This is a genomic window from Paenibacillus hunanensis (assembly GCF_034055775.1).
GTDB classification, from domain to species: Bacteria; Bacillota; Bacilli; order Paenibacillales; family Paenibacillaceae; genus Saccharibacillus; species Saccharibacillus hunanensis.
The window spans coordinates 1,743,187-1,800,857 of the sequence record NZ_CP139194.1; the positions used below are offsets into that span (position 1 = coordinate 1,743,187).

Annotated in this window: 54 protein-coding genes and 2 riboswitches (2 of these 56 only partly in view); of the genes, 33 read left to right on the forward strand and 21 right to left on the reverse strand. The window is 44.6% G+C overall.

The genetic code is table 11. The annotated features are described in order from the left end of the window. The 7 genes from SK066_RS07060 to SK066_RS07090 form a co-directional block, all read right to left on the reverse strand. A protein-coding gene (locus SK066_RS07060) for a hemolysin family protein (protein WP_320544153.1) crosses the window boundary here: on the reverse strand, positions 1–658 show its 5' portion. 410 nt of this gene lie to the left of the window's left edge; the window shows 658 of its 1,068 coding nt (coding positions 1–658); the start codon lies at positions 656–658; its stop codon lies off the left edge, out of view. 146 nt (positions 659–804) lie between these two features. Next, the gene (locus SK066_RS07065; RefSeq protein WP_320544154.1) at positions 805–2,121 is read right to left on the reverse strand and encodes a hemolysin family protein; all 1,317 of its coding nucleotides are present in this window, start codon (positions 2,119–2,121) and stop codon (positions 805–807) included. 890 nt (positions 2,122–3,011) lie between these two features. Further along, entirely contained in the window at positions 3,012–3,554 is a 543-nt protein-coding gene (locus SK066_RS07070; protein WP_320544155.1) for a DUF1697 domain-containing protein, read from the reverse strand. A 55-nt stretch (positions 3,555–3,609) separates the two neighbouring features. Further along, positions 3,610–4,299 carry a hypothetical protein gene (locus tag SK066_RS07075; protein WP_320544156.1) on the reverse strand — a complete coding sequence of 230 codons (690 nt, stop codon included), beginning with the start codon at positions 4,297–4,299 and terminating at the stop codon, positions 3,610–3,612. A 123-nt stretch (positions 4,300–4,422) separates the two neighbouring features. Next, positions 4,423–6,072 (reverse strand): DUF6138 family protein, encoded by a 1,650-nt coding sequence (locus tag SK066_RS07080; protein ID WP_320544157.1) that lies wholly within the window; start codon positions 6,070–6,072, stop codon positions 4,423–4,425. A 136-nt stretch (positions 6,073–6,208) separates the two neighbouring features. After that, on the reverse strand, positions 6,209–6,577 hold the full coding sequence (locus tag SK066_RS07085) for a hypothetical protein (protein ID WP_320544158.1): 369 nt from the start codon (positions 6,575–6,577) through the stop codon (positions 6,209–6,211). Between the two features lie 441 nt (positions 6,578–7,018). Next, entirely contained in the window at positions 7,019–8,587 is a 1,569-nt protein-coding gene (locus SK066_RS07090; RefSeq protein WP_320544159.1) for a methyl-accepting chemotaxis protein, read from the reverse strand. Positions 8,588–9,048: 461 nt separating this feature from the next. Between SK066_RS07090 and SK066_RS07095 the strand changes: the two genes are divergently transcribed. The 3 genes from SK066_RS07095 (at position 9,049) to SK066_RS07105 (ending at position 11,449) form a co-directional block, all read left to right on the forward strand. After that, positions 9,049–9,435, forward strand: a complete 387-nt coding sequence (locus SK066_RS07095; RefSeq protein WP_320544160.1) for a hypothetical protein — start codon at positions 9,049–9,051, stop codon at positions 9,433–9,435. A gap of 257 nt (positions 9,436–9,692) precedes the next feature. After that, positions 9,693–10,121 carry a hypothetical protein gene (locus SK066_RS07100; RefSeq protein ID WP_320544161.1) on the forward strand — a complete coding sequence of 143 codons (429 nt, stop codon included), beginning with the start codon at positions 9,693–9,695 and terminating at the stop codon, positions 10,119–10,121. A 734-nt stretch (positions 10,122–10,855) separates the two neighbouring features. Beyond that, on the forward strand, positions 10,856–11,449 hold the full coding sequence (locus tag SK066_RS07105; protein ID WP_320544162.1) for a DUF4352 domain-containing protein: 594 nt from the start codon (positions 10,856–10,858) through the stop codon (positions 11,447–11,449). A gap of 156 nt (positions 11,450–11,605) precedes the next feature. On the opposite strand, the gene SK066_RS07110 is transcribed toward SK066_RS07105, so the two are convergent. Then, positions 11,606–11,893 (reverse strand): hypothetical protein, encoded by a 288-nt coding sequence (locus SK066_RS07110; RefSeq protein ID WP_320544163.1) that lies wholly within the window; start codon positions 11,891–11,893, stop codon positions 11,606–11,608. 339 nt (positions 11,894–12,232) lie between these two features. Here SK066_RS07110 and SK066_RS07115 point away from each other — a divergent pair, with 339 nt between their 5' ends. The 9 genes from SK066_RS07115 to SK066_RS07155 all read left to right on the forward strand — a co-directional run bounded on the left by SK066_RS07115 (position 12,233) and on the right by SK066_RS07155 (position 18,962). After that, positions 12,233–13,276 (forward strand): low temperature requirement protein A, encoded by a 1,044-nt coding sequence (locus SK066_RS07115; RefSeq protein WP_320544823.1) that lies wholly within the window; start codon positions 12,233–12,235, stop codon positions 13,274–13,276. Positions 13,277–13,434: 158 nt separating this feature from the next. Further along, positions 13,435–13,833, forward strand: coding sequence for a TFIIB-type zinc ribbon-containing protein (locus SK066_RS07120; RefSeq protein ID WP_320544164.1), 399 nt, complete (start codon positions 13,435–13,437; stop codon positions 13,831–13,833). A 35-nt stretch (positions 13,834–13,868) separates the two neighbouring features. Then, complete coding sequence (locus SK066_RS07125) at positions 13,869–14,099, forward strand: hypothetical protein (RefSeq protein WP_320544165.1); 231 nt, start codon at positions 13,869–13,871, stop codon at positions 14,097–14,099. Positions 14,100–14,561: 462 nt separating this feature from the next. Then, complete coding sequence (locus SK066_RS07130) at positions 14,562–14,942, forward strand: hypothetical protein (protein ID WP_320544166.1); 381 nt, start codon at positions 14,562–14,564, stop codon at positions 14,940–14,942. A 27-nt stretch (positions 14,943–14,969) separates the two neighbouring features. Further along, complete coding sequence (locus SK066_RS07135; RefSeq protein WP_320544167.1) at positions 14,970–15,356, forward strand: pentapeptide repeat-containing protein; 387 nt, start codon at positions 14,970–14,972, stop codon at positions 15,354–15,356. Positions 15,357–15,374: 18 nt separating this feature from the next. Next, a complete protein-coding gene (locus SK066_RS07140; protein WP_320544168.1) occupies positions 15,375–15,842 on the forward strand; it encodes a hypothetical protein in 468 nt (155 codons plus the stop codon). 164 nt (positions 15,843–16,006) lie between these two features. Then, entirely contained in the window at positions 16,007–16,843 is an 837-nt protein-coding gene (locus SK066_RS07145; protein ID WP_320544169.1) for an alpha/beta fold hydrolase, read from the forward strand. A 385-nt stretch (positions 16,844–17,228) separates the two neighbouring features. Then, positions 17,229–18,284, forward strand: a complete 1,056-nt coding sequence (locus tag SK066_RS07150) for an ankyrin repeat domain-containing protein (RefSeq protein WP_320544170.1) — start codon at positions 17,229–17,231, stop codon at positions 18,282–18,284. Between the two features lie 144 nt (positions 18,285–18,428). Beyond that, positions 18,429–18,962, forward strand: coding sequence for a helicase (locus SK066_RS07155; RefSeq protein ID WP_320544171.1), 534 nt, complete (start codon positions 18,429–18,431; stop codon positions 18,960–18,962). Positions 18,963–19,287: 325 nt separating this feature from the next. Here SK066_RS07155 and SK066_RS07160 read toward each other — a convergent pair whose 3' ends face one another. After that, the gene (locus SK066_RS07160) at positions 19,288–20,514 is read right to left on the reverse strand and encodes an FAD-dependent monooxygenase (protein ID WP_320544172.1); all 1,227 of its coding nucleotides are present in this window, start codon (positions 20,512–20,514) and stop codon (positions 19,288–19,290) included. A 574-nt stretch (positions 20,515–21,088) separates the two neighbouring features. Between SK066_RS07160 and SK066_RS07165 the strand changes: the two genes are divergently transcribed. The 8 genes from SK066_RS07165 (at position 21,089) to SK066_RS07200 (ending at position 25,139) form a co-directional block, all read left to right on the forward strand. Next, positions 21,089–21,496 carry a hypothetical protein gene (locus SK066_RS07165; RefSeq protein ID WP_320544173.1) on the forward strand — a complete coding sequence of 136 codons (408 nt, stop codon included), beginning with the start codon at positions 21,089–21,091 and terminating at the stop codon, positions 21,494–21,496. A 57-nt stretch (positions 21,497–21,553) separates the two neighbouring features. Next, positions 21,554–21,910, forward strand: a complete 357-nt coding sequence (locus tag SK066_RS07170; protein WP_320544174.1) for a DUF6794 domain-containing protein — start codon at positions 21,554–21,556, stop codon at positions 21,908–21,910. Next, the gene (locus SK066_RS07175) at positions 21,907–22,356 is read left to right on the forward strand and encodes an oxidoreductase (RefSeq protein WP_320544175.1); all 450 of its coding nucleotides are present in this window, start codon (positions 21,907–21,909) and stop codon (positions 22,354–22,356) included. The genes SK066_RS07170 and SK066_RS07175 overlap by 4 nt, the downstream gene beginning before the upstream one ends. Positions 22,357–22,445: 89 nt before the next feature. After that, positions 22,446–22,892, forward strand: a complete 447-nt coding sequence (locus SK066_RS07180; protein WP_320544176.1) for a hypothetical protein — start codon at positions 22,446–22,448, stop codon at positions 22,890–22,892. Between the two features lie 24 nt (positions 22,893–22,916). Then, on the forward strand, positions 22,917–23,606 hold the full coding sequence (locus SK066_RS07185; RefSeq protein ID WP_320544177.1) for a hypothetical protein: 690 nt from the start codon (positions 22,917–22,919) through the stop codon (positions 23,604–23,606). 157 nt (positions 23,607–23,763) lie between these two features. Continuing rightward, positions 23,764–24,204, forward strand: coding sequence for a hypothetical protein (locus SK066_RS07190; protein ID WP_320544178.1), 441 nt, complete (start codon positions 23,764–23,766; stop codon positions 24,202–24,204). A gap of 153 nt (positions 24,205–24,357) precedes the next feature. Beyond that, positions 24,358–24,789, forward strand: a complete 432-nt coding sequence (locus SK066_RS07195; RefSeq protein ID WP_320544179.1) for an NUDIX hydrolase — start codon at positions 24,358–24,360, stop codon at positions 24,787–24,789. Between the two features lie 8 nt (positions 24,790–24,797). Further along, on the forward strand, positions 24,798–25,139 hold the full coding sequence (locus SK066_RS07200; protein ID WP_320544180.1) for a hypothetical protein: 342 nt from the start codon (positions 24,798–24,800) through the stop codon (positions 25,137–25,139). A gap of 498 nt (positions 25,140–25,637) precedes the next feature. On the opposite strand, the gene SK066_RS07205 is transcribed toward SK066_RS07200, so the two are convergent. Both SK066_RS07205 and SK066_RS07210 read right to left on the reverse strand, forming a co-directional pair. After that, complete coding sequence (locus tag SK066_RS07205) at positions 25,638–26,429, reverse strand: SDR family oxidoreductase (protein ID WP_320544181.1); 792 nt, start codon at positions 26,427–26,429, stop codon at positions 25,638–25,640. Positions 26,430–26,543: 114 nt separating this feature from the next. Beyond that, complete coding sequence (locus SK066_RS07210) at positions 26,544–26,924, reverse strand: winged helix-turn-helix transcriptional regulator (protein ID WP_320544182.1); 381 nt, start codon at positions 26,922–26,924, stop codon at positions 26,544–26,546. Positions 26,925–27,242: 318 nt separating this feature from the next. On the opposite strand from SK066_RS07210, the gene SK066_RS07215 reads away from it, so the two are divergent. The 5 genes from SK066_RS07215 (at position 27,243) to SK066_RS07235 (ending at position 32,148) form a co-directional block, all read left to right on the forward strand. Next, complete coding sequence (locus SK066_RS07215) at positions 27,243–27,794, forward strand: NAD(P)H-dependent oxidoreductase (protein ID WP_320544183.1); 552 nt, start codon at positions 27,243–27,245, stop codon at positions 27,792–27,794. A 254-nt stretch (positions 27,795–28,048) separates the two neighbouring features. Continuing rightward, entirely contained in the window at positions 28,049–29,203 is a 1,155-nt protein-coding gene (locus tag SK066_RS07220) for a copper amine oxidase N-terminal domain-containing protein (protein ID WP_320544184.1), read from the forward strand. Positions 29,204–29,483: 280 nt separating this feature from the next. Continuing rightward, on the forward strand, positions 29,484–30,035 hold the full coding sequence (locus tag SK066_RS07225; protein WP_320544185.1) for an HNH endonuclease: 552 nt from the start codon (positions 29,484–29,486) through the stop codon (positions 30,033–30,035). A gap of 377 nt (positions 30,036–30,412) precedes the next feature. Next, positions 30,413–30,934 carry a hypothetical protein gene (locus SK066_RS07230; RefSeq protein ID WP_320544186.1) on the forward strand — a complete coding sequence of 174 codons (522 nt, stop codon included), beginning with the start codon at positions 30,413–30,415 and terminating at the stop codon, positions 30,932–30,934. Positions 30,935–31,218: 284 nt separating this feature from the next. Next, entirely contained in the window at positions 31,219–32,148 is a 930-nt protein-coding gene (locus tag SK066_RS07235) for a VanZ family protein (protein ID WP_320544187.1), read from the forward strand. A gap of 229 nt (positions 32,149–32,377) precedes the next feature. On the opposite strand, the gene SK066_RS07240 is transcribed toward SK066_RS07235, so the two are convergent. Beyond that, on the reverse strand, positions 32,378–33,274 hold the full coding sequence (locus tag SK066_RS07240; RefSeq protein WP_320544188.1) for a sulfurtransferase: 897 nt from the start codon (positions 33,272–33,274) through the stop codon (positions 32,378–32,380). 574 nt (positions 33,275–33,848) lie between these two features. Between SK066_RS07240 and SK066_RS07245 the strand changes: the two genes are divergently transcribed. Further along, positions 33,849–35,480, forward strand: coding sequence for a hypothetical protein (locus SK066_RS07245; protein WP_320544189.1), 1,632 nt, complete (start codon positions 33,849–33,851; stop codon positions 35,478–35,480). 81 nt (positions 35,481–35,561) lie between these two features. Further along, entirely contained in the window at positions 35,562–36,170 is a 609-nt protein-coding gene (locus SK066_RS07250) for a restriction endonuclease (RefSeq protein ID WP_320544190.1), read from the forward strand. A 100-nt stretch (positions 36,171–36,270) separates the two neighbouring features. On the opposite strand, the gene SK066_RS07255 is transcribed toward SK066_RS07250, so the two are convergent. Continuing rightward, positions 36,271–37,461, reverse strand: coding sequence for a macrolide family glycosyltransferase (locus SK066_RS07255; protein WP_320544191.1), 1,191 nt, complete (start codon positions 37,459–37,461; stop codon positions 36,271–36,273). Positions 37,462–37,712: 251 nt separating this feature from the next. On the opposite strand from SK066_RS07255, the gene SK066_RS07260 reads away from it, so the two are divergent. Continuing rightward, positions 37,713–38,705, forward strand: coding sequence for an ABC transporter substrate-binding protein (locus tag SK066_RS07260; RefSeq protein ID WP_320544192.1), 993 nt, complete (start codon positions 37,713–37,715; stop codon positions 38,703–38,705). Next, positions 38,702–40,750, forward strand: coding sequence for an iron ABC transporter permease (locus SK066_RS07265; protein WP_320544193.1), 2,049 nt, complete (start codon positions 38,702–38,704; stop codon positions 40,748–40,750). The genes SK066_RS07260 and SK066_RS07265 overlap by 4 nt, the downstream gene beginning before the upstream one ends. Before the next feature lie 219 nt (positions 40,751–40,969). Here SK066_RS07265 and SK066_RS07270 read toward each other — a convergent pair whose 3' ends face one another. The 3 genes from SK066_RS07270 to SK066_RS07280 form a co-directional block, all read right to left on the reverse strand. Continuing rightward, positions 40,970–41,968, reverse strand: a complete 999-nt coding sequence (locus SK066_RS07270) for a DMT family transporter (RefSeq protein WP_320544194.1) — start codon at positions 41,966–41,968, stop codon at positions 40,970–40,972. A gap of 81 nt (positions 41,969–42,049) precedes the next feature. Then, complete coding sequence (locus SK066_RS07275) at positions 42,050–42,751, reverse strand: response regulator transcription factor (RefSeq protein WP_188776291.1); 702 nt, start codon at positions 42,749–42,751, stop codon at positions 42,050–42,052. A 24-nt stretch (positions 42,752–42,775) separates the two neighbouring features. Next, entirely contained in the window at positions 42,776–43,009 is a 234-nt protein-coding gene (locus tag SK066_RS07280; protein ID WP_320544195.1) for a hypothetical protein, read from the reverse strand. Positions 43,010–43,329: 320 nt separating this feature from the next. Between SK066_RS07280 and SK066_RS07285 the strand changes: the two genes are divergently transcribed. The 3 genes from SK066_RS07285 (at position 43,330) to sdaAA (ending at position 48,134) form a co-directional block, all read left to right on the forward strand. Then, positions 43,330–46,137: an ATP-binding protein gene (locus SK066_RS07285; RefSeq protein WP_320544196.1), complete on the forward strand. Its 2,808-nt coding sequence runs from the start codon at positions 43,330–43,332 to the stop codon at positions 46,135–46,137. Between the two features lie 108 nt (positions 46,138–46,245). After that, positions 46,246–46,356: riboswitch (glycine riboswitch) on the forward strand. Positions 46,357–46,359: 3 nt separating this feature from the next. Then, a riboswitch (glycine riboswitch) is annotated at positions 46,360–46,440 on the forward strand. 120 nt (positions 46,441–46,560) lie between these two features. Next, positions 46,561–47,226 carry an L-serine ammonia-lyase, iron-sulfur-dependent subunit beta gene (sdaAB, locus tag SK066_RS07290; protein ID WP_250343676.1) on the forward strand — a complete coding sequence of 222 codons (666 nt, stop codon included), beginning with the start codon at positions 46,561–46,563 and terminating at the stop codon, positions 47,224–47,226. Positions 47,227–47,240: 14 nt separating this feature from the next. Beyond that, the gene (gene sdaAA / locus SK066_RS07295; RefSeq protein ID WP_320544197.1) at positions 47,241–48,134 is read left to right on the forward strand and encodes an L-serine ammonia-lyase, iron-sulfur-dependent, subunit alpha; all 894 of its coding nucleotides are present in this window, start codon (positions 47,241–47,243) and stop codon (positions 48,132–48,134) included. 147 nt (positions 48,135–48,281) lie between these two features. Here sdaAA and SK066_RS07300 read toward each other — a convergent pair whose 3' ends face one another. Further along, the gene (locus SK066_RS07300; protein WP_320544198.1) at positions 48,282–50,369 is read right to left on the reverse strand and encodes a glycoside hydrolase family 31 protein; all 2,088 of its coding nucleotides are present in this window, start codon (positions 50,367–50,369) and stop codon (positions 48,282–48,284) included. A 172-nt stretch (positions 50,370–50,541) separates the two neighbouring features. Between SK066_RS07300 and SK066_RS07305 the strand changes: the two genes are divergently transcribed. Then, positions 50,542–51,642 carry an AraC family transcriptional regulator gene (locus tag SK066_RS07305; RefSeq protein WP_320544199.1) on the forward strand — a complete coding sequence of 367 codons (1,101 nt, stop codon included), beginning with the start codon at positions 50,542–50,544 and terminating at the stop codon, positions 51,640–51,642. Positions 51,643–51,763: 121 nt separating this feature from the next. On the opposite strand, the gene SK066_RS07310 is transcribed toward SK066_RS07305, so the two are convergent. From SK066_RS07310 to SK066_RS07325, 4 genes are all read right to left on the reverse strand, one after another. Beyond that, on the reverse strand, positions 51,764–52,567 hold the full coding sequence (locus SK066_RS07310; RefSeq protein ID WP_320544200.1) for a MerR family transcriptional regulator: 804 nt from the start codon (positions 52,565–52,567) through the stop codon (positions 51,764–51,766). After that, positions 52,539–53,468: a DUF2268 domain-containing putative Zn-dependent protease gene (locus tag SK066_RS07315; protein WP_320544201.1), complete on the reverse strand. Its 930-nt coding sequence runs from the start codon at positions 53,466–53,468 to the stop codon at positions 52,539–52,541. The genes SK066_RS07310 and SK066_RS07315 overlap by 29 nt, the downstream gene beginning before the upstream one ends. A gap of 190 nt (positions 53,469–53,658) precedes the next feature. Then, complete coding sequence (locus SK066_RS07320) at positions 53,659–54,633, reverse strand: ring-cleaving dioxygenase (RefSeq protein ID WP_320544824.1); 975 nt, start codon at positions 54,631–54,633, stop codon at positions 53,659–53,661. A 424-nt stretch (positions 54,634–55,057) separates the two neighbouring features. Beyond that, on the reverse strand, positions 55,058–57,671 hold the 3' portion of the coding sequence (locus tag SK066_RS07325; protein WP_320544202.1) for a right-handed parallel beta-helix repeat-containing protein. The gene runs 86 nt beyond the window's last position; only the last 2,614 of its 2,700 coding nucleotides appear in the window; its start codon lies off the right edge, out of view; it ends in the stop codon at positions 55,058–55,060.

Here is a 57,671-nt window from a genome sequence, read left to right on the forward strand (position 1 = left end):
CACGTAATGTACGATCATCAAACGCGAAAATATTACGTAAATACGTCTGCTCAGTCTGGTTGATCTGACCGCTCTCATAGCTCTGCTCGACGAGCCATTTCAGCTCTTCTTCAGAGTGAACCGTATCATGTCCAGCTGGCTTTACACCAAATAGACGAAGCAGCAAGGTAGCCGAACCATTCAGCAAACGAATTACCGGCGCCATCAGACGACCAAAACGATAGAGCGAAGGAGCAAGCATAAGCGTCATACGCTCAGCAAACTGGATCGCCAGCGTTTTGGGTGCAAGCTCACCGATAACGACGTGCAAGAATGTGATCACAGCAAGCGCAATACCATAAGAGAGCACAGTAGAGATCGCTGCGGGGATATCAAAGCGATCAAAGATCGGATGCAAAATACGCTCAACCGTCGGTTCACCGAGCGCACCGAGTACGAGCGCCGTAATCGTAATCCCGAGCTGACAGGCAGACAGATAGTAGTCCAGATCGGTAGCGACCTTTTTTGCCATCACTGCCTTTTTATTACCGTCTGCAATCAGCTGATCCAGACGTGACATACGTACCTTCAAAATTGCAAATTCCGCACCGACGAAAAAAGCCGTAAGGCCGATAAATACAGCCACTAAAAACAAGTTTAATCCAATCGTTCCGTCCAATGATTTCCCTCAGATGAGGGATTCACCTCCATATAGTGAGTAGTGTACAGCTCAGCAGGCATTGCTGAATCTGTCGGTATAGCACGTTAATCGTTGCATTATGACATAGGAACAGGATGATGCATATTCGCTCATGACTACAGAAGTTACAGAGCCTCGCTAACCTCGCTATATGTGAGTGCGACCCATTTGATCTGCAAATCTTCCTTCTCGGTAATTGTCCATACATGCTCCGGCTGCTCCAGCGTATCGCCTTCGCTAATCTCCGTGCCTTTATGGTGCAAAATCCAACCACCGATCGTATCCGTATCATGGCGATCATCAAAAGTAATACCAAAGCGGCGTTCCAGATCGTCCAGCAATACGCGACCATTAATCAGGTACTGACCTTCGCCAACCTGACGAATATCGTTCACCTCATCGGCATCGAATTCGTCTCGAATCTCACCGACCAGCTCCTCCAGCACATCCTCCATTGTCAGCAAGCCGGCTGTACCACCGTATTCATCAACGACAAGCGCCATATGCACGCGCTTTTGCTGCATTTGTAGCATCGCTTCCTGAATAGATAATGATTCAGCGATAAAAGGAAGCGGACGAATGAAGTCCTGTAGCTTACGTGTAGTTTGATTGATCATGTGAGGAAGCATTTTTTTGGCATTGACCATACCGACAATCTGGTCCTTATCATCATCGGTCGTAACCGGATAGCGGGTATAGTAGTTAGCATCCAGAATCTCAATAATTTCGTCATAATTCATATCTCGATCCAGTACGACCATCTGTGTACGTGGAATCATAATATCGCGTGCTACCCGCTCATCGAACGAGAATACATTTTCCATATAGGACAGCTTGGTTTCGTTAATCTCGCCGCCCTCATAGCTTTGCGTCATAATAATTTTCAATTCGTCTTCCGAGTATACCTGTTCATGACCAGCAGGCTTTACGCCAAATGCGCGCAGCAACACGCGAGATGTACCATTTAATGCCCAGATTAATGGGTACATGAAGCGTCCGAACCAGAAGAGCGGAGGAGCCAGCAGTAGCGTCATACGCTCAGCAAACTGGATCGCTAGCGTCTTCGGTGCCATTTCCCCGACAACAACGTGCAGGAAGGTAACAAGGAAGAACGCAATCGCATACGAGGCTACAGAAGCGGCAGCCGCCGATACGTTCAAAAGGTCAAAGACCGGATAGAGCACCAGCTCTACCGCGGGTTTACCAATCGCACCCAATCCAAGCGCGGTAACGGTAATACCGAGCTGACAGGCGGACAGGTAATAGTCCAGATCATGAGCTACCTTTTTAGCGATAACGGCTTTTTTGTTGCCCTCTTGAATCAATTGATCCAGGCGAGATGCCCGTACTTTGACAACAGCAAATTCAGAAGCGACGAAGAAAGCAGTTAACGCCAGTAACACAACCAGAACTAACAAATTGATGATCGTTATTAGGTCCAATGATTTCCCTCAATTGAGGGATTCACCTCCACAAATTTAGATTTATACAAAGAACAGTTTTACTACATTTACTATGCAATCTTATTCAAGCCCATCCGACGAGTGATCATTCTGCATTGTTATCGCCTATCCTGTACAGCATCCGTATGAAGGAGACAATATACAGGAATGGAGAAATCAATGGACATCGCTAACGCCTTCCCAAGTCTGTTGCCTCCTTCCATAAAGTAATTGCTTTATAGTATAACATAAACACAACTGCACCATACAGTAACACGTTATGGTTTTGAGAATTGTCAATTTTGTTGGATTGTAAGTAGGGGAATTGTCTTTGTGTGCAAAGTGATGCGGTGGGAGATGCATCACTGCGGGAAGGAATAAGCGGACGGGCTCCCGTCTCGCACAGGAATCTACGGATTAGGAGTACATGGTAGATTGCCGTGCTCAAAAGTCGCCCTTTCCTCTTATTTCCTTCCCTTCGTTCCGTGCAGCTTGCATTCATACGAGTTTGTATATACACTGCTAATACCCTAATAGCTTGACTAGTGCAAAATGAAAGTCTAATGTACTCCGCCTTATGAAATAATGTCTGCATCAAACCATAAGTTCGTTAATGGCGTACAATCTCAAATGTAAGTATTGTACAATGTCAAACTTACTATACATCATCAAATTTTATGATTTAGCTCGGCTAAGGGACTGGTGGTTGGACTGAAATTCATTAGATTTTGAAGCCGATTCAATCCTGGAATAGAGCAATATCAGCCAACAACAAAATTCAAACAAATAATGAGAATCACATTTATGGTTTAGGCTAACGAAAATAAACTGCATTGAACGTCGTTCAATGCAGTTTGAAACTAGGATCTAGTCTTCTACGGTAGATTCTTCTATTCAGCTATACTACGCATCAAACGATAAATTTCTCTTGTCGTATTCACATTACGGATCGTCATATAACGATACAGCTTGGAGCCAACCAGCTTATTCATCCCACTCTGGGCAGCATTTTCACGCGGAATGCTTAGCAGCACAGCGCCAGGAATATAGTGTACTGTGCCCATATTCGGCTTGAGTGGTAGCTTATCGATGATCGACGGATCATCAATCTCGTTCCAGAGGAATAGCACATCACTTTTCATCCCGTCATCGTTCGTCCAATCTTCCGGTAAGGCTTCGATTACCGCTGTAATTTCAATAAGATTGCGAATCATCACCGGGATATCAAGTGAAAATACCTCGCGAATCTTTTGCTCCAGCAGGGGAGATAGTTCATGCTGTGGTAGCTCGCTCGCAAAGATAATATTGCCTGAGTTGATGTACGTAACGACCGCTGTCATACCTGCTTGTTCAAATGCTTGCTTAAGTTGCTTCATATCGATCTTATTTTTTCCACCGACATTAATGCCACGCAGTAGAGCGACATAGATCATGAGCTTGACCTCATTTCATAAGGGATGGAATAGCATGAAGCTTTGTATCCAAAAGTTATTCCCAGCTTTCCCAGCGCAGTGACAAATATAGTAGTAGCTCATTTGCCGCTTGTTCACCCAGTAGCTCATCCAATTTGGATTCGATCTGTTCCAAGTATTGCGGCTTCACTTCATCGGTATCCTCGTCTCGAATCTCACCGCCTAGTTCTGTAGCGGCTTCAATCAAAATCGCTAGCGCTGCAAAAAAATCTGCCAGCGATGCTGCTGCCAGTGCAGGCTCACCCGTGTCATACGCGACATAGATGGGAGTACCAGGTGCAGACGTATCGGCAATGACGGGATCATCATTAAAAGTGGCGATGACTACATGCTCTGCACGCCAATTTTTCGATTCCTGTAGCTGATCCGGATCGCCTACCCCCACCCAGCGACGCCCCAATTGTAAATCATATAAATGCTCTGGAGCGGCAAAAAAAAGTAGGATACCGTCCCCGATTAAGACTGCCGCATTTTTTTGAGGATTTTCTCCAGGTTTCTTAGGATCGATCATCTCATAATGACTGTACCAGTATTCTAGCTCAGGTGAGAGTGGAATCCGTTCATCGCTCTCAAACGGTGTAGGTTCTGTAAAAGCGACAATCCCATTTCCTTCAAATAATCCATACTTCTCATTGTATAGCTGATGTTGCTGAACAAATGCAGAAGCCGCAGCTTGTAAGGTTGGCTGATCCGATTGATTCGTCATGGCAATTACTCCTTCATCCTAAAATATTGTGTGATCTATATTCTGTGTTTGATAGTATGCTATGGAAATTTGAGATTGGAGATTCTGCATTCGATTTTCGACAATTGATCGTTATCGTTATCGTTATCGTTGCTCGGAGCGTAATTTTTCTACGAATTTTGCATATTTTTTCTGTTTGCTATCACTACCGAAAATCAAATACAGTAGCTGCTCGCGTTCATAGCCTTCACGTTGTGCTAACTGACGATCTAGCTCCAGTGCCAGCTCGGCTTGCTCAAAATGATCAGCCAGTCCTCTGACAGGCTTCGCCGATTGACCGCTACCCGCGAGGATAATTAGCAACAGTGGTAATAACTCCGTAGTGAGCGGATAGGTATCCAGAAAGGCTAGCACGAATCGATCATGCGCAGACTGATGCTCCGTATCGACAAGCCGCATATAATCCGTCAGCAGTGGGAAATACTTTTGATCCTGCAATGCAAGTCCCAGCACCGCGTATGTGCCTGTCATGACCGATTTCTCACCGGGTTCTACATCGTTATAAAAGGCAAATTCCTTCATCACCAGTTTCGCATATTGCTCCAGTAGAGGATGCAACTCTGGATATTGCAGGCTATTAGCAAAAAATCGATGCAGCGCTGATCTGGCAAGTGCCTTCACAGGAAGGAAGCTTTTGATCTTACTGCCGCTAAGCTTGAGTGTATATTCAACCGGAAAGCCCTGCTGTAATAGATCACATATGTATTGCAACCCATCCCGATAGCTATCGACGGTATCACCCGTGAGTTTCAATTGAATCGTTTGTAAGATATCATTGGCTTGTCCTTGCATATGTGGTGTTTTGCGCTTGCTTTCGATCTGTCCGCTACCCTCCTTTAGAAACTGCGCTGCCTGCTGTGAGCCAAGCTGAGCGGCAATTTCCAAAAAATCCTGCCGGGTATCTGTATCATCATCCCCGATACGAAGTGCTGCATAGATAAATAGCTCAAGCTGCTGTTCATCTGGCTCCGGGCGTTCGTTGGCTGGCTTGAGTGATATGCGATAGGTGTTGCCATTTTCAATATAAGGCGTCAAGAATTGCTCATTTGCCCAAAACTGAAGCGTCAGCCTTAAGCAACGTTTCCATTCCTCTAGTAGCTTCGGTATAGCAGCAAGCTTCTGATCCGTTTGTTCACAAAGCTGAATTCGCTCGGCTGTCGATACAGGATGGACGTCTGCATTGAGAAGCAATCTACCGAAAAAAAATAGATCCTTCTGCGCCGGATAATGGGGCAGAGGTGAAGCGATCTTAGCTGCAATGAATTGCTGGAATACGTCTTGAATTTGCTTCAATTTGATGGGGTTGATCCATATTTCCTGCAACTCCAGATCATCCTTCACTTGCTCACGCTCAATGTGTAGTTTGAATTCTAATTTATAATCAAAAAATATACCACCGTAACGGTCAGCCTCAAATGCTTCTCGTACACGCTCGCCCAGCACAGGCCACCATTCGTGTACTAGCTGTTCATCCGTAAGCTCAGTTATATCTACCTCTGACTCCCAGGTATACGCGCTATCGCTCCATGAAAAAGGATGCTCAATCTCTACAAACATCAGCCCTGCACTACTACTGAATTTACCTTTACGATAACCAAAACGAATGTAGTCGTGCGCCCCTGTCTGTAGCTTGCTTCGTTGATCGATCTCTTCTAGATGCTTCTGCGTACGCTGACAAACCTGGTCCAGCTGCTTCCAGCATTCCGTAAGTAACACGGTTAATGCTTCATTCATGAATAAACGCCCCTTTGCATACATAATATGATTTCTGATCGTTATTCAGCATCATCAAGTCTTCGATGGCTAGTGCTTGAATAATAAGCTCTTTATTAACTTCTAATTAGCTTTGTAAGCATTCCAGCAATACCGTTTAATTTACAATACGAAACTGGAGAAATTCAAGAAAATCACGCTGCATCGAGCCCAGTGTAAGAATCGTCCACATAATCTGAAATCGCCAGCTGGCTCCGTTCACTTTAAATGACCAGACCGCTTCCAGACCTACGCCAGACTTGAACTTCTGCTCCTGTAGATCGGCAATGGCTAATTCAGAGCGATGCACAACACGGGTAGAAAACAGATTGAGAAACAACACGACCAGCTTGTCCTGATTGACCAGCAATAAAGCGCGTGTTGAATACGTATGTAGATGCTGTGGTGTGGCATAGCACATGAACATATCTGGCTCGCGATATGGCTCAGCGAGTCGCTGCATAGCTTTTTTTCTAATAAAGAACATAGGATGTGACCTCTCTTATCTAGGATGAATAGTGGTATGGGAATAAGATTCTTCATTATTATACTCAATTTGGTAGGTGAACTGTAATTTGTGGAGCGAGATGTGGAAACAGGGGTTGAATGCATGACAGCCTAAGGACATACTGGTCGAGTAGAAGTAGAAGTAGAAGTAGAAGTAGAAGTAGAAGTAGAAGTAGAAGTAGAAGTAGAAGTAGAAGTAGAAGTAGAAGTAGAAGTAGAAGTAGAAGTAGAAGTAGAAGTAGAAGTAGAAGTAGAAGTAGAAGTAGAAGTAGAAGGTTATGCTATGGCAAAAGAAAAAAGCCGCTCCTCTAAGAGAAGCGGCTAGGGGTCGATCTTATTCTCAACTTTAATACGGTAGATATTTCGATGCTATATAAACGTAATAGCTGGAAGTAACAACTAACTGTAGTAGCTATCGCCTTTACGCAACGGTTGCTGTAGAAGACGAAGCAGCTGGAACATCCTTTTTATGCTTTGGTTGCCCAGCATTCATTTGGGATGGTGTGGAAGAAGCAGATGCTGCTGCTTGCCCATGCTCCTCAGTCAATACCAGATCGTTCAAGCCTTTGAACAGAACTTCAAGCTCAGCGAAGCTATTCACCATTTGCTGAGTCAGATGCTGCTGCTGTTCCATACTTGCTAGAATTTCTTCAGCCGCTGCACTGGATTGCTGGGTCATGCTGGAGATTTCGGTTACTTCGTTAACGACACGCGCTGACGAATCCTTCATTGTAGCGGAGCTGCTCTCAATATCTACAGCTTGAGTCAGTACCTGCTGAGAGCTAGTATTCACGTCACGGAATACGTCAGCCGCCGATTGTACAGAGGTACGACCTTCCTCCAGCGAGCTTTGAATACTGTGGAAGCGCTCGTTCAGATCACGTGTACGAGCTTGCAGACGATTCAGAATTTCAGCAATATTTGTTGCCGATTGACCGGAGCTCTCTGCTAGCTTACGCACTTCATCGGCTACGACAGCGAAGCCTTTACCATGCTCACCAGCACGCGCTGATTCAATCGCTGCATTCAATGCTAGCAGATTCGTTTGGCGTGCAATATCAGAGATGCTGTTCAGCATCGAGCTCATCGATTGGCTTTCCTCGTTGAACTTTTGCATATCCTGAGTCGCCTGATTGGTCATGTCATGCAGCTGACCCATCTGAGTATTCAGCTGTTCCATGCGCTGACTACCGGATTCTGTGCTGGTCGTCATCGTGTCAGATAGCTGCTTCATCTGGTAGGAGTACGCAGCGACATCCTGAATATGACGATCGGATATAGACAGGGATTCCGAGATTTCAAATACATTGCTTGCCTGTTGCTCTACACTGCGTGCTACCTGATTGAAGCCAGCAGTCACTTCAGTCGTGATCGTGCCTGTTTCATTCACCTTCTGCTTAAGCTGTTCAGTAAAGCGAGCCAGGCCAATAACCGATTGCTTCACCTGCTGCATCACCAGCTCCATACGCGACTGAGATTGCTCGATTTCGACGCGGCGAATCTCACTTGCATGAAATAGCTTGCGATTGACGCTGGATACCGTAATAAAGATAATACCCGCCACCACAAACATACTGAGATTGATCAGATCGGTAACGACCAGCGTCGGCGTAGCTGCTGGAGCAATAATAATGTGCAAAATAAAATAAATCAGCAGACTGGAAAACGCAATATTATAGTATTTGCTATTTGGATAAAGGAGGAGTGGAGCAACGACCAGAAGTCCTTGCATGGTAGTAATGGAATCCAGACTTACATAGATTCCGCTTGCGATGATGCTAATCGTAACGAACCATGGAATGATATGCACGCCTTTTTTAGCGATATTCAAGCCCGTGATGACCAACGCTACGACAATCGAAACGAGTGTAGAAATCCATAACGTAGGAATGAGGAAGGTAATGCCTGCACTAATGGCGGTGATCGCCCACAGCATATAGCTGATTAGTTTGTTGCGTTGCCAGATGATCTCGGTGTTAGGATTGTTCATGTGTGAGTTGTCCTTTCTGTCAGTGCTGTTAGATTCAAGCTGGATACAATGCCTGTTTGAATAAAATTTTTACTACATTTTTTGAAAAATTAGGTACATAGTAACAATATCAACTAAACCTATATCGGACGTAATTCCTAAAAGTGAATAGTTTATAAAAATTAGTTACTTAGTAATATGCAGATGATGAATATATACTGCTGTACCAATGTAAAATCATATTTGGGATAAACTCGTACACGTTCAAATGACATTATGGAGCGTTCATATCTCTTGTAAATTCCTTCTTTTATTGACTTTAAAATGGGTGTTAGATGGTATGATGAATTCATTTAAATGAACGAATAGTAATATTTGTGTTGCGCTATGAGCGAGATTACTTTACGATGAAGCAAGCTGCTTAGCAATATAGCAAGCAATGTGTGGTTGAACTCAGTTGGGTTAGGATAAGGAGTGTATGTGTGGTTAAAAGACCGTGGTCTGTAACTGTAATTTGTATTTTCATCATAGTCGTTATAGGGATTGGGACAGCAATTAACATAGTGTTGCTAGCAAATCATATGCCTATTCGAGAAACAACAATTAGTAATGGTGTATCGTTAGTTAATATTTTATGTCTGGGTATAGGTGCAATTATGTTTATTGCTGGTAGTATTTTAGCATTAAAACGAGTTAATACCGGTCGTTGGCTTATTGTAGTATGGTGTATCATTTCTATTGTGTTGTATTCAGATTCGTTAGTTTATGCGTTGCCTAGAATCGTCCATACTGTGATTGTTTCACTTATGTTATTCAATAAAGCGGCTAATCGATTTTTTCGATCTGGAAATTTAGAAAAAAGCTATTAGGAATAAAGTGATAAGAACAGCTGAATACATATTGCCCATAAAAGAAGCTTGGTCGTACTAGCATATATACATGCTATGCTACGACCAAGCTTCTTTTATTTTGTAAGTCTGTTTGATGGGTATTATGCTTAGGCAACATTTGTGTTATGCAATTTCTACGTTGTTTATATAGTAGTTCTACTTCATATCGAAGCTGTCGTATACTGAGCTTATATCTAATGAACGAGTATGTTGTTAGTAGAAGAAACCCTAAGGAGATGAATCAGATCAATACCTCAGATATTATTATCAAAATTGAAGACGCAGCTTTAAACCATCACCTAGCCGATCTGGAGCACTGGATCAATAAGCTTGATCTATCGGATCAGCTAGAGCTACATCGTCATTTAAGTCGGAATGCTTTGCAGATCATTAGAGAACAGAGGCAGCAGCTTGCCATTAACGATGGTGTGAAGGAGCATATCATATGGTATGACTTGAGCAATCAGCCATGGTCGGATGCTGTTCTGGCTGAAACGATCGCCATTTATAAGGAGACGTCGTGGATAGCAATCGAAAGTATCGTACTGGTTGCATTGAAGCAGAATAAAGCTAAAGAGCAGCAGGTGCGGCATATTGGAGATGTGTTTGCTAGTAAGGAAGTGACCAGGCAGATTCAGCGGTGGAAGGAACGACAGGGGTTATAGTGGTTCATATAACTACATATATCAAATTGTTGAAATAAGCATACAGATCAATAAGTTTTTTAGATCATCGTTAGCTGTAATATTTATATAGCTATCGATTCTAAAGGTATAAACGTATAAATAATACATGTCGACCTAAATTATGGTGGAACTATTATAAAATTAACCATTTTGACCGTTATATACATAGATGTAGTTAGCAACCATAGATATGGCGACACTTAAAATATATTAAATGTTACATACAAGTTGGAGAAGCAAGTATAGAAAAGCATGAAAGATAGTCGTCTGGAGAGGAGGTGAGGAGATCACGATCCGGCGTGTTTGTTTGCATGTTGTGTTGCCTATTTTGCTAGGTAGCTTGATTTATGTATTATACCGTAAGCCAACATTGCTCGTTTTTCAGTGGATCGATGCGGTAGGGTTAACGCCATTTATTTTGCTGTTACGCAATCAGATAACCTTACCCTTAACATCGTTTATCCAATATTCGTTGCCGGATGGATTATGGTGTTATGCGTTTGCTTATACATTATTTCAGATTTGGAAGGATGAAAGCATAATTGCTCGCTATCTAATTATTGGAGGTATTCCGATGATTGGGGTTGTTAGCGAATTGTTGCAGATTCCACACTGGATTCAAGGAACCTTTGATCTGAATGATGTTATCGCTTATGGGGCAGCAGGTATCATTTTGTACGTTATATCTATTCAAAAGGGGAATATAAACAGAGATGAAAAAAACAATTTTAACTTTACTCGCATTTATGGTTTTCGGAGCTTTAGCGGCAGGAAGCATGGACAGTGATAAGTCTTCCTCAGAAAGCACACCAAGTAGTACAGGCAGTACTAATTCAGCATCAGCAAAAGGAGATAATTCTTCTAAAGAACAGGCTCAGAAAGATAACCGAATGTATATCGGTGATACTGTAGGTGTTGGTAGATTCGCAGTACTGGTACATACACCAGAGGTTAAAAGAAGTGTTGGTAATCAATACTTGAAGCAGGAAGCTAATGGCGAATACTGGATCATTCCTGTATCGATTCGTAACGATGATAAAGAAGCACGTATGGTTACATCGGCTATGTTCAAATTAGTATCATCCGATGGTGCGAGTTTTGATCCCGATGCTTCAGCAGCAATGTATCTGGATTCAAAAAGCTCTTTATTGCTGGATAATATCAACCCGGGCATCCAGGTAGATGGTTATATCGTATTTGATATGCCTAAAGGACAAAAAGTCTCTAACTATGTCATGGAAGTTAATGATGCTTTTAGCTTCACAGGTAATAGTAAAGCAGTCATTCAATTGACTAAAAAGAAATAGAAGCATAGACGCATGAGTGAAGCTTTAGCTATAAAGTAAAACATCGTTTAATATAACACCAAAGCATACTAGTAAAGCGACGACTCTTTTCGAATGAACCGAGAAGACATCGTCGCTTTTTTGCGCGTTCATTCTGGAAGCGACTCTATATTACTCCTATGCAGGTGGATGAGCAGAATCATAATCGATCATAACGGGGAAGAAGCTAGGGGATAAGGATATGCCACTTCTTTCACCATTGTCATTCACAATAACTGCAATATAATTTCCAAATGCGGCTACATACTCGATATCTACAATACTTCGATGTTCCTGTTGTAGTGTAAGGTAAATCCATATACTGGCGTAGGCAACCTTCCCCTGTAAATAGGAGCTTTGCGAGACAATGCCTACTAGAATAATGATGATCAGAGCGAAGCGAATCAATTTTCTTTTTATGGTCATAGGATGCTCTCCATATCGGTAGTATGTATGATTATAGCTATAGCTTCATTCAAGTATACAAATAGAACCCCACTATTAACAAATATAGGCAGACAAGAATTGATTATCATCGCATAACTGCGTCAAACAGAGTGATAGTACATGAAGTAAAACGTACAGCATTTTCATCTTCATAGCACCAGCAGTAAACCGAGCAAAAACTATAACGAATACCCTTCAAATTAGCTATAATGGGAAATAAAACAAGGAAGGTGAATTCAGATTACACACCCTATTGCTCATAAAAAAGTAACGTGGCTTGAGCTGTTCTACGATCTGATCTATGTTGCGGCGATCTCGATCACTGCACATGTGCTCACCCATGCTCATCATGGTGCGATTGAAGCATCCATTATTTTAAAATACATACTGATTTTTGTGCCCCTCTGGTGGGCCTGGACGGGCTTTACCGTATATGTGAATCGCTTCGGAAAAGATGATACCGCGCAGCGTGTGAACTATTTTGTACAAATGGCATTTGTTATCGTGATGGCGGCGAGTATTAATATTGATTTTGAAGCGTATTATTTATATTTTATGATCGGCTATGTGGGGATTCGGTTATCGACGGTATTTATGTATGCCCGTGTATGGAAAAATGGACAAAGTGTGCCTCGGCAGATTGCACGCTTTTTGACCTTGAGCTTTCTGGTGGGGGCATTAATCAGCTTTAGCTCGGTATTGTTGCCCGGAGATTGGAAGTTTATCGCACTCTATTTTGGTATTTTTCTGGATATTGCGTTGCCATTGGTTGGTCGACGTATTCTGATCAGGCTGCCAGTGCATCATCCGCATCTGTTAGAACGGTATGGGCTGGCGACGATCATTTTGCTTGGTGAGATGATTCTTGTGATTGTAAATGGGCTGCGTGAGGAAACGGTAATGATGAATACGGTTGTGGCTGCACTGATCGGCTTTGTGATGGCAGTGGCGATCTGGTGGCATTATTTTGAGTCATCTGAGCATACAGCTGAGGAAGAACAGAAAAATTCAGGACAGCTCATTATTTATGGACATCTATTTATGTACATGTCGCTCGGAATTATTGCGAGTGTTGTGTATTATGGGTTTCACCACGATCTGAGTGTACGAAGCTTTGGCTGGTTGGCGTTGTCAGGCTTTGGGCTGTATACGCTATCGGCTGCGCTTGTATTCCATAATCGAGCGAAGTCGAAGCGTCAGCGTGTGTTTGCATTTTATATGCCGGCTGGGCTGCTAGTCTTGGCTGCGGTGGTGTTGTTGGTGTTGCCGACAGTTACGGCGGTGTATGCTGCATTGGCAGGGTGTTTTGTGGTGCAGACGTTGTTGGTTGTGGTGGGGTTGAGAAAGAAGGTACTGGGGTAGAGGAATGCCGAATAAATAGCATAATGAATGTTGTGGGAAATAGTATCATGTAGTAGTGAAGAGAGCTTTAGACTGTTAGTATAAAGCTCTTTTTACTATTGAATAAGGAAGGACTTGCACAGCGTATAGCATCAAGTTCTCAAAGAGGAGAGTGGGATATGGGGGTAGCAGCAACATTAAGCTGTACAAATTGTGAGTATAGTCAAAATGTCTTTTTCGGCATCGGATTTCGATTTCTGGATTTGCGATCTATTCTGGAATGGTATAAGCCGGAGGAAGGACGTGAACAGATAAAGGCATTTATGCATGAGGAAGATGCCAGTGTCGTTTGTTATAAAGGGGTGTATGCTTGTGAGCATTGCGGATACTTGCTGAATGAAGTCTATCTACATATCGAGTCGCAGACGCAGTCGTATACGAATCATTATGATTGTCCACGTTGCCATACAAAGATGCCGGAGCAGCCGTTTCAGCGTGAGGTGGAGATTGACTGTCTAGGTTGTCCTGAATGTGAAGGTGGGAAGCTGGGTGTAAGTTATTATATGGATTGGGATTGAGTTGTGTTATTTATTTAAGGTGAGGATGTGATGAGATGGATGTCACCGTTGTGACCTGTACTCATATAGGCGTTTACAAGCATGCTATTACAAAAGGGAAACATTATAAAGTCATTGAAGAAAAAACTGATAAATTTAGAGTGATTGGAGATCATAGTAAGCAAGTATGGATAGATAAACGTTATTTCGTTGAGGGCAAGGCAGATATTCCTATTTTGAAAAGCTGGAATTTGGATGACTCTGTAGAAAATTACGATCTGATCTAGACGACATTAAAATTTAGCAATGGAACAAAAAGATGGTGCTTACTAACGACGCCTGAAAAATTAGCAAATCATTTAAGCCAATCTAATTTAGATCCACCAGGTTTACATATCAAGCATTTGATCATTTTGAGAACGATGAATGATGTGGATATTGAGGAAATGTTAAACTATTTAGATGAACAAGGGGAACTTGAGCAGGCGAGCTTGATATTGGCTGGATAGATTGGCATGGTATAGGATCGTATTGGAATTATAAAATAAATTTTGAAAAGAAGTTTTCAATGGCAGAACAGTATTTGAGAGAATTATATGCAACTTATCATGGAATGGTGGGTGGCATTTTTTACGAAGAGCTGGCTCCATTGGATACTTTAGAGTTCATGGAATTATTAATAAACAATAGTTTGAAAGCAATATAAAATGTCAATTGCAATCCAGTACATACAAAAAGGAGGCTTTGCTATGAGACTCAAAGGAACCATGACTGAGCAAGCCTATCGAGCAGAGCTTCAAAGAAATCATGACTATATTTTTAACACTGAAGTTGGAACACTTCTAAGAACATGTATAGAGCAAGTGGTGGGTCGTTTTATTACTGCGTATATACTGTACTGGATACCTGATGACGGTACAGATTTTTTTACGTTATTAGTAGATGGCAAAATTATTATTTGTATGGAGATTGAGTATGAGCAATATTCTAGCGTAAAAGAGAAAGGGAGTCCGAAGTTAGTTGACTATAGTAGCTGTACGACCAATGATTACATCAAAGGGCTAAGTAAAACGCATCGGATCAAGTTTGAAGTTGCTAGGGAGATGTGTCACAAGGATATGAATCAATAAAAAAGAAAGGAGTAAAATTATAAATATATGAAAAAACTAACAAATGTAGAAATTACACTGGAGCAATTCATGCATTATATCCAAAGCGGCTATAATCATTTTATAAACGTTGAAGTTCAGGATACAGGCGAGATGAAGTATTTAGATTTAAGTGGGATGACGTTTGAATATTGCGATCTAGCGCTGGACTTTACAGGATCGGTGTTTAGAGAAACTAATTTTAAAGCATGCAATTTGAAAACTTGTGTGTTTGAAAGTGCAGATTTAAGTTGTTCTCGTTTTCTTGATTGCGCTCTATGTTCCACTAATTTCAAAAACGCTAAAGTGGATCATGTTGTATTTGAGAGAAACTACTTTCATTCATACTTGTTGGATATTACAGATTTATATAGCATGATTAATGAGGGATTATAGAAGCAAGGAGGTAGTAAAATGCTGAATATATTAGAGGTTGTCCAGATGAAGACTATGTACATAGATGCTGAACATACCGTAATAATCATCGATGGAATGCCATTAGATGAACTACTTCAAAAGCTCTATCCTGATCAATTATTACGTGGACTCATTCCTATGATCGTCGATTGGATGGATAGCAAAGAGGCAAAGCTTGTTGTTGAACGTTTTTATTCAGATGATTCTCCAAGCATACTCCCTGTTTTGATGTGCCCAGATGATTGTGACTTATCATGCACTATTATCGTGGCAGAAGTAATCAGATCCAATGATAAAATAATTTGGAATCGTATAGGATATGATAATAGTGAATGTAATCAAAATACAGGCATGATCGATATTGGAACTAAAGTTAAGTGGTTCGATAAAGTGAATTGTATGATATTTGATAGAGAAACATACTATACTAGTCTAGAATCAATATACACACTTCATATTAAATAAGTTAAATCAATTGGAGCAAAATGCCCGTTCACAAGATTCACAAGCATGGATTACACGCTCAAAAGAGCTACTCGAACACCCCAAATACTATACCTAGGCTTATTGGGGACGAAGTAGTAAATATGTATAATCACGCATCACCACATCACTGGAGGAACCTACATATGATCAATATCCACCGACATACGATACAGCTACGTGAAGTGAAATTATTTTATCTCGACACGCATACAGAAGGCCCGGTCATTCTCTGCCTACATGGTCGATATGGAAGAGCAGAGACATGGTATGACTTTATGCAGCGATATGGAGGTCAATACCGGATTATTGCACCGGAGCATCGTGGGCATGGGCTAAGTGATAAGCCTTTAGGACGCTATACAGCAGAGGAATTGGCTGATGATGCGTATCAGCTGCTGGATGCACTTGGAGTAGAACACGTAATTGTGATCGGACATTCACTTGGTGGGCAGGTAGGCGCTTATCTAACAGCAGCTCATCCAGACAAAGTCATCTCGCTGGCGATTTTGGATAAAGCAGCGTTTGGGCCAGAGGAGCGAGTATCCATTCCACTGGAGCAACTACCCGAAGCTGATCCGGTGACGGCAGATTGGCCGTTGCCTTTTATTAGTCGAACTGCGGCAGAGCAGTATTTGCGTACAACGCAGGATACAGAGATTAGCTGCCAGTATTTTATGAAAAGTCTGGTGGAGATGGAGGAAGGGGTTACCTTTTTGTTCAGTCGACAGGCAATGGCAGCGAATATATTGCACAATGTGAGCTGGTATCATATTTTGGAGCAGATTACTTGTTTGACATTGGTTGTGCGGGCGCATAACAGTGAATCATTACCGGATGACGAGTGGGAGAAGATGAAGAGCCTGTTATCTTGTGTGATGCCCTATGAGATGACGACCGAGGATCATAATGTGCATTTGAGTGAGCCGGAATTATTTTACCGATATGTGGACAATTTTTTGAAGGTATCGTTTAATGCTTAATGGTTGAGATGGGCAAAATAAGAAGTGAAAAATAAAGTGGAGCGTTGGTATTCCTTTTTGGGATATTGACGCTTTATTTGTAATTCGTTGCTGGTGGGGTTGAGATTGATTGGAAGACTCCTTTTTTAAGATAGACTTAGACATACATAGCAAAGGATAGAGCGATCAAGGATGTAGGATCACAAAAATAGTGCCGATTGCAGGGTTGTTGAAGTGCAGCATAGATTGGATAATGGTATCTGAATACATATGTAGATTGACTTAGAGTTTGCAGAATACAGGTAGATTGATAAGTTAGAAAAGCAATATATGATCAGCGGTTTACTTTATGTTAGATGAAATAATGTAAGACGATATCACTTGAGTATAAGGAGCGCGTATACATATGGCTAAGAAAAGAAAAACATTACCGAAAAATTTTGATGAGCTTGTCAAAGCTGGCGATCTGAATGTGTTAGAAGACGTATTTACTAAAAGTGACATTAATGCTTATGGTGGCTATAGCAAACAGCCCGCATTGAGCTTCTATTCCATCTCACCGGAATGGATTCGCTGGCTAGTGGAGCATGGTGCAGATATTGAAGCAAGAGATGAATATGGCAAAACACCGCTGCACAGCCATGCGCAAAGCTGGTGTGGACATGCCGAGCTGCTGATCGAGCTGGGTGCAGATATCGAAGCTCTGGATCGCGATAGAGAGACTCCGCTATTTAGGGCAGCAACGTCATTTCATCCGAATACGGTGCGTATGCTGCTGGATCGTGGTGCACAGGTGAATGCGGTGAATAAGTCAGGTCAAACACCGCTACAAGAAGCATTGTCTCGCTGCTCGAATATCAATATTACAGGGATGGCACCGATTGCGGAGATGCTATTGGAAGCCGGAGCAGTCAGAACGCCTGATATGCAGGAGTATGTAGAGCGCATTGGAGCGAACTTTGAATTTCATCGAGCGGGCTTCAATAAGGATTCTGTCGACGAGACGGATGCTGCGCTGCGACGTTTATATGAGATCTTCGATGTAACACCCGTCGAAAAGCGCCATATGCATGATGGTGTCTCGCCGATCACCGTATCGAAAACAAGATGGCAAGAGCAGCACGATGAGCTATGGAGCTGGCTGGTTCCATCTCAAGGTGCTGCACAGACGGTGCAGGGTGAGGTCATTCGGGTGACGGGGAAAATCTCGTATGAGATTATGAATAATGGTGGTGGCAACTGGGATAAAGAATTTCGCAAAATGCTCAAGGCGGTTCTGCATTATTTCAGCATGGGTGTTCCGCTGGAGCCTGAATGGCTTGAAGAAGCAGCGGTATTAGCGAAGGATCTTCAGCATGGAAATGATTATGAAGCGCCAGCAAGATTGTGCGAGCTGGCTGTGAAATGGGTGCTGGCGAATCCAACGCCAATCGCTCTGCCAGAGCCGGATTATCGGAGATGATGATAAAGGAACAGGGATATGCTTTTGCTGTATTGAGCGAAGAGCCTGGATAATAAAACCATTCTTTTTTGAGACGGATAAAAGCTTGAGAAAGGATGGTTTTTGTTTGAAATGATACTTCTTGCTGAAAGGAGCACACGACTTATGTCTGTTTTACAAGAAAATATCTATCCGAATTGTCCCGTCATCGAGCGTATGGTCACGATTGGTGGATGGAACAGAAACGAACTACTTGAGCAATTACATCAGAACGCGATTCACCTGAATACATATGCGGAGACGCTGCTTGCAGATAATCGATTCATAATCTCATCTACTCCATATCGCGTATCAACGGTGGAGCTAGCAGTTAGCAATCTAGGGTTTCCAGATGGAACAACAACCGAGCGGATTTTCGCTACGGCTCAGCAGCTTGGCTTAAAGTTATGTCCGCTTGAGCTGGCACCTTATCTGAGAATGCAGTATACAGATCAGCCGGAAGATGTGGAAAAAGACGCACGACAGAATCAAGCGCCTTCTGGCTCAGTCACTGTAGCATCGGAGGCGATTAGTGAAGATGATATCTTCCCGAAAGGCTTCTATTTACGGCATATGAACGGCGAGCTGTGGCTGCGTGGTTATTGCGCCGATGATCTGCATAGCTGGAATGCAGATGATCGATTCATTTTCGTAAAATGAGAGGTTGGATATAACTGGGGAGGGACATTAACGAAATGATAACGAGATCATTAGCAATAGGTGTATGTGTATATGTTCAATCTATTGATTGGATGGATAGCTACAGACACAACAATCCCCTACATGAGATCGGAATAAGCACAGCATTCCTTTCTCCTATAGGGGACGATATAACTCCAGGCAGTATATGGCTTAAATGAAACGTATTCGAATACATGCGGTGACGCGTCTGTTCTTAGTTGCCTTTGTAGGGGCTTTCGTTCATAGGAGTAACCGATCTACTCATACAGCATATCACCAGCACCGTAAAGATATGCGACTAGCACTATAAGGATACCTGCGGCGTAGTTTGCGTCATTCGAATCTCAGGTAGCTCCTGCTTTGTACGTGCAACATGACCGATACGCGAAGCTAGCTTGCGGAATGGACCGAAGCTGGCGATGCGGATAAAAGTTTGCATCGTACCTACGCCAACCTTCGTTTGCGGGTAAAAGAGATCCGGCGTACCGGGTGGTAAGCTTTGTGCTTTATCGACCATCGGGCGCATCCATTGCTCGTATTTGTCGAGACAGGTCTGGATGCTCGCTACTTCATTGGATTCGGCTTGTGATAGGAAGGCTGCCAGTACATAGCCGCCGATCAATGCCAGCGAAGAACCGCCACCGCCAATGGGTGTGACACACCATGCTGCATCGCCAGTCACGCATACTCTACCTTCGGAGTACGTGGACATTTTAATTTGTGTTAAATAATCAAAATACACATCCTTCGATGTCGCAAAGCCTTGAATAACACGCTCATCCTGCCAGCCAGCTCCAGCGAAAATGACCTGTAATTCTGCGAGTGCCTGTTCACGAGGCAGTGATGCTAGATTATGCTTGTCATCCTTGAAGGCAAGCATTGCGCGAATTGTTCCCTGATTGTCAGGACGCAGAGAAATCTGGCGACCACCTGTTGCTGTGTACCAGCGCCACCAGCGGTCATCTTCGGCTTCCCGTTCAATCGTTCCATACGCAATATTCAGACCAAGCTCATTGCGCGATACACGGTCTCCAAATACGTGATCGCGTGTACGAGAACGAATACCTTCCGCGATGACGAGCAAGTCATACGTTTCCGTTTGACCGGAATGCAGTTGAATGTCGACATGATCCCAATGATTTGTCACCTGTTCAATCGATTCTCCGTACCGAATATCCACATGGGATGGAAGTGCCTCCAGCACGATACGTGCCAGATCACCACGCAGAATCTCCAGCTCAGCGGTCATCCCATCTGAATCCTCTACTGGAAAAGCACCCACAATCTGTCCTTTTTCATTAACAAATGCCGTTCCTTCCTCGGTTGTTGTCTGCTTGCGGACCTGCTCTTCTAATCCCATCTTTTGCAAAACGTCGCGTGCAATACCACGTATATCAACATTTTGCCCACCATCTCGAAATGTGCTCGCGCGCTCGATGATCGTGACCTGCCAGCCTGCTTTGCTCAGCCAGAAGGCCGTGCTGAGCCCGGCAATACTTGCACCCGAAATGAGTGCTTTGTGAACGTTCATGCTGTTGCTCCTCTCAGCACATCATTGTGCTTTTGTAGATGAGATTAATAAAGATAAAATGAATCGTTATTATCTACGGTTAGTGCTTGTTAGCTACAGTTGTTAACTAGGGTTGATTACAATTACCCGATGCGACCAAGTCGAAGCAGTAATGCAGGAGTATACGAAGTAAAGAGGTTGAATTTGTGCATGTACTCTTCTGGTGAATAGAGTAAAATTGTATGTAGAAAAGGGAGGGATTAGCATGAGAATTCGTTTATCCTACTAGCCAGCGGATTGGATACAGAATTATGACAAAGAAATAGCCGGATCGAAGCAAATCTTTAGGGACGAGAATCGTACGCATCTTAATTCATATGTATCCACCTGATCATTCAGAAATCAAACGGAATTTGTAAAGGAAATGGTGCGTAGTACGTCGCTAGGGTATAAGAGAGAACGAGTAAAACGAATAGAAGCTCAAGCAAAGTAGGTGGAGTGTTTGCTCAAATCGATAGCATGGTTGTTAGTATTATTACTATTATGTAGCTGTAAAGAATCAACTGATTCTGAACCATTAGCCTGGAACACGCCAATGGAAAAAGTAGAACAGGCTGTACATCTAAAATTGATTGAGAAGACACAAAACGAGCTAAAATATGATGCGCCTACTGATATCGGTGAAAAAGCACAAATTTACTATTCATTTGGTAAACATCACGGCGGTCTACAAGCGATCACTACGATTATCGATTTTAAATACAATGCGGAAGTTGATCATCAGACACGATTAAAAAATCTGAATCAAGTCTATGAACAATACAAAAGCCAATACGGTGAAGGTATATATACGAAAGATCAAGAGTTTGAAGGGTACAACTGGAAATTAAAAGACAAGCTGGTCAGAGTCGTATTGTCTGAAGGAACACCAAAATCGGTAGTGGTGATCTTTTTTAGTCCTGATTATGTCAAAGCAGTTCATACCGATAAGCAAGCTGATTAGCAACCTAAATCGATCAACCATCGTCAGTATGTTGAATAGGATAAAGGTGGGTGAACGATGGAAAAGGAAAAGATTGTAATTGATTCTTTGAATGAATTGATCGATTACATATTGGAGCATGACTTGGACGAGGCAACGAAAGAGAAACTAAGGGAGATGGATAATACAATTGGTTTGCATTTCTCATTGGGAATGTACATACGCAATCATTATGAACTTTCGGATCAAATTCGAGTACCGAATTTGCTGTTAGAATTTAAAATAAGTTGGATTAAAGATGAAGTTGAAAGATCAGGAGGCAATTATAAAGATGCACTGGATAGCTATGAGTTTTGGTATCCGATTCTAACATTGGACGACGAAATCTCTGATCATATTACAAAGAAAATCTGGAAGAAGGTACGAACAGAATGAAAAAAATTCATCGTTTCCAAACGAAGCGTGTATATCCAAGCCCTGATTCCAATGATCATCCATTTGGAGACAAAAGCCAATCTTTTGTCGATGTGCTCATAGATGGGAGATCGATGCATGAGATGCTAAAAAAGCATGAGCGGATTCCATGCTTTGGCTGGGGGATTCAGCAGTTTCAGCAACAAAATATCGATTACTTTTTGCTAGATGAACTGCATCCTTACTTATATCATCGCTATCCACTGATGGTATGCTCATGGTGCGGGGATGAGGACTGTGGTTTTATTTCAGTACTGGTAGAACGCGAAGGTAATCTAGTAACCTGGCAAGATTTTAGAATCGAGCCAGATGATCGATCTCTTCCGCTGGGGCCATTTACTTTTACATGGGACGAATACGAGCGTGAACTACGCAATACGTATACGACAAATGAGCGGAGTCGTTAATGTCCGTCTCATACACTGCCAGTAACGTAGAGCTCGATTACTATTTTTATACATAGAATGATAGATCGAAACAGAAAAGGGGCTCTAATATGAATCATTTTAAACTAGGTATAGCGCTGATTATAATGATCCTGCTATGCTCCTGTCAGGTAAGTGCTCAACCTAATGTGCAGGTAAATGGCTTACACGCCAAAAATTCGGCGCTTGAGCTTACGATCGCGAGCTATTTTCAAACTTTTAATGAAATTAATCAATGGAGCACATTTGCTACAGATGACTTTGTTAAACGAGTGTATGAGTGGTGTTCCGGTGATCGCAGTGGGAATAAAAGCATCGCCGAAATGAAAAAGATATACGCACACATTAGTGAAAATACTTTGGATCTTGTTGCATGCACGATTGATGAGATCGATGAAGTGAGTGATACAGAGGTTCATATCTATGTAACAAGAAAGTGGGAAAATGGAGAAACGGATCAAACGGCGTATTCGATCATCAAGGTAAATGAAGAATGGAAGTTTGATAATCGATTTTAGCGAGTAGAAAAGGGAGGAATCAGCATGAATTTATTCCCTGTGCAACAACCTATAATGCAGGAGCAGCATGGCATGGCACCTCAAATACATACGCCATTAGGCACCATTCAACTGTCCGTCTCGTTATCTGAGCAGCCACTTCATCCTGATCGGAGCTATACGTTAGAGAACGATACGCTGTTGTATGTATACCAGCAGGATACGCTGGAATGCGAGCTACTTCTTTGTCAGCTTACGCCTGAATTACCTGAAGGGATGAGTGTAGAAGCGTGCTGGGCAGCTGTCTTTCGACTAAAGCCAAAGCTGGACGGAGTTATACCCGAGTGTACATTTGCTGCTAACTGGCAGGAGGGATATACATGGACAGACTACGGCTCAGATACAGGGCAAAATTTAGAGGCTGCTCAGTATAGTAACGAAGTATATCGACTGCATCTGGGTACACAGGATCGGGATATGTTAATGCTGCGGCGCGATCAGGGTGATGGTGTGCCGTTGTCGTTTGGTCAAGATATGCACGGTATACGTAATGCAGATAGTAAAGTGTGGAGCTCCAAGTACGGTTTGCAGGTTCCGATGACGACGATTGTTGCTGGAGAGCTATGTCAGATTCATTTTGTGGTGGCATGGAGTAGGATGGCAGAAGACGATGCATTGACATGGTTTGCTGTGGATCAGTTGACGGAAAGTATAGTAAAGGCGGCTGGTTTGTAGATTCCATCGATGTTTTGGTAGTATAGCTTGCTTGGGTTTATACATCGTGTAAGGTGAAATTTTTATTCGATTTCTGTAGATGAGGAAAGAAATCAAAATTACGATTGAAGAATAGAGATTGTCTGAAATTGCTGGATTGTGAGGGGAAAGCTTGCTGATGATTATGAAATGGAACCCGTGCTGGTATAGGCTGGATCAATCGATCATTGTAGGTGACACGGATCTATTTTATTTACAAAAGGAAGAACATTCTTTTGCCAATGGAGCGCTGTCGATAGAAGATGAAGAAGTTGAAGCTGTAATTTTACAGATTACTCATCCCATTTTAGGTCAAATTAAGGGTATATTAACACAGGAATTAGACTATTCTATCTTTCTGGATGATGGAGAAATAGTGATCGTCAATGCAGAGGAGGAGCCCGGGGAGGTCTATGATCAGCATCTGAATATAAACGATTGGTGTATGGAAGTAGACGTGCAGATTTTAAAGAAAACAGGTTTGACTTCGTATGAGCGGATCAGTCAACTAACAGACCTTGAAAAAGTAGAAAAGAAACGAATGAGAGAGGCGAAATATAGAGAGCTGCTAGGAATTTGATCTGGAGCTAGCCTCTATAGTGGGATATGGTCAATCTTTTTATGTTTAGAAGCATAGGATGACTCCAATAGATCCCAATTTCAAAACAGTATCAAAGATTTGAAAGCTATATTTAACCATATGAAGACATACAAATTAAAGGAGCACAAAATCATGATCAGAGTGAACGTAGTTTATTCCTTCATTACCGATGCAACCCAAGCTAAAGTCTTAGCTGTTCGCAACATAGACCCTGCTGGTGACCGCTGGTCTTTGCCGGGTGGAGCGGTGGAGGATCATGAGTCTCTGGAGCAAGCAGCAATTCGAGAAGCGAAAGAAGAGACCGGGCTGGATATTCAAGTTCATGGAATTGTAGCGATCCAAGAACGCGTCTTTGTGGAAAAGCAGGAGCATGTACTATTCATTACCTTTAAAGGTGAAATTGTCGGTGGTTTGGAACAATTAATTAGAGCGGATGAGATCGCAGAGATCGCCTGGTTGGATATCGCGCAGGCGGAGCAATTGATGCCTTATTATGAAGATGGGTTACGGGGATTCATAACTGGAGATGGAGTGATGTATCATAATCAAGGTCGAAAGGATTGAGAGAATAGATGAAAATAGAAAACAATTCTCAAAATAATGCGATACATGTGGCAAAGGATTCAAAGATGTTTTTAGAGTTAAGAAAAATCGTGAATCGGTTTGATCCTGTACATTTAGTGGAACATGGAGCACCAGATGATGAGCATGATCGTTTGACCACAGAAATATTAGATTTACTTTTGCAAGGATCAATGATCGAGATTCGAAATCTTTTGATTCATTGTCTTATATGGTATGGATATGATCCCCATGATTTTAAAGAAGAAGACAGAGAAAGATTGAATAGAAACGTAGAACGAACATGGAAAGAGATTATAGATTGGTACGCAACTAGCCAGAAGATAAATTAATGCTGGAGGGGAAGCATGGGAGTTAGAAAAAAATAAAAACGCAAGATGATACGTTCCAATCGCTTATTTTATTGGTATGTTGAACCGGATATAGACGATGAAGGAATAATTAAACTACATATTATCTATATGATAGCGAAAATAAAAACGCCTACCTCCACGATTACGTGATTTATCATAAGCAAGACATTCCGAAAAAATGGTTCGTCATTACCATAAGCTCATGTGGATTTATATGCTGTTGTTTAAATGAGCAGAGATAAGGGATACAGGTGATGATTTAAATTTACTACGCCAAATCTATAGTAGACTAGATCATACGCAACTCAGACAAAATCAATAGCTGCTCCTGCAAAGTAAGCTCATTAAGCAAAACAGTGCCTTTTCGCTATTTCCTTTATATTCAAGGACATATGCGAAAAGGCACTGTGTATATGCAATCTGTTCTATTCATTCACTCACTCGTCTTATTCACTTGTTATCATTCAGCTATGTTCGTTACACCTTTTCTTCCCACAGCTTCGCTTGATATTCCTTTACCTGCTGCTCGGAAGCTTCCGGGTACACATTGCGGAATGGATGGTGCTTAGCGTCGATAATTTCAACCATTTTCTCAATCATATCCTGTGGATCAAATTGCTGGGCGAGCATTTTTTCGCCTTTTAGCAGATCGGCACGTTTGGTGAAATTGGTCTTTTCGTCGTACCATTTTTCTTTTTCGGCAAACATCATATCGTTGAATCCAGTTTTGAACGGACCTGGATTGATCGTAGCAACCTGTATATTAAATTCAGCGAGCTCCTCTTTGAGTGCCTGCGCAATCGCTTCAACCGCATGCTTGGATGCGCAATACGGTCCGAGATATGGCGTTACGCTCAGACCGGCGATTGAGCTAATAAAGATGATTTTGCCTTTTTTCTTCGCAACCATTTGTTTGGCAACGAGCTGTACCAGCTCTAATGAACTGAATACATTCGTTTCAAAAATTTGACGTAGATTCTCGACTGGTAGTTCAGCGAGTGGCCCGCCCTGTCCAATCGCAGCATTGGCAACAAATACATCAATGTCATATTTATCTACCTGAGCGCGATCCAGCGGATTATTCACATCCAGCTTGAACACATCGATATTCAAACCCTGTTCTTTGGCATAGTCCTGCAATGGCGGAACCTGAGAGATCGTTTCAACGGTAGCAATAACGTGGTGTCCCTTTTGTGCAAGTCCAATGGCAGCGCCTTTTCCGAGTCCGGTTCCTGCACCTGTGATGAAAATGGTCTTTTTCCCTAGCATGTCGTTATCCTCCTGTTCGTTGATCATTCTCATTCCTGTTCGTACTGCATTTACCCGGACAGGGAGAACGTCAATCATGGGAGAAGAGGATGGTTCGACAAACTGCCGATGGATTTACTTGGAGGTGGGAGCATGAGACGCGGCTAGCTCCTCTTCCAGCAATTCAATCTCTTCACCAGCTTGCTGGCGCATATGGATATTTTTCGTTCCCCATGCGCACATAACCTCCACAATTTGGATGGCAGTGACGCCATATGGAGTCAGACTGTATTCGACGCGTGGCGGCATTTGCTCATATACTTTGCGCTCCACCAGACCATCGCGTTCCAGCTCGCGTAGTTGCTGAATGAGTACCTTTTGCGAAATGCCTGTGATACTGCGTTCTAGCTGACTGGTTCGTTTGACACCGGTCATGAGCAGACAGATAATTAGGGCTTTCCATTTGCCGCCGATAATCTCCAATGTAGCTTCAATGCCCAGATTGTATTGTTTCATAATCTCATTCCTCTTCATTTCAGTTTGCCAATATATTGTCGTAAGGATACATGCATGTGGATGTATGGAAAAGATAATTCTGACGTTATGAATGGACAATTGATTGTACGTCTGTGCAATGTACATAATTCCATTACCTTAAAACTTTATTCTGGCACAGACGATGATTAACGTCCAGTACATACCTTCAGGTAAGTATCTTACTTCATTGTGTGTATTTTCATCCTGAACGGATGGTAGCATAATGAGGATATTCCGAAAAGCAGGAAGATATATATACCCCATGACCATTACAGAGACGGCGAAGGAGAATAGAATATGAGCAAAACACTAGTTATACTGGCACATCCAAATTTGGAAGTATCGCGGGTCAATCGCTGCTGGCAGCAGGAATTGTTGCAGCATCCACAGGAAATTACTTTGCATGAATTATACAAAGAATATCCTGATTGGCAGATCGACGTAGCCCGCGAACAGCAATTGCTGGAGCAATACGACCATATCATTTTACAATTTCCACTATACTGGTATAGCTATCCGCCACTGCTGAAAAAATGGGTGGATGAAGTATTCGCTTACGGCTGGGCATATGGATCGACAGGAGATCGTTTGAAAGGTAAATATTTTAGTGTCGCTATGTCCATCGGCAATCACGAAGTTAACTATTTGCCAGGTGGCTCGGTTCAGTTTACCGTAGAGCAGGTTCTAGCTCCTTTTAAAGCAAGTCTTCATCATGTCGGTGCTATCGAGCTTCCGCACTTTGCTTTTTTCGGCGCTTCTTTTCAGGCGACAGACGAACAGGTAGAGCAGAGTGCTGTTGATTATGTCGAGTATATTCGTAATGGCTCTGCTGTGGTTGAACAGGGATAATATTCGATGTGACGTTGCATCGTTATATGATTTTCACATCGCATAACAGGCTGAAAACAACAACCTGTTTTCTGATCAGTACCTGTAAGTGATCTCGCTATAACTGTAAACGACCTCTTTTATCGTACAAAATAAGGTCTGTAATACACAAAAACACTCTTGCCTAATCGTAAGAGTGTTTTTGGTGTACTGAAACATTTTTACACATGTAAACGTCATCAACATTACATACATAAATTAGGAGGTTGTCCAATATGCGTAAATGGATCACAGCTGTATTGATTCTCACCAGTCTATGTCTAATCTATAGCCCAATGCCTTCTTCAGCCAAGGCGAACAGTATGGTTCGAATAAACGAAGTAAGCATTGAACTCGGTGGCGACCGTTACAGCGTCACCCTGACCAAGCCTGTCTATATCAATAACGGAAGAGTGCTGCTGCCTGTTCGTGAAATCGGTCAAAACGCCAGTCTCCGTACATTTTGGAATGCTACCAACAAAAAGGTCTCTCTATACGGAGCCGAGCATACCATCCAACTGACCATCGGCAGCAAAACAGCGATGGTAGACGGCAAGAAAACCAGTCTTGACGTACCCGCTCAGATTATCAATGGAGTAACCTATCTTCCTTTGAAATTCATTGCCAGCGGGTTAAAGCAGACCGTATCATGGGATGCAGCCAACCGGAGCATTTATCTGCCTTCCTCGTATGTGATGGGCATGGATCAGAATCTCACCTACTGGATCAACCGCGACACCAAAAATATATACCAAGCCATCGGACAGCAAAAAGGAAAAATGATCGGCAAAGTAAAAATCGATCTGTACTATTCGACGGATGTTGAAGTGAAGAAATTGTCCGATTCATCCGCTTATATCAAAGCCATCGAAGCAGTAGGTGTCAACAATCGGATTCGTACTACAGACCGTCTCATTGCAGCCAATCATAAGATTATCAAAGAAGGATTTCTGCCTATCGTCGGCGATTTCATAGATACCAGTATTGATACCAGCAATGGCGAATATGTATTCACAAACGGCAAACAAACCGATTTCGTAACACCGACGGGCAAACAAACATCATCCTACAATCTGGCTCAGAAGCTGAATCCAGACTACAGCTATTTGGTCGAGCATGCTGAAGCCCCATTCCTGATCGTCCGTGAGTACGAAACCCAGCATCTGATTGTGTACAATCGGGAAACTGGCAAAGCTGTCTACTTACACGAAGTATTGAATCTGCCAGCAAAAGAAAAACAATTCCTAATCCAAGCTGCCGCTGACCGTTCTGAATACACTTCGGAGAGCTCCATCATTACGTTTGTTAAAAACAATAATGGCACGCTATCGTTCCGTTACAAATTTGCCTACGATCATTCGGTTCATGTGTATACGTATAAGTTGGATTGAAATATATAGACAATAGAAGGGGATTCGAATAATTATTGAAAATCTGATTCCTCCCATTTTTCTACGCTCACCAATCTGGCTATACAGCTACGAATATATTTACAAAAAAATGTTAAATTATTTTTGGGAAATATGAGCATAAAATGAACAACAGAACATAATGGAGTGTATATTCTAATCAGCGTATATACTCCATTAATTCATCAATCAAGATATTTCACGCTAAAAAATAAGCGACAATATGTCAAAATCATGAGCTAATTAGAAAAGGAGTGATATCATGTCAGTGCCTTCAAAAGCAAAAATATTTGAATATTGGATGAAGTGGTTGAGCGAAAAAGGTATGGACTGGGGAGAACCGTGTTGCTGGGCTTGCGGGAAGTTTTGGTGGGATAAATATGATATAAAAAAGCCACATGCTACTCGTCAAGAGTTGATGGCACTTTGGGAACATGTTCCTTTGCAGCGTTGTCATATTATTGCTAAACAATTTGGAGGGTCAGATGACGTTTCTAATTTGTTTTTGATGTGTATAGATTGTCACGATAAAGCACCAAATACTCGATCGACGGAAGCGTTTTTTATTTGGGTTGAAAAGCAAAATTGGTTTGAAAATTTCTCGGCAGAAGTCATGAAAGAATTAAATACGTACGGTTTACAGGATCGAATTTCTGAAATTACAGAATTACTACACAGTGGAGAAATAAAAAGTGGAATGAGTAAAGAACTAGGGATACACATGAATCAAAAGGGAAGAGGCGCACAAATTACGATGTCAACTTATATGGCGGCAATTTATAACCACTTGCAAGAAAAGGATACATTAAAATAGACAGCACCGATATACGTAAATGAATATCGATACCTTTTGCCAAGGATGGATTACGCAAATTAATTATGAGCGAGGGTATCCCTTATTGGGATCACGACAGAGATTGAGCTGCAAAGCTAATAGCTGCGATGTGAGATAGAATGATACCGCGTTTGGCTGAAAGAAATAAACAGCACTACTACCCACATACGGGATAGTAGTGCTGTTTATTTTATATCCATTTATTCCTAAAAATGTTACATTAAACGTGTTCGTAATTCATTTATTCATGTATAAAAGCAAACCTAAGACGGGAATACATGAGGGGAGAGGTGTAAGACGAACATACAAGCAACATAAGCATTAACAATTCTAACAAATGAAAGTGAGGAACAATAATGAAATCATTCAAACCGCTGATGAAGCTCTCCTCTATGCTAGCTCTGACTGTAGGTGTATCGTTAGCGCTATCCGCTTCGACTGCATCGACTGCTTTTGCGGACAGTGTTGCAAGCGGTATACAGCCGAATACAAGCAGTATACAGGGCGCGCCGATCACGATCCCTGAACCACCACAGCCGGGCGATCCTGTTCCGAATCTACCTTATTATGTTCTTGCTAGCTTTAATGCTGAATCTACACCTCGTTCGACGATCAGCTTTGGTGCAGAAGGCATTACAGATGTCCAATTCACAGCATTCCCATTTCCGGGGCAAAATAAACAAATCGTCGCGTTCAGTCTGGAAGCCGAAACAGAGCATGGCTGGGAATCGGTATATGTAGCTACGTTCCAACCAAGCTCCAAAGTGCAAAAGCAAGCGATGAAATTACCTCGAAACGATTACAAGAAGTTCCGTATTTTCATTTCAAGTAATAATCCGAACTATGCTGTGTTGGGCTATAAACAGTGGAGTAGCTGACTAAGAGATGGCAGGGTATGTACACTCATTTGATACGATATGCGGATGAAGAGACAAACCGAATAACGACAAAACGAACAATCGGAAAATAGATGATGAGACAATGAATAATGGAGGGATTGGTCAAGATATACGATCAATCCCTTTTTGCTATGTGATGATTCGCTTGTACTTTTGGGATAGTGTACTTCCTATCTGGATTCCAGTACATAGATATAAAAAGGATAAATAGTCCGTCTTACTATATACAGACTGTTCAAACGCTTTTACTAAAGGAGATCATCATGTCAAAACAACGCAAGCTTCTTTTCACCGCAGCTACTATCTATACGCTTTTGATTTTGTATTTTATGTTTTTTGCTTTTGGGCGGGGCGATTCTGCATCCGATCAGTATACGTTTATTTTTTTACCTGATAACTTTTTGAAATTGCCGAATCCCTGGGAACTGTTACATCCGACGGTAATGGATGTGGTCAGTCTGGGGAATATGGCGGCATTCATCCCTTTTGGCATATTGATTCCATTGTTATATCGGACGACATTTGTGCGATTCATTGTAGGGTTTCTGGTATCCATTCTCTTGCTGGAAACGATACAAGCTTTGACTCTACGCGGAAGCTTTGATATAGACGATGTGTTAAAAAATGCAACTGGAGCAGTAATTGGTTTCGCAGCTTACCGCATAGGAAGTCGTGCCAAAAACATTTGGCGAAGTGTAGTGTCTATAGGTATTTCGATTGTTATTCTATTGATCATGACATGGGGAGTTGGCGCTGGCATTGATAAAGCCCTCGCTACATCTCCAGGACCATTTGTGGCTTTGAACGATTGGAAAACCAGCAGTGGAGTCACATCGAAAAAGGCAGAATTGCTGCCTTTTCAAGTAGATGGTCAACAAGTAACGCCTCAATTCAACCTATACGATACGAATAATAAAAAATCAGAGACATATAGCTACAAATTAGATGGCAAAATTGCTTATTTTTATATGCAATATGGCATTCCCGAGCAAGGCGACTTTCAAGGCAACATTAGCTTATACGTAGATGGGCGAAGAGTTTTAACCAACTCTCAAAAATATCAAGGGCATGGACCGGAGGCATTTGAGTGGCATTTTGAAGAAGGCACAGACAACGAGATCAAGATTAAGATAGAAGGAAACGAGAAAGCATGGGATGTTGGGTATCGGGAAATGAAGCATCTTTGGGAATGAGGTTAAATGAAATGGAAAAGAAGCGGCTCTAAGCGTTGGTTTTGGCTTGGAGTCGCTTCTTTTTTGTTGATGTAAGAGAGTATGGTTTGATTTATCATTTTTCAAGATCAAAGGGATGGAAGCAAATAGGGATACTATATTAAGTAAATGAGATGATAGCGAGAATAGGTGATGCGTAGAGAAAAGAAGAAGCCCGTATCAAATATGAGCTTCTCTATTGCTAATCACTTTATTTTTCCTCACCAGTCGCAATCGGATTCTCCTCATAACTAATCCAATCACTCCAGCTCCCCGGATACAGCTTCACATTCTCATACCCGATCTGCTTCAGCGCCACCACATTCGGACAAGCTGAAACCCCAGACCCACAATACACAATAATCTCCGCATCAGGATCTAATCCAGCAAAATGCTCTTCCAGCTGCTCTGCCGACTTCAACGTTCCTGCTTCCGTCAACACATCCTGCCAGAAGAAATTCACCGCGCCCGGGATATGTCCCGCCTTCGAATCCATCGTTTCTTCCAATCCCAGATACCGACTATGTGCACGCGAGTCGATCAGCACCGTCTTAGGAGCATCTGCATTCGCTCCATCCACATTGTCCGTAGCAGAAGCACGCTTATCCGACAAACGCCCCGATACCTGCCGTACATAATCAACATCCACCACCATTTGCGGCTGTGGACGCGCTTCGAAGGTCTTCGGTACAACAACAGGCTGTTCATCGGTAACAGGGAAGCCTGCTTGCTGCCAGGCGCTGAAATCCTGCTCCAGTATGTACACCTGTGTATGTCCCATGTACGTCAGCATCCACCACATTCTGGCTGCATACATGCCTTTGTTATCATCGTAAATAACGATCCGATCGTCCTGGCTGATGCCAGCGCGACCGAAGGTTTTGGCGATGTGTTCGGGATCTGGTAGTGGGTGACGTCCACCGTGCGTGCTGCCTGGTGCAGATAGATCTTCTTTCAGATCCATATAGATCGCACGAGGGATGTGAGACTCGTTATATTGTTGGCGACCTTTCTCTGGAGCGTCCAGCCAGAAGCGGCAGTCTGCGACGATGAGATCAGGCTCGTACAGACGAGCGAGCAGCCATTTAATTGATACCGTGTTTTGCATAGGTGAAGCTCCTTCCAATATGTAGGATACAATCGTAAAATATCTCAAACGAATACATACAGCTATAACCCAAGCTTTAGCCAAAAACTACAGCCAGGAGAATACAGGCTCTATCCGCTAGAACCGTATATGTCCTTTATCTTACACCCGAATCCTGTTAATAATCCAGAACGGAAGTGTAAAAGGCGGCTATGTCACTCTGAAAATCGTTCTCTGTTCCGTTGTGATTCACAATGTCCTCCATTACAATAGGTGCAAAGTAGTTATATGGACATAGCTTGCGGAGTAAGAAGCATGCCTGACGCAGGCTACAGGTACGATGAAGCACTGCATGATAAGCTGAATAAGAAATAGAAGCCAAACTAATATTTTCTTCACGCCAGCGAGAACGTTGTGTACCTCTTGTGCAGACAAGTATTAGGTTTATGGAGTAGACGATTCTATTAACGATCTTCACCAGGCTCAGACTTCACCATGTTCAGAGCTAACGTCGTTTGATCTCGATCCACCCGTATCCAAAGCCTACATGATAGCTTATTGTACAGCGATGTTCCAATATAAGGAGGCAACTGCGATGAATACACAACATTTCGAAAAGCTAAAATTAGCCGCTATCCAACATAAATTGCCTGCCGATAGTCTTATTGCAGATTGGCTGGAGCGTCAACCGGAGGAATATGGGGATGAATGGGTGCTGTATTGCGCTGGTAATCTGGAGCTGGATGTATTGAATCTGGACAATCCTTTGCAGGATCACTGGTCGACCGAGGACGAAGAGGGGGAAGCTAGAGAGATCGACACCATTTTGCTCGTTGTGGTGGAAGGTGATTTGAAGGTGAATCGCCTGATTGCCAATGAGGAGACGGACGGAGCGACCGGGCTGATTGTGCTTGGCGATGTGTCGTGTCCGTATCTGTTACTTGGTGGGCAAGAGGTGTATGTAACAGGGAATCTGCATGCTGAGCAGCTGCTATGGGGCGATTACAATCATGGTTTGCTGATCATACGCGGAGAGCTAATGGGCGGTTTGCTCCTACAGACCGATCAATATGAAGTACAGGTGCGCGGTGAACAGCGTATGCAGCTACACTGGGTAGGAATGGATTCTCCTGATGCGTGGGCGGGTGTGAATCGCTTTGATGCGTTTGATCCGGAATGTATTATTGACGACGATGAGCCATTTTTATGGCGCAAGCAGATGATGCGCATGATCTTAAATGGGAAGCCTGTGCTGCGTCAGCCTTATTTGCATCCGCTGGCTATCCCTCAGGTTCCATTCCTATTTGAAAATACAGAGATTAATCCAGTCAATATTCGCCGCACGACACATGCTTCCTTGCTCTGCATGCGTCATCCCGAAGATACAGCGCCATGCTATGAATTTTGGATGGATCGGATATTTATTCGAGCGGTCGCCTATGGGCAGGAGAAGGAGGAGGGCTGTTTTCAGGGCGTGTACATTCAAGACGATGATCGTCATGCACTGCTGATCCGCAGTGAGCCGGTGGAGCAGAGTCGTGATATTTTACCGGGCGTTTTATCTGGTGATTCTACATATCTGTGGCAGGTTTCGATCAAGTTCCGCTATCTCGAAGGTAACGATACGGAGTGGCATACGCTTAATCGACATGCTCCGCAAAACTTTGTGCAGCTATGTCAGAAGGGCTGGAATGGGCTGTTGCATGCCACCTCCAATTATGAGTATGCGCGTACACTGATTGAGCCTAAGGAAATTCGTGAGCTGCTGGCATTGCCGCTCGTGCAGCCATATGATGACTTTTACGATGATGAGCATCAGGGGCTGTGGCTGAACGATCTGTTTATCGCATTTAGACAGCACGGTGCCTTGTTCCACGGTGAGCCGCAGATGCCGCTTATTCGAGTTGGTCGTGAATATGAGGATGAGCATGGTAATCGATTGCACGAAAATTATTTCTATTCGATCTCTGTCCATGCTGATGGAAGCGAAAGTGTACTGATCGGCTACAAGTCAGACGAGGACAATGATTCGCGTACCCATGTTAGCTATACCGGCGATGTGCAGCTGCATTATGCTGTGCCGTTATTTCAAAAGGCAGTGAAACTGCTGTACAAATACAATTCTTATTTGCTGACAGGAGAAGCACCAGCGGGTGCGGAGGAATTCGCCCTACAATACTGGTGTGAACAGGGGTTAATTGATAATATTTCTTCAAGTAGCTACTGATTGACGACCATATATATCTATTAAATATAATGACTCCTAGCCAATCGACAGGACAAGGCAGACAGAGAGGATACAGGCAGCATGGCACAGGTGATGGATGGGATGAATCAACAATGGGCAGCGTGGGGCATGGGTGCGCTGCTCGTTTTACTTTTACTATGGCTGGGTATTCGAGCATTCAAGCGCTACCGCATGCGATTACGGCGTGCACGGCTCGATCCACGCAAAATGACCATTTCCGATATCGACGATATGGAAGGTGCTGAATTTGAACGTTATTTGCACCGACTATTTAGCGAGCTTGGTTATGACGATGCAGAGAAGACGAAGGACAGCAGTGACTTTGGCGCAGACCTTATTTTTACGGATCGACTCGGTGTACGCAATGTACTACAAGCGAAGCGATATGGTGCTACTCAGGCAATCGGACTGGATGCTGTACAGGAGGTTTACGGCTCTATGCGCTACTATGACGCAGAGCGCTGTATCGTACTCACGTCAGCAGCACGCTTTACCAATTCATGCATCACCCTTGCAGGTGTCAATGAAGTGAAGCTACTGGGGCGAGATGATCTGCTATTCATTATTCGCTGCTTCAAAGCAGGCAAATATGAGGAAGCGATGGATCTGATCGAAAGCGAAGCAGAGCTAGTCACTTCGCCGTGGCAACAGGATGATAAGCGGCAGTAGCGATCATAAGATGTGATCGATTCATCGTAGCGAATTGGGTAGCGAATTAGTTTGAAAAAGGACAACGCCGGCTGATAGGCGTTGTCCTTTGTTTAAGGAGCTATTCCACAGATCGGATGCTCAAAAATTCATCAATGCGCTGGATCGCCTCCGCCGGACCACCGGATTGTTGGAAGCTGGCATTGATTTTTTGGACATTTTCTTTATACATCGGATTCGACAATACCTCATCTACTGCGATTCGGAGTGATTGTACATTAATCTGATCTCTGGTGATGCGATACCCTGCTTCCAGCTCGACCAATCGCTGTGCGACCATGGGCTGATCCTTATCCTGAGGTAGAACGACTAGCGGCACATTAAAATGAATCGCTTCGTTAACGCTGTTCATGCCGCCATGGGTGATCGTAACAGCCGCATGCTGTAATACGTTTAACTGTGGCACATAGGGTGCAATTATGAAGTGATCTGGCGCTGGCTTGAGCTTGGACAGATCAGCCTTTTCACCAGCCGCAATGACTACAATTCCTTCAAAATCAGCAAATGCTTCGATACATGTATTGAAAAAATCCTCTACCTCATGTAGCACTGTACCCATGGAGATATATAGCACCTGCTGATCTTCTAAGCGCTCCAGTGGGAAATCAGAATGACCTGCGCGCGCTGGAAAGCTTGGGCCGATAAAGATGCTCGTATCGTCGAACATCTCGCTGCGCGGCTGAAAATATTTACTTGTATAAGCAACGGTCATCGGTGCGATATTATTCATAAATTGTAGCTGCTCTTTAGGTGACACGCTATACTTTTGCTGCATCAATGCGAGTGAATCCTTCATCTGCTGATCCGGCTCAAAAAATGATGCACCCTTATCTTGAAGAATCTTTTCAGCCATCGCATTATTCGGTATGAGGAAGGAGGCAGAGGAGCAGACCCCGGGTACATTCAGATATTCACTTACCAGCTCACCAGCTCCAAATTTATCAAAAATGATAACGTCGAATTGGATCGTTTGCTTCAATTGCTCCACAATCTCCAGAATAGCGAGCGAGCTCTGCATATGTAGCTTTAAAAATTCCTGGACGCCTTCCATAGCTTCAACATTGATCTTAGCCATACGAATCCAATCGGTATGCAAGTGGACAGTTGCTCCAACTGCCTCTACGCGTTCCCTGTAATGCTCGGTCGTAATATAGTGAACCTGATCGCCACGCTCGGTATACGCCTGAACTAAGCCGAGGGTGGGATTGACATGACCTTCTGCTGGAAAACTGACGAATAAAATAGTAAGCATACTGTACCACTCCCATTTTTTATAGTTGAAGCCACCTAGCTGTGATGATACGAGCTATATTAAATACGAAATGAAATGCACCTTCATTTATACACTTAAATTGGAATAAAAATCAACTTGATACATAAATAGGTTGTTCGAAGTCTCCTTTTGGCAATTCCGATTGACAAAGTTGCAAATGAACTTCATAATGCTTTATTGATAATGATTATCATTGTCTAACTAAATTTACATAACAGGGGAGCGTACATATGAAGAGAGCATGGGGTTATTTTATGCTGCCACTAGCGTTTATGCTAGTACTGGCAGGTTGCGGTACAGCGAGTAATTCAGCACAAAATGGTTCATCTGCAACGACAACAACCGAAAATACAGCATCTCCAATTACATTAAAGGATAGTCATGGTGAGGTGAAGCTGAACCAGCCTGCTAAGCGTGTTATTGTACTGGAGTGGACATTTACTGAGGATCTGATCGCGCTGGGTGTACAGCCGATTGGTAATGCGGACAATGAAGGCTACAAGCAATGGGTAACCTCTGAAGCGGCATTGGATGGAAGCGTAACGGATGTAGGTACACGCTCCGAGCCGAATCTGGAAGCGATCGCTGCGCTCAAGCCAGATTTGATCATTAAAACATCGGATAATATCCCGGAAGTGTATGATCAACTTAAAGCAATCGCGCCAACGCTGGAATTCGATATGTATAAAGGCAATGGCTATGACTACGACCGTATGGTAGAGGTATTCAATGAGGTTGCCAAAGCAGTTGGTAAGGAGGATCAGGCGAAGCAGGTGCTGACTGATCTGGATACACACTATGATCAAGCGAAGGAAAAATTGAAAGCAGCAGGCAAGGAAGGTATGCACTATGCGCTAACGCAAGCCTTCACTTCACAAAATGCGGCAAGTCTGCGCATGTTTACTGACAATTCGGTTGTAGTCGGTACACTGGACAAGATCGGTATGGTCAATGATTGGAAGTCAGATCAAACGGATAAGTATGGCTTTACGACTGTGGGTATTGAATCCCTGTCCAAGGTTAAGGATAGCAGTCTGCTGTATATTGTACAGCCCGATGACGATGTATTCGGCGCACCGATGAAAAATAATTCGGTATGGAATCAGCTGAATTTTGTTAAGGAAAAACGTACGTATCCACTGGATGGCTCTACATGGACGTTTGGTGGCCCGATTTCTTCTAAAGTCCTTGTGGATCAGGTCGTTGGAGCAGTTACCAAATGAGTTCTGTTTTACGAGTTCAATCACAGCAACACTGGCGTGTATTAAGCATTTATGGGGGCGGCATTGCCGCTCTCATCGTGCTTTTTTTTGTAAGCTTATGTTATGGGGAAGCGGAGATTCCACTGCGTACTGTCGTTGCAGCGCTAACCGGGCGTGAGCAGACATTAGAGCACAGTATGGTGTGGGACTTGCGTATGCCACGTACGATGATCGGCATCCTATCCGGTGGAGCGCTTGCTGTAGCAGGTGCGTTATTGCAAACGATCACACGTAATCCGCTGGCGGCATCGGATACGCTAGGTATTAACGCAGGAGCGTATTTTGTCGTTGTGCTTGGGACGGTTCTGTTTCCTTCGCTGCTGCATCAATCGCCTTTTCTATTTGCAGCATTGGGCGGCTTGCTGGCGGCAGGGATTGCCTATGTAATGGGTGGTGGACGGACATCGAGTCCGATTCGACTAGCGTTGTCCGGGATGATCGTATCGATGCTGCTCGGTTCATTTACGAGTGCATTACATATCTTTTTTGCTTTTGAAACGCAGGGGTTATTCCTGTGGGGTTCAGGCTCACTGGTACAGAATGATTGGAGCGGTGTGCATTATGCGTGGCCATGGATCACGGGTATTGTATTGATTGCACTGCTATTTTCGCGGCAATGGGATGTGCTGGATCTGGATGAATCGACAGCCTCCTCATTGGGGCAAAAGGTCGCGCTCACACGCGCTGGCGGTCTGCTGGTTGCGGTACTGCTGGCGGCAATGATCGTCAGCGTTGTGGGGCCGATCGGATTTGTCGGTCTGGTTGTGCCGCATCTTGTGCGCTTGAGCGGTCTTCGTGCTCATCGCTGGTTGCTGCCAGCTACCTTTTTATGGGGAGCGGCTCTGCTAACCGGAGCCGATGTGCTTGCCAAAATGGTGCGCAATTCCAGCATGGAGCTGCAAACTGGAGCGGTGATGGCGATCATTGGTGCACCATGGCTGATCTGGCTTGTCATGACACGTATGAAGGCAAGCGGAGCAGCTGCTACATCATCAATTCATACGGGCCGAACACTTCGTCGTGTGCCTTTTCCCGTGCTAGCAGCCGTATTTATCGTTCTCACATTGCTTGTGGTGATCGGTAGTACGATGTTTGGTGGGATGCGTATTCCGCCAGCGGAGCTGTTGTCTTCACTGTTTGGCTCGGATGGGTTGTATTCTGCGCTGATCCAGCTACGCATTCCACGTACACTCGTAGCTGCTGGAGCAGGAGCGGCACTGGCGATTAGCGGAACGTTAATTCAATTAGCAGTGCGTAATCCGCTCGCCGATGCTTCGATCGTGGGAGTTACATCAGGTGCTGGCTTTGGAGCGATGCTTATTATTATCATGCTGCCGGGGTTGCCCGTCTACTGGATGCCGCTTGCTGCGATGATTGGAGCCGCGGTAGCTGCGGTATTAATCTTTGCGCTCTCATGGAAAAAGGGGCTGAATCCATCCTCTGTTATATTGATGGGGATTGCGATCTCAGCGATTGCTGGTGCAGGAATTCAGATTCTGATCGTACGTGGCGCATTATGGAACAATATGGGCTATATCTGGCTAACAGGTAGTACGTATGCACGTACATGGGAGCAGGTATGGACGATCGGTATCTTCTTATTCATCTTGCTGCCAATTGCCTGGTGGCTGGCAAGACGCTTTGAATTGCTTGTATTTGATGATCAGAGTGCAGGCGGATTTGGATTGTCTGTGCGCCGTACACGTCTATTATCGATGACGATAGGTGTTTTGCTAGCGGCAGGTGCTGTTGCGTGTGTAGGAACGGTCGGCTTTATTGGCTTGATTGCACCGCATATGGTGCGCCTGCTGACCGGGCATCATTTGCGTCAGTCGATGCTTCTGTCTGCATTAACCGGTGCGCTGATGCTTGTGCTGGCAGATACGATTGGACGTACGGTCATGGCACCTGCTGAAGTGCCTTCCGGTCTACTGATCGCGCTGATCGGTACACCATACTTCCTGTATTTGATGTACCGCTCTAACTGGCATCGACCGCTCAAATGATCGTTCGTTGATGACTGCACCCTCTATGCTCTAACATTCAACAAAAAGCTTCCCAACCGCGAGGATCAGCGGAGAGGGAAGCTTTTTGCTGTGAATGTTTATTTTGCTATAAATACTGAAATGATGTTTTAAATTAGGATGTTTTTCAATAGTAGGAAAGAATCTGCTATCTGCTAATTTCTTTAATACAACAAACGCTCTGAAAACACGCTGCATTCGCTACTTTTTATCTGCCTGTGCGTGCAGACGCGCAGTGGAGGTGGATGAGGAGGAATCATCGCCAGCTTCATGCTCTGGCGCCATAATATCCGGTGGCACCAGCGTTTTTTCCTTTTCATTACCGAATCGGATAAATACCCAAACCCCGATTAGGATCAATGTACCCGCTCCAAGCTGTATACCTGTCAGCGCTTCACCGAGCAGCCAGAAGGCGAGCAGCGATGAGAATACCGGCTCACCAAGTACAGCCATCGATACAGCGCCAGCATTCATATATTTGAGCAGCCAGTTGAACAGATAATGTCCGAATAGGGTAGGCACGAGCGCGAGTAGCCAGAATACGCCCCAATCACGAGCTTCATATCCGGTAAATGGAATGCCCTGCGCAATATTGTAGAACGCTAACACCGTTGCCGCCATGAAAAACACCCAGAAGTTATAGACTAGAGCATCCATATGCGAACGAACCTGCTTGCTGATCAGCATATGCACAGCAACTGCAATCGTACCAAAAAAGGACAGCATATCGCCTTGAAAAGCAGTGCCTGACACGCTAAAGTCACCCCAGCCGATCGCGACCGAACCAATCACCGCAAGCGCCATTCCGATGATCATATAACGATTCGTCCGTGTCTTGAATAAAAAATACGATCCGATCACAACCATAATCGGCTCCAGTGTCAAAATGACGGTCGAACTGGCAACCGTCGTCAGACGTAATGAGCCCATCCAGAATAGAAAATGCAGTGCCAGCATAAGTCCCGACAGGGCTAGCATCAGCCAGACACGCGGTGGAATATTGAGCAATGCACGATAATGTCGCAGTGCTAACGGCAGCAATAACAGATCGGTAAAGTAAAGACGATACATCGCAATGACCGATACGTTAGCATCTGACCAGCGGATAAAGATAGATGAGAAGGAAATGGCGATAATGCCGATTACATAGAGGACTTCCAGCGGAATCCAATGCTCGCGGGTAGAGATGGTTGATTTCATTCGTTTGTTCTCCTATGTCAGACTGGGCTATTCATAATACAAGGGTGATCATGGTGATCACCCTGCGCATCGACAGATTTCTTATTCAGCAACCTGTACATATTTATATCCAGTACCCCATACCGTTAAAATATGCTCTGGATTTTTCGGATCACGCTCAATTTTTTTACGCAGATTGGAGATGTGTACATCGATCGTACGATCCAGATACGCGCGATCGCCGCCTTTGATCCGATCCATTAGCTCATTGCGAGTAAATACTTTACCCGGTGCATTATGAAGCTCTTTCATAATGGCAAACTCGATCTGCGTCACCTCGACCTCCTGATCATCGACAAACAGGCTATGGCGATAATCATTGACCGAGATCCGATTCTGAGTGTTGCTTGCCGATAAACTATAGCCGTTCATCCGATGCAGCTCACTGCGCCGGAGCAGTGCCTTGATCCGTGCATCCAGCTCCTTTAAGCTAAATGGCTTGCATAGAAAATCATCTGCACCGTTATCGAGCGCTTTTAGACGTTCATTTAACATCGTATTCGCCGATATCATGAGTACAGGCACCGTCGATTGCTTGCGAATCTCCTGCACCAGCTCACTGCCGCTCAGATCAGGCAGCATCAGATCGGTCACGATAATGTCAGGGTTGTATTCATCCAGCAGTGCCAGCGCTTCGACAGCATCATGAATTAGTTTGGTATCGTAGCCTTCTTCCTTGAGGAAAAAGGCGATCATATCGGCTAAGCTTTTCTCATCTTCGATCAATAACACTTTCGTAGGCATTGCTGTCACTCTCCTGTTTGGAAATTAGGGCTGCATCAGCCAACCGCCATCGTATGACGCTGCGATGTTAAAATTACGATAGAAGTAATCTTTTTTCGCCCGGGATGCGAATCTTGGGATGTCAAAGTGCGACAGGCTCACATGCAACGCAGGAGAATGCTCTTGCGTCTGCGGCAGTCGGTACGTTTTTAGCTTTTCCTCGTTGCCTGGTGCGGCAAGGATACAGACAGGCTTCGCAAACCATGATCGTCTATTCACGCATATGTACATAAGACTGGTGGATGGTTCGATGTCCTTGAGGGAAGCTCTTTATGATTCTCGGATCATGTATTTGCAGGTATAATGAAATTATCGTATTATCTTAATTCCTTAGTCATTTTGAATCTATACGCCTGCCTGCTGGTAAATACGCATATATTGTACCACTGATAGACGATATGGGGGATATGGAATATTTTTAACAACACAATGAAACCGTCGCTATCGCCGTCTGTACTATTAAGAAATGGGATCAAGTATGCTATGAATGCCGAATCGTTTTGGGTAGCTGCTGTCCGTGAAGGAAAGGGCCGTTGGTTATGAAACACAAATTATTACATTTGTTCCAGTCTCCGTGGATCGGTACAGTCATTCTGATCATCGCAGGAATCATGCTCAACGGATGGGTATTAAACCTTTCGTTTGCACTTATATTTTTGTTTGGTAGCGCAACCCTTCTGATTATTTTACGACTGTATGGTGTTTCGTTTGCCGTGCCTGCCATGCTGCTCATTGATTTGCCCCTACTATGGTATCATTCGTATACACAAGCCCTTGTGGTTCATACTTTTGAAATTATATTTGTCGCCATTGGATTACGATATTTTCGGAATAGCATGCTATTAAAGCTAGATATCTTATTCTGGGTCACGATTGCGCTACCGATCTACTATATGATGAACCAGCTGGTGTATCATGTAGAAGTCAATTCTAGCCTAATTTGGTTACTTCTGATTAACCGTCTACTTAATGGTATCGTAAATGCACTGATTGCGTCTACTGTTGTCGGCTTTTTGCTCAAGCGTGTACCGATCGGTAAGCGACCAACCTATATCATTTCGATACGAAGTGTTATTTTTAAATATTTATTAGTACTGATTATGGCGAGCTCGATTCTGGTTTTATTCGTCAATGGCAGCCAGCAATTTCATGATGTCGTTTTTTGGGGCTCCACGAATTTGGAGCGCTCCTCGCGAATCTATATTGATCGGTTACAGGAGATCAATGAGGATACGGTCAAAACACGCAAGCTGATGCAGGAGTATAAGCAGGACTTTAGCGTAGATTCTATTTTGGTGAATCCACAGGATCAGGTGCTTGTATCTACCTTTAGCCAGGGTGAAGATGCACGGTTTGTAAATGGTGGAGCGCGATACGAGCAGAACCTATTGCTCGATTACTCCAGTGTGAAGGTGTATGAGCAATATCCGCTGCAAACGAAGTATTTACTGGAGCGCTGGGAGCAGTCTAGCTTTGTGCTGCATACGACCTTACAGAATGGCAACAAGCTAATTATGGTATTGCCTTTTTCATATTATTTGTATCCAATGTATAACTTCTATCTGGAAACGATGATCCGAATGCTAATTATTATCTTTATCGCTGCATTGCTGGCGCAGCTGATCAGTCGAACGCTTGCCCGTCCGCTGCAAAAACTCATTGACGCTTCGGATCATATCTCCAGTCGTCTGGGTGGGAGTGAGCGTGTACGCTGGCCGCAAAGTTATATTTATGAGATCGGTCAGCTCATTCACAATTTCCAGAGCATGGTGGACACGCTGGAAACGCAATTTGTACAGATTAAGAAGGATAAAGAGCTACTGGAAATTCGCGTGGTCGAGCGTACCTTCGATCTGGCAGAAAGTCAGGCGCAGAAGCGGGCGATTTTGCGGCTTGCAGTGGATGGCATTATCTCTACGGACAGTCAGCTGCGGATTACAGAAATGAATCCGGCAGCAGAGCAGATGCTGCAATGTGAGCTGACCGAGGTGACCGGAATGCCGTTATCCCAATTTATTCAGATTGACGAGCATTCGGCAGGTGGACAGAGTAGTACGGTGATTGCCAGACGTACAGATGGTAGCACATTCCGGGCGGAGCTGATGCGCAGTGAGATTCTGAATGAGGGTCGAGCGATGCATACGTTCTTTGTCCATGATCTGACCGAGCAGGAGCAGGCGCAGAAAAAGTATAACGAGCATGAGCGTCAGGTGAAGCAATTGACGGATCGTTTGCTAGAGGAGCAGGTTGCAGTAGAGAAGCAAAAGCAGATCACCGGGAATCTGCTGCAAAATGTGCAGGAGGGCATCGTGATCGGTGATGTGCAGGGCAGCACCTTATTTATTAATCCGACGATGCAGATTCTGTTTCAGCTAGAGGATTATACCGAACGCCCGGTATCGGAGCTATTGGAGCAGGTGCAGTCACAGCTAGAGCCGGATGCCGTTTCATTATATGATCGTTTACAGCGTTATTTTGACGGGCAGGAGGATTGGGAGCAGGATCATATCATTATGAGCAAGAGCGGTCTGTTATTAAGTGTTCGGATGACACCGCTGGATGATCTACAAACGAATGTGAGTCAGGGCTTTCTGCTCACCTTCCGTGATTGCACCGAGGAGCGCCGCATGAAGCAGCTGCAAAATGAACTGATTGCGGTCGTATCGCATGAGCTGCGTACACCATTATCTGCGATTATGGGCTATATTGAGATGCTATCGATGTATGAGGATATTCCAGCTGATAAGCGGCGTGAGTTTATGAATACGATTCAGTTTGAAGGGACGCGGCTGTCCAGATTGCTGGATGATTTTCTGGATAGTCAGCGTATTGATGCTGGACGTGTCGATTATATGATGGGGCGTATTCGTTTGAATGAGCTACTTCAGGTCGTTTGCTTCCAGTGGGATATTCAGCAGCGTGATCGTCTGCGTCTGACGACACCGGAGCATGAGCTATATATTGTTGGTGATCATAATCGGATGATTCAGGTCATCAGTAATCTGATCGGCAATGCACTGAAGTATTCGCCTGGTGACTCGGCAGTAGACATTCGTCTGCTGGAGCTGGAGGGTCGCGTCTTGATTGAGATTGAGGATTATGGAATCGGCATTGCCGAGCAGGATCGACCGCGTATTTTCCAGAAGTTCTTCCGTTCTGGTGTGGCGGAGGCAAGGCGGATCAGTGGCACGGGTCTCGGCTTGTATATTGCCCAGCGAATTATCGATGCACATCATGGCAGGCTAAGCTTTATTTCTGAGCTTGGAAAGGGCTCTACCTTTACGATTGAATTGCCTGTGGCAGGAGAGCCGGGAGCACCGGAAGCGCATGATACGATTCGTCCATAGCCTTCGTTCAGTAGTAAGGATTGACAGCTTCTAGCCACTGCATTAAGCTAGGAGTGATTGGAAACATGTTCGGGAAAAGGCAATGCTCCCGCGCATCATACGACGCGGATGAATAGAGCGGGAGAGTCTGCGGACGAATGTGGTCCGCCACCGAAGGAGCAAGCTGCCGGATGCCAGCCGTCAGTTAATCTCTCAGGTAACAGGAACCGCTTTGGGACGCAACTCTGGAGAGAGCGTAATAGCCACCCAAGGGGTATCGACGAGATTGATTTTCGTCCAAACTCTCAGGTAACGAGGACAGAGCATACAGGCCATGCAGGCTGTATTCTGTCCTTTTTTGGCGCGTGCTTTCAGGCAGGCATTGCCTACGGATAGAACAGCAGCATCTGCTCATACTATGCAGCAGCGGAAAAGGGGAAGCGTATGCGTTTTAAAAATGTATTTAATATTATCGGTCCATCGATGGTTGGCCCATCCAGCTCACATACGGCAGGAGCGGCACGGTTAGGTAGAGCAGCTCGTCAGTTGCTTGGTGAACTGCCAGAGCATGCGGACATTATTTTATATGGTTCTTTTGCCGAAACGTACTGGGGACATGGAACCGATCTGGCGCTGGTAGGCGGTCTGCTGGATTACAGCACAGATGATCCGCGTTTACCTGATGCAGCCGAGATTGCGGATGAACAGGGGATGACGATTCAGTTTGAAAAAGGGTCAGGTAATTACCCGCATCCGAACTTTGTACGTCTGCGGCTGAAATGCGGTGAACAGCAGGCGGAGCTAGCTGGCGCTTCGATCGGGGGCGGCAATATTGAGATTCATGAGCTGAATGGCTTTGATGTGAAAGGCTCAGGTCAGTATCCAACGCTTGTCGTGGAGCATATGGATAGCAAGGGCGTGCTGGCAGATATTACGCGCACGCTTAGTGAAGGGGAACTGAATATCGGTTTTATGGACGTGGATCGCAAATCGCGCAGCGGTGAGGCGATGACCTTGATCGAGCTGGATGGAATACCATCTGCGGCGGTACTGAAGCAGATTGAAGCATTATCCCATGTGACACGCGCCGTTGTAATTGATCTGGATTAGAAAGGAGGGATACGATGCAATTTCGTACATTACAGGATATTGTTCGTTTATGTGAAGAAAGACAATGCTCGATTGCGGAGCTGATGATCGTGGAGCAGGTCAAGGAAACCGGTGTATCGCGAGAGCAGGTTGTCGAGCAGATGACCTCATATTATGAGGTGATGAAGGAAGCGGTGCATCGCGGTATTCATGAAGATACCGTATCACGCAGCGGCTTGACGGGTGGCGATGCACGCCGTGTGTATGACTATCTGAACGGAGGCGAGACCGCCGCAGGCAGTCATTCTACACGTGCGATGTCGTATGCACTGGCAGTGTCGGAGGTGAATGCGTCGATGGGACGGATTATCGCTACTCCAACAGCAGGCTCGTGTGGGATAATTCCGGGTGTATTCGTAAGTACACAGGAGCGATTCGGCTGGAGCGATGAGCAGATGGTGCTCGGTCTGTTCGCAGCCGGTGCAATCGGCTACGTGATTGCCAACAATTCCTCAATCTCTGGAGCCGAAGGTGGCTGTCAGGCGGAGGTGGGCTCTGCGATTGGGATGGCGGCAGGTGCAGTGGTTGAGCTGCGTGACGGTACCCCGCAGCAGGCGATGCATGCGGTAGGTCTTGCACTCAAAAACACACTGGGTCTGATCTGTGATCCGGTTGCTGGCCTGGTAGAGATTCCATGTATCGTCCGTAACGGATTAGGTGCAGTGAATGCACTAGCCGCCGCTGATATGGCGCTGGCAGGAGTACGTAGCGCAATTCCATCGGACGAGGTCGTTGATGTGATGCTACAGGTGGGTCGCACGATGCCAAGTGAGCACCGCGAGACAGCACGTGGTGGTCTTGCCCAGACACCAACAGGACGTAAAATCACGGAGGAGCTTCGCCGTCGTCGTGAGAATCAGGGTGGCTAAGTAAAGGATCGGTATATCGATATGCAAAAGGGACTGTCTGCGGACAGTCCCTTTTTTGTGTGGTGCTGAGTTTTCACATATACCGTATCGTAGCTATGATCGATCAATTAATTAATGAAGCCGCACTGCTGTAAGCTTTCTTTTATTTTAATACCCTGCCGATTGTAGCGATGCCAGTGTATTGCTGAATGCCTGACGCCATGTAGCCGCTTCAGACTGACGAATATAGACGGGTGTAATGTGAAGCGGCGCTTCGGCGGTAATCGTCTGTCCACCCGTATGCACGGTGCCACTCCACGCATCTGTCCAATCTGTCCCTTTCGGTAAATAAACCGAGCGTGTACGCTGATCCTGCTCCAGTATAGGTGCAACCAGCAGATGCGGCCCGAACATATACGTATCCTCTACAATCCATGAAGCCGCATCATGTGGGAAGTCGTAAAATAACGGTCGGATGACGGGTGACCCCTTCTCATGAGCATCCTGCATCCGTTCCGTAATATACGGACGCAGTGCTTCGCGTAGCTGCATATAACGGCTCAAAATACCATACGCCTCCTCACCAAAGCTCCATACTTCATTATCCGCACCGCTAAAGCACATTCCACCTCCACTGGGGCCGATCGGCCCAGACTGTGGATGACGATCACCGTGTAAACGAAATACCGGACAAAATACACCAAACTGGAACCAGCGAATTAGACATTCACGGAAGGATGGATTGGCTGGATCGCCGCCATGAAATCCACCAATATCGGTTGTCCACCACGGAATACCCGCGATCCCCATATTCAGTCCAATCGCCAGCTGATTCCGCATCGAAGCAAAGCTGGAATCGATATCGCCCGACCAGACGAGTGCGCCGTATCGCTGACTGCCTGCCCATGCTGCGCGCACGAGGTTGATGATCTGCTCTTGATTTTCCGATTTCATCCCATCGTAAAAGGTTCGGGAATACATCGCCGGATACTTGTTACCGACCTGCAAATTACTGCCTTCGTAATAACGATAATTATCAAAATCATATACCGTATACTCGGGCTCCGCCTCATCCAGCCAGAAGATCCGAATGCCTTTATCGTAATAGTTCTGCTTGACCTTGTCCCACACATAGGCACGCGCCTTCGGATTAGTGGCATCAAAGAAAACAGTGCTACCGTAAAATTCCATCGTCACATAGACACCACGCTCGGTACGCACAAGCAAGCCCTGCTCACGCATCTCGTCAAAGTTCTCGCTCGTCTTATCAATGGTAGGCCATACTGATACCATGAGCTCGATGCCCATATTCTTGAGCTCACGTACCATCCCTTCTGGATCAGGCCAGTATTCGGGATCAAAGCGGAAGTCGCCTTGTTTGGTCCAATGGAAAAAGTCGACTACAATCACATCGATCGGCAGCTCGCGTCGTTTGTACTCGCGTGCGATATGTAGCAGTTCCTCCTGTGTACGGTAACGGAGCTTACATTGCCAGAAGCCCATTCCGTAATCCGGCATCATCGGTACCTTACCTGTGGCATCGGCATAGCGCTCCACGATAGCAGCAGGAGTATCGCCTGCGGTAATCCAGTAATCTAATTGCTTGGTCGAGAGAGCATGCCATTCCGTACGATTTTTACCAAAGGTTACTTCGCCGATCGCTGGATTATTCCATAGAAACCCGTAGCCCCGACTGGACAGCGCGAAGGGTACGCTTGCCTGTGAATTACGATGAGCTAGCTCCAGCGTACAATGCTTCACATTTAAAATGTCCTGCTGATATTGTCCCATCCCATAGATACGTTCATCATCAGCCGCTTCAAAGCGCATCGTCAGACTGTAGTCGCCGCCAACGAGCGGCTTGAATTCGCGAGCAGCAATGCGTAGCGCACTGTTAAAATGAGTACGACTGCGAAAATGAGTCTCTTCGTCCGTTTCCTTCGGTGTCGACTGATGCGAGCGATTGTATTCCTCCAGCAAAATCTCGCCCTCGCGATTCAAAAAGGTTAGCTTACCGTTCGGATCAAGCACCGCCGTAATATTGCCATTGGTCAAATAGGCAAATCTGCTCGGCTTCACTCGCACGCTTGCCGTAGAAACATCCTCTGCGGGCAGCTCCAGCAGTGCCCCAGCATCAGCCTGTAGCTGAGGATACATCGTAGAGCGCACACGAATACTATCCTGTAGCCATGGCTCAACGACCAGATACTCATTCGCATATTCAAAGATTAAACGGTTCGATTCAGCATGGATCATAGATAAGCCTCCTGTTAGTTGCCGCATAGTGGACAATGGTGTGGGTATGGAATCATTTAAATGTACAAAACGAATACATCTAGCAGGAATAGACATGAATATAGAGAAAGTATAAAGCGTTTACATAGTTGTCAAAACCGTTAAAATCGTAATCCTGGTGGTGAAAAACGATATGAACATATGGAGAGCTAAAGTATCTCAGCCTGTATCGTATTTTAAATGCGGTCAATTCGTCTGTGAGGATCAGTGGTATCATGAAAGGCTACGATTGGAACAGGATTATGAGGTCATTATCGGCATTCGCGGCTATCTGCATATTCAGGTGGAGGAGCAGCGCTATACGATAGGGCCGGGGGATGTATTATTTTATCAGCCCGGTCAGCTTCATTATGGATTCGCTCCTTCTGAGGAAGGAAGTTCATTTTACTGGCTGCATTTCTTTTATGATGGTGGAGAGAATATGGAGGTGCAGGAGGTGTTTGAGCTACTGGATCGGCAGCAAGGAGCTACAAAAGAATTGGTGGCAGGCGAGAACGAGAGGATACGAAGGGCAATAAATGTAACAACGCCGGCAAACATAAGCAACTCGACAAGGGCGATAGAAACAGTAGAAGCGTTAGGGGCTAACTCCCATACAAGCCAAATACATACGCTTGCAGATAGTGTGCTGCTACCGCCCTTTTTTAAGCTGGTTCAGCCGGATAAGGTATATGTGCAATGTCAGCAGTTACTTGATATCGCTCATTCGGACTACTATAGTCATCTGGCGGCGGATTACATGACGACTAGCCTGCTTATTGAGCTAACGAGGCAATATATCAGTAGTCTATCCGAACAAACACAGGAAAATGCCGTTGATCGACGGTTTCGACAATTGCTGGAATGGATTCGTCTTCATATTATGCACAATCCCAGCGTGCATGATGTGGCTGTTCAGTTTGGCTGTACGCCAGATCATCTGACCCGTCAATTTCGCAAAAAGCTCGGTATGAGCACATTACGCTATATGAATACCGTCAAAATCGAGCGTGCCAAGGAGCTACTGCTGCATTCGGATGCGAGCATCAAGCAGATTGCGTATATGCTTCATTTTCAGGATGATAAATACTTTATGAAGCTGTTCAAGCAGCAGAAGGGACTCACACCCAGCCAGTATCGGGATGCGTATCCTAATACGTATATGAACACTAACTCGCTTGACCCGGATATTCCATTGCCGACACATCTGGCGGATAAAAATCCGATACACAAAGGCAGTCGTCCTTACGGATAATGAGAAACGAGACCATTCGAATAATATAATTAGATGAAGCTATCCGCTAAAATAAGCAGCCTGTACTGTTATATACAGAGGCTGCTTAGCTTCACAATGCAAGAACGGTGAATTATACCTTTTACTGATCGACGCCATTCTGTGTAGCTTTTTCTTCATCTTCTCTACATTTTTCAATGAAAAGAATGATGGCACGATGTAGGAATGTGGCGAATCCATCTGCATAGCTGTCAAAATAGTTCACAAATCGTATATCCTCTACATACGTTTGGGCAATACAGGTCAATAGCTCTGCATCACAGGGCATTTGTGTTTCCAGTAGTGCTTTCCACTGAGCGATGAGCAGACCAATACGTTCTAGCTCAATCGGCTCATATATAAGCTCTGCCAGCTGCTGATAAATAGACTCCATTGCATTTTCAAAATCATTCTGTGTTTGTTGTCGTATAGAAGGATTGGCTTCTGCATCAAGCTGACTATGAAATTGTTGATACACTTCCGTATGTCCGTATAATAGCTCTGCCTCCGTCTCGTATTGCTGTTGAAGTGGAATAAGTGAGGACGAATCAGGCATAGTCAGCTCATGCCAGCCAGCACCATGAATCCATTGATCGATTCGCTCAATCGAGAATTCGAGCTGTTGCTTCTGCTGTAATAGAGCCTTCTGATGCTGAACGAGCAACTGTTGCTGTTCCACACGCGGCAATTGCAAAATGTCAGCAATATCCTTTAGCGGTACCTGCAAGTCTTTTAAAATCAAAATGGTCTGTAATCGCGCTATGACTTCGCTGTCATATAGACGATAGCCGTTGTCTGCAATTTCAGTGGGCTTCAGTAAATGAATGCTATCATAATAATGCAATGTTCGTCTGCTAATGCCAGTAATTTTAACGACATCATGTACGGTGAACCTGTGTTGTTTCATGCCAGAAATCTCCTGTTGCTGCCAGAATAGTCTCGGCAGATTGTAGCGTTGCTTCTGTAATCGATATGCCTGTTTGCTTTAAATAATAGTGTACCATATGATAGCCACATGCATAACCGCCAGCATACGGCATTCCAATAGCAGACGTCGCATGCGATTGCATTGAGGCAATCTTGTCACCATATAAATAGGGGCTGATTGCTTGAAGTCCGGTTAGCTGTAGATGATCATGAATGAGTGGCTTCACGTTCTGATTGAGCATGTCCGTATCGGTACGAGTTACCCAAGGGCCAAGCGCCTGCTGTCCATACATCGCTTCAGCAAAGTTTTCAGCGAGTCCTTCACTAACGATCATCTCCGCCAGCGTTACATTCGGATTCCAGCGTATAAATTGATATCGCACATTATGATTACATTCGTGAGCCAGCACCGCTGGGAGACGTGCTAATCGTTCATGATCAGGAACTATATTGGCGATAATGTAGCCGGGAATACCACCATCTCCGCACAAGCCCTCATTGATTCGCATAAGCGGACGGTTCATATCTCCAAGTAATACCGTATACGTATAATGTAGTACAGGCAATTGTATGCCATGATTCGTAAATTGCGCCAGACTTTCCTCGATCGCCTGCTGACAGGATTGCCAGAATGATTCGGATGCGATCCTGGTTACCTGATCCTTCATAGAATCATCCATATTATGAGGAGCGATATTCATCATATTGCTCATCGTAACCACATCAAAGCCGTCATCACTTTCAAAAGGAATATGCTGAATATCCCACTTTTCTCGAAAAGGACCCAGCAGCTGCTGGCGATATAGATCGGTTTTATCTGCTGGTGCTGCGGTCATCATCGTGCGATAAATCTGATCTGAGCGTATAGCTGTAATCTGCATTCTGATCTCTCCTTTGCTATGATTGAACTGTAGTCGCTTGTTCGTTACAAGCCTCATTATGTGCTATAACGTAACGTGACAGTCAATAGTAGAACTTGTATGGAAGCAGTGAATACACTTTAAAACAAACGAAAATCCCCTTCACTCCGCAGAATGAAGGGGATTAGCCTATCATAGTTAATCGAAATAATTAATCGTTCAACACCAGCGGACGAAGCTTCGCTTCGATATCTGCACGGCGTCCTTCCAGAAATGGTGGCAGAGACAGGGTTTCGCCGAGCGAATCCATCGATTCATCCACATCGAATCCCGGTGTATCGGTCGATAGCTCGAATAAAATGCCGTTCGGCTCACGGAAGTACAGGGCGCGGAAGTAGTGACGATCGACTTTACCCGAGTTTGGAATACCGAGTCCAGTCAGGCGATTCGCCCATACGTCATATTCTGCTTCATTCGGAACACGGAAAGCGACATGGTGGACGCCGCCACGACCTAGACGTGCTACAGGCAGCTCTGGACGCGTCTCGATATGCACTTCAGCACCTGCGCCGCCTTTACCAGTCGCATAGACCTCGATATCGGCATGCTGCTCACCAGCAAGCGATGGATATGAGCCGACGCGACGGAAGCCAAGCACCTCTGTCAGAATCATCACGGTAGCGTCTGGCTTTGCGACTGTTAATGTGACAGGGCCCAGTCCAAGAATACCGTATTCAACTGGAACATCGGAGCCATTCCAGGCTGTACCGGGTGCAACACCCTGTTCATTATTATCTGCAACAAGAATGATACGCGTACCTTCAAAATCCTGAAAAGCAAGCGTATCGCGACCAGCGCGTTGCTTGATCTCTTCATGGCTCACATTCAGCTCGTCAAAGCGATCCGACCAGTATTGCAGTGCTGCTGTGCTCGCAACACGAAGCGAGGACGCGGAGATGCTCGATACGCCCGGATAGCTTGGGCCGATATGCGGAATATCGAAAAAGGTCAGCTCTGTACCGGGAGAAGCGACCGCATCACCATAGAACAGGTGATAGGAGGTGGTATCATCCTGATTTACGCCCTTTTTCACAAGACGCATACCGAGCACTTTAGTATAAAATTCGAAGTTTTTCTCTGCTTTGCCAGTCATAATCGATACATGGTGAATACCTTTGAGTTCCATCATTATCATCCTTTCGGAAATAAAATGCTTCCTATTCGTTCATCGGATATACATAGTGTTCATTCATATTTCAAAAATCGATACAATATTTCGAAGTATTAAATCTTTAATTTAAGATAATTATAACATAGTCATTATAAAATGCAATAGTTAGTGTTAAAAGTATAGTGGTATTCGTCTTCTATATTATAAAATCAAGCTTTGCCCGGGCAGGAATGGCAATATGAGTCTAGTGATCTCGTCCAGGTAGCTATTTTGCACAACGATGTATGAAACCTGCTATAGATCCTTTCGGTGAGCATAGAAAACGGAAAATGACATACAAAAATCCCCTGTCTGCAAAGGTAGACAGGGGATTTGAAATAAACGGTATAATGGCATACAAGCAAGTGCATACTGCTATGCTGTTACATCGATCGTCCTATTAATGATTGGACAGACCGCGTGTTTCTTCGCGTGTGAGTACACGCGTACGGAATTCATCCTTTTGTAAGCCGATTTTCGGGAAGACTTCATTCAGATCAGGGAACTTCGCCAAAATTTTGGCATTGTCGGTTCGCAGATCCATTTTGCTATAGTCGTAGAAGCCTGCATCGCTAACACTATTAATCGAATCATTATTAGCTACCTTCACATCGCCAACCTTAGGTACAACGACATCCGGTGTATTCACTAGCATATTGTCTGTCATTTTCGTACCATTCGGATATTCAGGGTGCCAGTTTGGGTCCAGAATGCTACCCCACAGGTCATGATCATAGCCATACGTATCCTGTAGCACTTTGCCGTAATTTGCCCACGGATTGCTCGTTGGATTCATCTCGCGTAGCTGATCTGCGAAAATACTGTTCACACCATGACTTTTGCTATCTCCACGCTGGTCGACCTGAATCATATTGGAATCGATCACCAGATTGTTGGTCGCAATATTATCATGACCATTTAGCAAAATTCCTTTGGTGGAGCCTTGAATAATATTGTAGTGATAGTTGTCGCCACTATCTGCACCATCGGAATAGAAGCCGTTAGAGCGCTTGTTATGGTGGATAAAGTTATAACGCAGTACATTACCGTACGATGCCCAATCCTGAGCAGTATAGAACGCCCCGGTATCACCTTCGATTAGGGAGGTGTTATGCACTTCATTGTATTCAAAGGTCAGATTATTGCTGTACACATAGCGTACCGCGTCCTTTGGCACATCATGCAATAGATTATGATCAAACAGGATACCTACCGAATCACGCACCAGAATCGGCTCCAGATGCGTAAGCTCGCCCACATTATGAATATGGTTGTTGGTCACACGGCTGTTCGCTGGCGTTAGCTTTTTACGATCACCGGCGCTATTCATACTAATACCAAAGCCGCCTGTTTCGTAAATATCATTGCTCTGGAACAGATTATTTTTGCCGCCTACATCGAGTACACCACCGTTACCCAGATTGCGCAGTGTATTACCAGCGAGTGTAACATGGTCGGTATTCTTCAGCTCGATACCGTTACCCATGCTGCCCTCGATCGTAAAGCCAAGGAGCTGCACATTCGATACGTTGTTAAGGGAAACGACTGGAGTTTCGTTATCTGCGATAATCATGTTCAAATCTTTGAGATTGCCCTTTGGATAGTAGTACAGCTTTTTATCTTTAAAATCGAGGGCCCATTCGCCCGGTTGATCGATCTCGTCCAGATAATTGAGCGCCTGCCATTCCTCTGTACCTGTACCGATGCGATACGGTGCACGTATTTTGGCGAGATAGCCGGAATCGTACACATCATCACTAACGGAACCGGTAGAGCTATATACGTCATCCTGTACGGAGCCATATGCATCTTTGGTGACCGATTTAGTTTCGCTAGCGTCTTTTGTAGCTTCGGTTTTAGAAGAGGAGGTAGTAGACACCTCTGCGCCTTTATCGGTTAATTTGACGGGCGTATTGTCCTCGACATCCTTTTCAGGGGAGGAAGGCTTCGTTTCCAGCAGGGAATCATCGCTCTGTTCTTCCTTGAGCGTCATCGTCTGTGCAGCACCGCCATCCTTATACACAAGATAGGATTTACTGGATGTATCGTTATCATGCAGTGCATCGTCCTCAGAAGCAGGTGTCGTCTGCGCAGTTAACGATTGATCCGTTTGTCCTGACTTGGCTGCGCTCGTGCTGGAGCGATAATCCTCGACCGCTTTACTCCATTTCGAGCCCATACCGCCATCAGGAATGTCCTTGAGTGTGATCACATGATGCTTGGTATCCACATCCTGAACTGAACTTGTGATCGGACTCCATACCGTGCGCCAGAAGCCTTTCAGGTATAGAGGGTGCCCTGATTCCAGGGACTTTTTCCAGCGTTCAGCGCGATTGGTACCATCCAGATCAAGCGTATCGGTCGTATCTCCATTTTCCGGAATCCCACCTTCGCCGTAATAAAAGGACTTGGCATCGGCAGAGCCATTCGCTGTCGTCCAGCCTTTACGGTGCTTGTTCACAGACTCGTCTGGATTGGGCCATTGCGAGATCGGCTGACGTACACCGTCTGCGATCAGATCAATAATGCCCCATTGCTCGGTGAAGGATGTACCTCCTGCAAAATGATGAATATGCTGCAAGCCCAGCTTCTGCACATCCAGTTCGTATAGAGCGCTCGCCTTCACATCAGGATGAACGCGGGCAGCGGCATCCTTACTCAGCGGTTTCCAATCCGATGTATTAATATGCACGCCATTGGTCAGTGTCACCTGCTCGCCTGAATACGAACGATAGATGATCGGTTTATCTGCTGTGCCTGAATCCTGTGCAGTTAGCTCGAAGTTAGACAGCTCATATTCGCCGCCTTTTACCCATACCGTTACACCACCAGCAGGTAAGTCATCATGCAGCGCACGAATCGCATCACGCGCAGCGGTTAGTGTAGCGAAGGGCTTGCTTTTGCTGCCATCACCACTACTATCGCTAGCCGAAGCATCCACATACAGATTCAGCCCGGTCTTGACGGTGGCTCCGCTATCCAGTGTGACCACTTCACGGTTGTTCACCTGATCG

What these genes read in the sequence shown, in the direction of transcription:
- SK066_RS07070 (WP_320544155.1), bottom strand. Translation starts at nt 3,554, where the DNA reads ATGATCTATGTCGCTCTACTGCGTGGCATTAATGTCGGTGGAAAAAAT.
- SK066_RS07075 (WP_320544156.1), bottom strand. Translation starts at nt 4,299, where the DNA reads ATGACGAATCAATCGGATCAGCCAACCTTACAAGCTGCGGCTTCTGCA.
- SK066_RS07080 (WP_320544157.1), bottom strand. Translation starts at nt 6,072, where the DNA reads ATGAATGAAGCATTAACCGTGTTACTTACGGAATGCTGGAAGCAGCTG.
- SK066_RS07085 (WP_320544158.1), bottom strand. Translation starts at nt 6,577, where the DNA reads ATGTTCTTTATTAGAAAAAAAGCTATGCAGCGACTCGCTGAGCCATAT.
- SK066_RS07090 (WP_320544159.1), bottom strand. Translation starts at nt 8,587, where the DNA reads ATGAACAATCCTAACACCGAGATCATCTGGCAACGCAACAAACTAATC.
- SK066_RS07100 (WP_320544161.1), top strand. Translation starts at nt 9,693, where the DNA reads ATGAATCAGATCAATACCTCAGATATTATTATCAAAATTGAAGACGCA.
- SK066_RS07105 (WP_320544162.1), top strand. Translation starts at nt 10,856, where the DNA reads ATGAAAAAAACAATTTTAACTTTACTCGCATTTATGGTTTTCGGAGCT.
- SK066_RS07110 (WP_320544163.1), bottom strand. Translation starts at nt 11,893, where the DNA reads ATGACCATAAAAAGAAAATTGATTCGCTTCGCTCTGATCATCATTATT.
- SK066_RS07120 (WP_320544164.1), top strand. Translation starts at nt 13,435, where the DNA reads ATGGGGGTAGCAGCAACATTAAGCTGTACAAATTGTGAGTATAGTCAA.
- SK066_RS07125 (WP_320544165.1), top strand. Translation starts at nt 13,869, where the DNA reads ATGGATGTCACCGTTGTGACCTGTACTCATATAGGCGTTTACAAGCAT.
- SK066_RS07130 (WP_320544166.1), top strand. Translation starts at nt 14,562, where the DNA reads ATGAGACTCAAAGGAACCATGACTGAGCAAGCCTATCGAGCAGAGCTT.
- SK066_RS07135 (WP_320544167.1), top strand. Translation starts at nt 14,970, where the DNA reads ATGAAAAAACTAACAAATGTAGAAATTACACTGGAGCAATTCATGCAT.
- SK066_RS07140 (WP_320544168.1), top strand. Translation starts at nt 15,375, where the DNA reads ATGCTGAATATATTAGAGGTTGTCCAGATGAAGACTATGTACATAGAT.
- SK066_RS07145 (WP_320544169.1), top strand. Translation starts at nt 16,007, where the DNA reads ATGATCAATATCCACCGACATACGATACAGCTACGTGAAGTGAAATTA.
- SK066_RS07150 (WP_320544170.1), top strand. Translation starts at nt 17,229, where the DNA reads ATGGCTAAGAAAAGAAAAACATTACCGAAAAATTTTGATGAGCTTGTC.
- SK066_RS07155 (WP_320544171.1), top strand. Translation starts at nt 18,429, where the DNA reads ATGTCTGTTTTACAAGAAAATATCTATCCGAATTGTCCCGTCATCGAG.
- SK066_RS07160 (WP_320544172.1), bottom strand. Translation starts at nt 20,514, where the DNA reads ATGAACGTTCACAAAGCACTCATTTCGGGTGCAAGTATTGCCGGGCTC.
- SK066_RS07165 (WP_320544173.1), top strand. Translation starts at nt 21,089, where the DNA reads ATGGAAAAAGTAGAACAGGCTGTACATCTAAAATTGATTGAGAAGACA.
- SK066_RS07170 (WP_320544174.1), top strand. Translation starts at nt 21,554, where the DNA reads ATGGAAAAGGAAAAGATTGTAATTGATTCTTTGAATGAATTGATCGAT.
- SK066_RS07175 (WP_320544175.1), top strand. Translation starts at nt 21,907, where the DNA reads ATGAAAAAAATTCATCGTTTCCAAACGAAGCGTGTATATCCAAGCCCT.
- SK066_RS07180 (WP_320544176.1), top strand. Translation starts at nt 22,446, where the DNA reads ATGAATCATTTTAAACTAGGTATAGCGCTGATTATAATGATCCTGCTA.
- SK066_RS07185 (WP_320544177.1), top strand. Translation starts at nt 22,917, where the DNA reads ATGAATTTATTCCCTGTGCAACAACCTATAATGCAGGAGCAGCATGGC.
- SK066_RS07190 (WP_320544178.1), top strand. Translation starts at nt 23,764, where the DNA reads ATGATTATGAAATGGAACCCGTGCTGGTATAGGCTGGATCAATCGATC.
- SK066_RS07195 (WP_320544179.1), top strand. Translation starts at nt 24,358, where the DNA reads ATGATCAGAGTGAACGTAGTTTATTCCTTCATTACCGATGCAACCCAA.
- SK066_RS07200 (WP_320544180.1), top strand. Translation starts at nt 24,798, where the DNA reads ATGAAAATAGAAAACAATTCTCAAAATAATGCGATACATGTGGCAAAG.
- SK066_RS07205 (WP_320544181.1), bottom strand. Translation starts at nt 26,429, where the DNA reads ATGCTAGGGAAAAAGACCATTTTCATCACAGGTGCAGGAACCGGACTC.
- SK066_RS07210 (WP_320544182.1), bottom strand. Translation starts at nt 26,924, where the DNA reads ATGAAACAATACAATCTGGGCATTGAAGCTACATTGGAGATTATCGGC.
- SK066_RS07215 (WP_320544183.1), top strand. Translation starts at nt 27,243, where the DNA reads ATGAGCAAAACACTAGTTATACTGGCACATCCAAATTTGGAAGTATCG.
- SK066_RS07220 (WP_320544184.1), top strand. Translation starts at nt 28,049, where the DNA reads ATGCGTAAATGGATCACAGCTGTATTGATTCTCACCAGTCTATGTCTA.
- SK066_RS07225 (WP_320544185.1), top strand. Translation starts at nt 29,484, where the DNA reads ATGTCAGTGCCTTCAAAAGCAAAAATATTTGAATATTGGATGAAGTGG.
- SK066_RS07230 (WP_320544186.1), top strand. Translation starts at nt 30,413, where the DNA reads ATGAAATCATTCAAACCGCTGATGAAGCTCTCCTCTATGCTAGCTCTG.
- SK066_RS07235 (WP_320544187.1), top strand. Translation starts at nt 31,219, where the DNA reads ATGTCAAAACAACGCAAGCTTCTTTTCACCGCAGCTACTATCTATACG.
- SK066_RS07240 (WP_320544188.1), bottom strand. Translation starts at nt 33,274, where the DNA reads ATGCAAAACACGGTATCAATTAAATGGCTGCTCGCTCGTCTGTACGAG.
- SK066_RS07245 (WP_320544189.1), top strand. Translation starts at nt 33,849, where the DNA reads ATGAATACACAACATTTCGAAAAGCTAAAATTAGCCGCTATCCAACAT.
- SK066_RS07250 (WP_320544190.1), top strand. Translation starts at nt 35,562, where the DNA reads ATGGCACAGGTGATGGATGGGATGAATCAACAATGGGCAGCGTGGGGC.
- SK066_RS07255 (WP_320544191.1), bottom strand. Translation starts at nt 37,461, where the DNA reads ATGCTTACTATTTTATTCGTCAGTTTTCCAGCAGAAGGTCATGTCAAT.
- SK066_RS07260 (WP_320544192.1), top strand. Translation starts at nt 37,713, where the DNA reads ATGAAGAGAGCATGGGGTTATTTTATGCTGCCACTAGCGTTTATGCTA.
- SK066_RS07265 (WP_320544193.1), top strand. Translation starts at nt 38,702, where the DNA reads ATGAGTTCTGTTTTACGAGTTCAATCACAGCAACACTGGCGTGTATTA.
- SK066_RS07270 (WP_320544194.1), bottom strand. Translation starts at nt 41,968, where the DNA reads ATGAAATCAACCATCTCTACCCGCGAGCATTGGATTCCGCTGGAAGTC.
- SK066_RS07275 (WP_188776291.1), bottom strand. Translation starts at nt 42,751, where the DNA reads ATGCCTACGAAAGTGTTATTGATCGAAGATGAGAAAAGCTTAGCCGAT.
- SK066_RS07285 (WP_320544196.1), top strand. Translation starts at nt 43,330, where the DNA reads ATGAAACACAAATTATTACATTTGTTCCAGTCTCCGTGGATCGGTACA.
- sdaAB (WP_250343676.1), top strand. Translation starts at nt 46,561, where the DNA reads ATGCGTTTTAAAAATGTATTTAATATTATCGGTCCATCGATGGTTGGC.
- sdaAA (WP_320544197.1), top strand. Translation starts at nt 47,241, where the DNA reads ATGCAATTTCGTACATTACAGGATATTGTTCGTTTATGTGAAGAAAGA.
- SK066_RS07300 (WP_320544198.1), bottom strand. Translation starts at nt 50,369, where the DNA reads ATGATCCATGCTGAATCGAACCGTTTAATCTTTGAATATGCGAATGAG.
- SK066_RS07305 (WP_320544199.1), top strand. Translation starts at nt 50,542, where the DNA reads ATGAACATATGGAGAGCTAAAGTATCTCAGCCTGTATCGTATTTTAAA.
- SK066_RS07310 (WP_320544200.1), bottom strand. Translation starts at nt 52,567, where the DNA reads ATGAAACAACACAGGTTCACCGTACATGATGTCGTTAAAATTACTGGC.
- SK066_RS07315 (WP_320544201.1), bottom strand. Translation starts at nt 53,468, where the DNA reads ATGCAGATTACAGCTATACGCTCAGATCAGATTTATCGCACGATGATG.
- SK066_RS07320 (WP_320544824.1), bottom strand. Translation starts at nt 54,633, where the DNA reads ATGGAACTCAAAGGTATTCACCATGTATCGATTATGACTGGCAAAGCA.